Consider the following 56070-nt stretch of genomic DNA (forward strand, 5'->3'; position numbering starts at 1 on the left):
CCACGGGCTGTAGCGATCAATGCGAATCGGCAGGGTTTCGGCCAAGGCGTCCAGGGTTCGATCGGGGGCGTCGAGCGGGAACACGCCTTGCACGCGCAAGCCACGCACCTCGGGGGCGACGCGCAGGAATCCGCGATGATAAGGGCGCAGTGCGTCGATCACTTGTTCGAGGGATTCATCGAGCACGTTCAAGCGGCCGTTCAACCATTCGGCGCGACCGCGTTCATCGTCGCTGGCCAAGGTGATGTTGCGCGTGGAGAGCAGCGCTGCCTGACCTTCCTTGACCACTCGCGTGGTGCCATCGAACAACCGCGCTTCGACCGAATGCTGCAACACCACCAGGCGGCTGGCGTCCGCTTCCTGAGCGACGAGGAAGCGAGTCCCCAACGCGCGCATTTCGCCCTCGGCGGTGCGTACGATCAGCGGGCGATTCGCATCCGGCGCGACATCGATCACCAGCTCGCCCCGGCGCAGGATGACCAGGCGCTGGCGGTCATTGAAACGCAGGTCCACCGCGCTCTCGGCATTCAGGCTCAAGCGGCTGCCATCGGCCAGATTGAAGATCTGCCGATGACCGCGAGCGGTGTGCAAATCGGCCAGCAGCGACTCGCCGAGCTGAGTTTTGCTGCCCAGCAACAGACCGCCGCCGAGCAGGCCGAGACCGGCGATTACGCGCAAGGCGTCGCGCCGCGAAGCCTGTGGCTTCAACAAGACCTGACGAGCTTCGCCGGCCTGACCGGGTAAACGTTGATCCAGTGTGCGAAACGGTTTGAACGTATCGCCGAGGCGTTCCTGCAATGTGTCCCAGGCCTGACGGTGCGCGCGATCCATCAACAACCAGGCGTTGAAACGCTCCTGCAGTCTGGCGTCGGGCGTGCCGGCGCGCAGCTTGACCATCCAGTCGATGGCCTGCTCAGTGACCGGGTCGATGCGCCGCTTGCTCATGGCGCCACCTCGCACAGATAGCACTGCAGCAAAGCCTGTTTCATGTAGCGACTGACCGTGCGCTCCGACAACCCGAGTTTCTGCGCAATCGCCACATAGCTGAGGCCATCGAGTTGGCTATAGAGGAACGTGGTTTTGACGATCAGCGGCAAGCCATCAATGGCGCGGTCAATCGCGACCAGCGCTTCGATCAGTTGCAATTGTTCTTCAGGGGAGGGCGCCAGTGCTTCGGGCAGCGTCGACAAACGCTCAAGGTAGGCCAACTCCAGCTTGCGCCGGCGATGACGATCAAACACCAGACGACGGGCAATGGTCGACAGGTAAGCGCGCGGCTGTTCAATGCTGTCCGGATCGACGCGCGCCACCAGCAATTGGCAAAACGTATCGGCAACGGTGTCCTCGGCGTCCGCGTGGTTGCGCACCTGGCGATTGATATGTTGCAGCAGCCAACGGTGATGATCGCTGAAGAAAAATCCCAGCTTGCTGGACGGAGGAGAGTGCACTGGTGGGCTTTTCCAGATGTTAGTGAGAATCTCTCTCAATATTACCTGTGTGGCCAGAGACTGCGCAATGTTCCTGAAGGGCCACACACCCAACTGTGGCGAGGGAGCTTGCTCACTATATGGTCGGCTTGACCATCTGATTGTCTTGATTGGTGTACTTAGCGCTTTCGAACCTGTCGGCACTGGCGGAAAGATTTGATGTGTTTGTTGCGACGGATGCATCTGGCGTTCAGAACCATCTTGCAGCAGTTCGCTTGGAACTATATGACTCAAGGCGGCGCGGATGATGAACTGGTTCTCGGTGACGCTTCAAACGCGAGATGTTCAGATTCTTTGACTTCGAGAGGGTCTTTCAACTTAAGCGAGTTTTGCAGATAGCCTTCAGTGTCGAAATCGCCGAAGGGGTCGAAAGTCATGCGCTGAGCTGCTTATTGCTGCGCCTTTTTTCCTGAAGGTACCGGCCCTGAAGGGCCATGATTTCAGACTTGCTCAGCACGCCTTTCCTTTTCAGATTGACGAGCAATTGTTCAACGCCATCGAGTTCGACGGCATCACCTGCCAGACGCGTAATCGTCACTGCCATGCGGCTCAGGCTATCGCGATCGCCGGTAACCTTATGCGCTTTGGCGAGCTTACGAACTTCAGTGGCGACACTGTCGGTCATTTTCAACGTCCTCAATTTTTCTCCCTCAAATCATAGCATGGCGTCTGATCTGCAAATTTGCCAGACAGCGCCTGACCCGTCAGCAAGCAGATTGATACGGCGAATGTACAAATGCTTATTGTCCCATTTGAGTTGACGGTGAAACGCTTTTCAGCCGATTTATCCTTTTTCAATGCGTCAGTAATCTGTACCCAACTTGAACGCAACAACAAATCCAACATTGAAAAAGGACTCACACCATGACCACTCCAACCTACAACCGCTTGAACAAAGACGACGCTATCGTGCTGCTGGTTGATCACCAGACCGGTTTGATTTCGCTGGTGCAGGACTTCTCGCCGAACGAGTTCAAGAACAACGTGCTGGCACTCGCTGACCTGGCGAAGTTCTTCAACCTGCCGACCATCCTCACCACCAGTTTCGAACAAGGCCCGAACGGCCCGCTGGTGCCGGAGCTGAAAGAGATGTTCCCGGATGCGCCGTACATTGCTCGCCCAGGTCAGATCAACGCATGGGACAACGAAGACTTTGTTAAGGCGATCAAGGCGACGGGTCGCAAGCAGATCATCATTGCCGGTGTAGTGACGGATGTGTGTGTGGCGTTCCCGACGCTGTCGGCGCTGGCGGAAGGGTTTGAGGTGTTTGTGGTGACGGATGCGTCCGGTACTTTTAATACCACCGTGCAGCAAGCGGCGTGGAGCCGCATGACGCAGGCCGGTGCGCAGTTGATGAACTGGTTCTCGGTGGCGTGTGAGCTGCATCGCGACTGGCGCAACGATATCGAAGGGTTGGGTAACTTGCTGTCGCAGCGGATTCCTAACTATCGCAACCTGATGAATGGCTACTCGGCGCTGACGGCTCAGAAAAAATAAACTGACCTGCTAAACCAAAGCCTGCCCTGAAAAGCAGGCTTTGTCGCACCGACGATTAACTTGTGGCGAGGGGATTTATCCCCGTTGGACTGCGCAGCAGGCCCCTGCTTTTTCAGTTAAGAAGCGGGGGCCGCTGCGCAGCCCAACGGGGATAAATCCCCTCGCCACAGTTACGGCATCATCCTATTCACCGGTGGTGGCCATCAGGCCACTGACGCGAGAAACCAGTGTTTCGATAGCAAACGGCTTGGTCAGCACCTGCATCCCCGGGCCGAGTTGGCCGTTGCCGATCACCGAATGTTCTGCATAACCGGTAATGAACAAGGTCTTCAACTGCGGGCGGATTTCCCGGCCGGCGTCGGCCATTTGCCGGCCGTTCATGCCGCCCGGCAAGCCGACGTCGGTAACCAGCAGGTCGATGCGTGCATTGGAGCGCAGTGCCGCGAGCCCTTCAACGCTGTCGGCGGCGACGAGCACGTCATAGCCGAGGTCGCACAGCACATCCGCCAGCAGCAGGCGCACCGTGGGTTCGTCATCGACAATCAAAATGGTCTCGCCCACAGCGGTCACCGCAATCGATGTGCTTTGCGTGTCGTCGTGATTTTGCGGCGCCTGCCCGTGATAGCGGGGCAGGTAGATCGACATCGTGGTGCCTTGGCCCACTTGCGAATGGGCGCGCACCTGGCCACCCGATTGCTTGGTGAAACCGTAAATCATCGACAACCCCAGGCCCGTGCCCTGGCCCAAAGGCTTGGTGGTGAAAAACGGGTCAAAGGCTTTGGCGATGATTTCGGCGGACATCCCGGTGCCGGTGTCGGCCACACTCAGGCAAAGGTACTGCCCGGCGGGCATCTCCAACGCCTGAGCAGATTCGTCATCCAATGTTCGATTGGCTGTTTGCACGGTGATGCGTCCGCCATCGGGCATCGCATCACGGGCGTTGATGCATAAATTCAACAGTGCATTTTCCAGCTGACTCCCATCGACCAACGCTGGCCAGAGGTCGCTTGCGCCTTCGGTTTTCAGCAGGATGCTCGGGCCGACGGTGCGCTGGATCAATTCAGTCATGCCGACAATCAAGGTATTAACGTCGGTTGGCCGTGGATCGAGTGTTTGCCTTCTGGAGAACGCCAGCAAGCGATGGGTCAGAGCAGCCGCACGTTTGGTGGCGCCCTGCGCCGTGACCATGTACTTGTCGACGTCCTCCAGGCGACCTTGGGCGATGCGCCTTTCCATCAGCTCAAGCGCTGCCGAAATGCCGGCCAGCAGATTATTGAAATCATGCGCCAGCCCACCAGTAAGTTGCCCGACGGCTTCCATTTTTTGCGATTGGCGCAACTTCTCTTCGGCCTGCATGAGGTCAGCCGTGCGCGCCGTCACCCGTTGTTCCAAGGTGTCGTTGAGCGCACGCAGTGCCGAAATCGCGCGGTCTCGGTCAGCCTCGACATTGCGCCGGTCTTCGACATCAATGAGTACGCCGGGAAAGCGCAACGGGGAACCATCATCGTCACATTCGACGCGTCCGTTAGCTTCAATCCAAGTGTATTTGCCATCCGCACCGCACACGCGATATTGGTGGGAATAGGGGCCGCCACGGGCGATGACTTCGTTGATCGCGCGGGTGAGTCCGTCCCTGTCATCGGGGTGCACGGTTTGCACCACTTGTTCCAGGCTCAGGCCGTCGCGCCCCAGCGCCGGATCAAGGTTGAACACCCGGGCAAAGGCTTCATCGACGGTGAAACGGTCGGTCGGCAGATGCCAGTGCCAAGTGCCGATAATCGCACCGGCGGCGAGGGCGAGTTGCACACGCTCGACGTTCTCGCGGGCAACGGCCTCGCTGACCCGCAGACGCTCCTCGGCGTCGCGACGCGCGGTCACGTCGCTGAAAAAAATCGCAATCTGTCGATCGGCAGGATCGCCAACGCGCACGGCGCGCACATCAAACCAGCGCTCAAACGTATTCGCGTAATTCTCGAAATTCGCCGGCTCGCCGGTTTTGGCCACGTGCCCGTAAGTCTCGAACCAGAAACTCTCCAGATTGGGCGCAAACTCGGTGACCCATTTACCCCGCAAGTTGACCCCGGCCTGACGCTCGAACGCCGGGTTGGCCTCAACAAAGCAGTAATCCACCGGGCGGTCGTCAGCGTCGAATTTGACTTTGACGATGGCGAACGCCGCTTCGATGGTTTCCAGAATCGTGCGGAAGCGCTCTTCGCTGAGGCGCAAGGCGTTTTCGGCATGGCGTGAGCGCGTCAGGTCGAGCATGGCGCCGATCATGCGTACGGCGCGACCTTCGGCATCGCGCATCAGATACCCGCGATCCAGCACTTCAGCGTAGGAACCGTCTTCACAGCGGAAGCGATACTCGGCGCTCCAGCCAGTCGCCGTGCCATCAATGACGGCACGGATCGAGGCTTCGACGCGCGGCCGATCCTGCGGATGAATCCGCGCAAAACACCAGTCACTGGTGGTCTCGGTGGCGGTTGCCGTGTAGCCGTAAGCCTGTTGCAGGGCTTCGTTCCAGGTGATCCGGTCAGCGGTCAGATCCCAATCCCAGATCGCATCGCTGGTCGCCTTGACGGCCAATCGATAGCGCTCCTTTGTTTCGGCAACAGCACGGCTCGCCAAATGCAATTGATCAGCCAGTTCCTGCGCGCTGTCCTGCTTGGCGGCTCCGACGTTGCCCAACGCCAGACGCAGCCGCGTGACCTCGGCCTCAAGCTCCTCGCGAGTAAGATGTTCCAGGATGTCACCCTTCGTGCGTTATTGGTTTTGGGGTCTGACTGCCATTGCTCGCGCAGGCGCATCACTCATTGACACGATTGACCTGCCGCACAGAGGTTAAGTTGCACCGGGAAAGAAGGGCAATCCCCGGTGCGTTGTTCGATGCTGGCCGCCGTCAGCCGTGCACGGGGTAATCGGTATACCCTTCGCCATTGCCGCCATACACGGTGGCCGGGTTCAGCGCATTGAGGGGCCAGTCATTGGCGATACGCGCGGGCAGATCCGGATTTGCCATGAACGGGCGTCCGAAGGCGACAAAATCAGCCAGACCGGATTCGAGCAAGCGGGCCCCGGACTGAGCGTTATAGCGTCCGGCATAAATGATCGCGCCGCTGAAAGTCTCGCGTACGGCTTGACGAAATGACAACGGCATTGCCGGGGCATCGTCCCAATCGGCTTCGGCGATGGACAGGTAGGCGATGCCGACGTCCTGCAAAACTTTGATCGCTTCGATGTAAGTGGTGTGTGGATCTTCTTCGACCATGCCCAGGTAAGTTCGCGCTTCATCGGTGGTGGTGAACAACGGCGCGAAACGCACACCGACTTTTTCCTTGCCGATGCACTCGGCGACACCCGCCACCACTTCACGCAAAAAGCGCAGGCGATTGTGCAGCGAACCGCCGTACTGATCGTCGCGAAGATTGCTGTGCGCGGAGATGAACTGGTTGACCAGATAACCGTTGGCGCAGTGCAGTTCGATGCCGTCGAAACCGGCGTCCATCGCATTGCGCGCGGCTTGAATGTACAGCTGAACCAGTTCCTGAACCTCATCGGTGCTCAATGCACGCGGGGCCGACGGGGCGACCAGTTCACCCACGCCCGGCGCGGTTTCGACGAACACGCTGACTCGCTCGGTGGCGACTGCCGAGGCCGATACCGGCGCTGCGCCATTCGGTTGCAGCGCAGTGTGGGAGACGCGGCCGACATGCCACAGTTGCGTGAAAATCACACCGTCCACGGCGTGCACCGCTTCCGTGACTTTACGCCATCCAGCGATTTGCTCCGGGGTATGAATGCCGGGTGTCCAGGCGTAACCCTGACCGCGTGGTTCGATCTGCGTGCCTTCGGTCACCAGCAGACCGGCGCCGGCGCGTTGCTGGTAATACTCGGCCATCAACTCATTGGCAATATTGCCCGGTTGCGTGCTGCGCTGGCGGGTGAGGGGCGGCAGCACGATACGGTTTTTCAGGGTGTGCAGGCCGAGCGTCGCGGGTTGGAAATAAGGGCTGTTGTGCATGGAGGTACCTTGTTCGACTGGTCTTATTAGACCAGTCGACTATTTCTAGGATAAAAATAAAACCGCGTAGCACGGTGATGAGGTTGAGCGTTGAATCAGCCGAGCATTTTCAACAGTTTCTCGGCGACAGCGGCAGAGCTGGCAGGATTCTGGCCGGTGACCAACTGGCCGTCCGCAACCACATGCACCTGCCAGTCAGCGACTTTGGAGTAACGCCCGCCGAGACGCTGAAACTCGTCTTCGATCAGGAACGGCACCACGTCGGTCAGGCCGACGGCAGCTTCTTCCGAATTGGTGAAACCGGTCACCTGGCGATGCTGAATCAGCGGTTTGCCTGCCGCATCGACGACGTGACGCAACACGCCCGGCGCATGGCAGACAAAGCCGTGGGGCTTGTTGCTGCGGGCAAAGGCTTCGATCAACGCGATCGAGTGCGAGTCTTCGGCCAGATCCCACAGCGGGCCATGGCCGCCGGGATAAAACACAGCATCGAAATCCTCTGTGCTGACCTCGGCCAGACGTCCGGTGCTGGCCAGTGCCTGCTGCGCTGCCGGGTCGTTGCGAAAGCGATCGGTCTCGGCAGTCTGCGCGCCGGGCTCATCGCTTTTCGGATCGAGCGGTGGCTGGCCACCGGCCGGCGACACCAAAGTGATCTGCGCACCGGCATCCTTGAAGGCGTAGTAGGGCGCGGCAAACTCTTCGAGCCAGAAGCCGGTTTTACGGCCGGTGTTGCCGAGCTGATCGTGGGAAGTCAAAACCATCAGAATTTTCATAGAGCACCCTGGTTTGATCGGTGACGTCGTGGCGCAAAGGATTCGCGTCACGCTGATACCCGCAAATGCGGTTGACGGGGCGCAGCATAGTTTCCAACTAGACCAGTCGTCTAGTAATTTTTTCTCAACAGGTTTTTACTCGGCAGGTATGGCAAACTCGCCATCCTCTGAAATAAACGACTGGTCTATTGCCTGGTAATTTGCGCCCCATGAAACCGACCTACGACGACACCCGCCAACACTTGCTCGACACCGGCCACCGGATGATGGCCGAGAAGGGCTTCACCAGTGTCGGCCTCAACGAAATCCTGCAAACCGCTGGCGTGCCCAAGGGCTCGTTCTATCACTACTTCAAATCCAAAGAGCTTTACGGCCAGGCCTTGCTCGAGGATTACTTCGTCGGTTATCTGGCCGACATGGAGCGGCGCCTGACCCTGCCGGGGCTGACCGCCTATGAACGGCTGATGGATTACTGGCAGGGCTGGCAAGACCGCTGCACCCTCGAAGGCCATGGCGATGAGTGCCTGGTGGTAAAACTCAGCGCCGAAGTTGCCGACCTGTCCGAATCGATGCGCCTGACCCTGCGCGACGGCGCCGAGCAAGTGGTCTCGCGCATCACGCTGTGCATCGAGCAAGGCCAGGCCGAAAAGACCCTGCCGACCGGTGATGCCCGGCATCTGGCGGAAACCCTGTATCAGCTGTGGCTGGGCGCCAGTTTGCTGAACAAACTGCAGCGTACGGGGCAGTCGCTGAACACCTCGATGGCAATGACCAAAGCACTGTTGGCCAGCTAATTTGGCTTGATGGTGAGCACGTGCACCGTTCGTCCAGTACCCGGCACTTGCGCGGTGCCGTTGTCTCTCACCTTTAAGCGCGGATTTTCCGTGCGGCCAAGTGGAGAGCCAGTCATGGACATCGATGAAAATGCACCGGGCAACAAGTCGCAGCAAGACGTGACGCGAACCACGGACAATGAAACGGGACACGACCCGAAACGCGATCAACCAGAGGTTCCGTTGCCTGCCGATGACGAGTCACCGCTCGACGAGGACATGACGGATGTGGACGCCGCCAACTCGGTATCGAGTGAGCATCCGCCAGCGCAGTGAGGGCATTGCCATGAGCACGTCATTCAAGGTCGGCGACGCGGTGCGCTGGAACAGCGAGGCCGGCGAGATTCGCGGCACGGTGGTCAAGGTGCATACGCGGGATGTCGAATTCATGGGACGGCATCGACCGGCATCAAAGGACGAACCGCAATACGAAGTCAAAAGCGACAAGACCGGGCATCTGGCGATGCATCATGCGGCGGCATTGCACCCCGTTAAAGCTGAGTAAACACTAACCTGTGGCGAGGGGATTTATCCCCGTTGGGGCGCGAAGCGGCCCTCGCTTTTAAGCTTCAATAGGCATGGACTGCTTCGCAGCCCATCGGGGATAAATCCCCTCACCACAGGTTTTGTGATCATCAATGATGAAGTGGGTTAACCCGCCAACGTCGCGTTATCAATCACAAACCGATACTTCACATCACCCTTGAGCATCCGCTCATACGACGCATTGATCTGATCCGCGTGAATCAATTCGATATCCGAAACGATTCCGTGCTCGGCACAGAAATCGAGCATCTCCTGAGTTTCAGCAATACCGCCAATCATCGAACCCGCAATCGTGCGGCGCTTCATGATCAGATTGAACACGTTCGGCGCTGGATGCGACGTTGCCGGCGCACCAACCAGGGTCAAGGCACCGTCACGTTTGAGCAGCACCAGAAACGCATCGAGATCATGCGGCGCCGCGACAGTGTTGAGGATCAAATCGAAACTCTTCGCGTGCGCAGCCATTTCCTCAGGATTGCGCGACACCACCACTTCATCGGCACCCAGCGCCAACGCCGCTTCGCGCTTGGATTCCGAAGTGGTGAAGGCCACAACGTGCGCGCCCAAGGCATGCGCCAGTTTGATGCCCATGTGGCCCAAACCACCGATGCCAACCACGCCGACCTTCTTGCCCGGCCCGGCGTTCCAGTGGCGCAGCGGTGAATAAGTGGTGATGCCCGCACACAGCAGCGGCGCGACGGCGGCCAGTTGCGCTTCGGGATGTCGGATGCGCAACACGTAGCGTTCATGCACAACGATATTTTGCGCGTAACCGCCCATCGTCCAGCCCGGCGCGTCCGGGGTCGGGAAGTTGTAGGTGCCGATCATGCCGTCGCAGTAGTTTTCCAGCCCGGACTCACAGTCATCGCAGTGTTTGCAGCTGTCGACGATGCAACCGACGCCGACCAGATCGCCCACCTTGTAATCGCTGACATGCGCGCCCACCGCCGACACACGGCCGACAATTTCATGCCCCGGCACACAAGGGAATTGCGTGCCGGCCCATTCCGCACGCACCTGGTGCAGGTCTGAATGGCAGATGCCGCAGAAGGCGATATCGATCTGCACGTCATGGGCCGCCGGGGCGCGGCGGTTGATCTGCATTGGCTCAAGGGGTTTGTCGCCAGCGTGGGCGCCGTAGGCTTGTACAAGCATGGGAACATCCTCAATCGGTTTGTCGTGGTGACATTCTTCGCTTTTCGCTGGGCCGGGAAGTAGTGCATTCCTGTGCGATCCTTGCCTGATCCTGTGCGCCGTTGTGACTTTGCGGTGACAGACGCTCGCGGCGTTTGCGGGTAATCTGCCGGTTCGCTGCATAAAACAAAAAACTCAAGCAGGAGTCATTGATGCAACCAATCCGTCTCGGTCTGGTGGGCTACGGCAAGATTGCTCAGGATCAACACGTCCCGGCGATCAACGCCAACCGCGCATTCCAGTTGGTGTCCGTCGCCACCCAAGGCAAACCTTGCGCCGGCGTAGAGAATTTTCAGTCGCTGAGCGAGTTGCTCGAAAACGGCCCGCCGGTCGATGCAATTGCCTTCTGCACACCGCCGCAAGGTCGCTTCGCCCTGGTGCAGCAAGCGCTGGCGGCGGGCAAACATGTGCTGGTGGAAAAACCGCCGTGCGCAACGTTGGGCGAGGCCATGGCCTTGGTCGATCAGGCAAAAGAGCAGGGCGTCAGTGCGTTGTTCGCTTGGCATTCACGCTATGCACCGGGCATCGAAATCGCCCGTGACTGGCTTGCCACCTGCACTTTGCAAGGCGTGCAGATCGACTGGAAAGAAGACGTGCGCAAGTGGCACCCCGGCCAGACGTGGATATGGCAACCCGGCGGCCTCGGCGTATTCGACCCGGGCATCAATGCCTTGTCGATTGTCACTCACCTTTTGGCGCTGCCGCTGTTTGTCGAATCCGCAGAACTGCGCGTGCCGGAAAACTGCCAATCACCGATTGCCGCTTCGATCAAAATGTCGAATGCGCAGCAGCTCGATGTGCGGGCGGAGTTTGATTTTGATCATGGGCACGATGAGTTGTGGAGTATTGAAATTCGTTGCAAGGAAGGTGTGCTGCGACTGGATAACGGTGGGGCGCTGTTGAGTATTGATGGCGTGCGTCAGGCGGTATCGGAAGAGGGTGAGTACGCGGCGGTGTATCGGCATTTTCAGCAGTTGATTGCCGAGAAGGGCAGTGATCTGGATTTGCAGCCGTTGCGGTTGGTGGCGGACAGTTTCTTTGTCGGTAGCCGGGTATCGGTCGCCCCTTTCTACGACGCCTGAAGAAACCAAATTTTATAGCCTGACAAATTCCAAATGTGGGAGCGGGCTTGCTCGCGAATGCGGTGTGTCATTCAGCAATCAGAGTGGCTGAACGGACGCCTTCGCGAGCAAGCCCGCTCCCACAGATTTTTAGAAACGGTCAAGTCTGTAAGGTTCGCTTCTTGGCAACTCACTCAACGCCATCCCGACAACCATCTCCGCCGTCACCGCCGCCTGCGTCAGCCCCAAATGCTGATGACCAAAAGCAAGCAACACCTTGCCCCCGCACACCTGATCAATCACCGGCAGCGAATCCGGCAATGACGGCCGAAAGCCCATCCACGGTGTCGCCGCTTCAGCACTCAGATCCGTGCGAAACAAGCCCTGACTCAACCGATGCAACTGCCACGCGCGCTCCATGCTCGGTGGTTTCTCCAGCCCGGCGAACTCAACCGTACCCGCCAGCCGCAACCCTTCGGTCATCGGCGTCATGATGAACTTGCGTTCCAGCGAGGTGACCGGGAAGGGCAGTCGCCCCTGTTCCTGCGGCAACATCAGGTGATAACCGCGCTCGGTGTCCAGCGGTACTTTTTTGCCGGTCAGCGCAGCGGTCAGTTTCGCCGAGTGCGCGCCGCAGGCGATCAGCACGCGGCTTGCGGTCAAGCCACCATTACCGGTAATCAGCGAAACGCCGTTGTCCTGAACATGGCCGCCCTGCACCTGCTGTTGCAAAAAACTCACGCCGCAGGCTTTTGCCGCTTCAACCAATTCGCACACCACCCGGTACGGGTCAATGAAATGCCCGGTGCGCGGAAAGAACAAACCGCCCTGAATCTGCTCGCTGAGTTGCGGCGCCGTGTCCTGAATCGCCTTGGCCTGCCAATAATCGACAGGTACTTCCTGCTGTCGCAATCGAGCTTGCAACGCGCCGATGGCCTGACGTGATTCCGGGCGTTCGAACACCAGCAACGAGCCGTCGACTTTGAGCAAGTCCGGCCGCTGGATGTCGACGAGCAAGCGCTGCCACGCATCCAGACTGCTTTCATTGAGCGCGCGTAATCCGGTGACGGTTTTCTGAAACGGTTCCGCCCGCAGGTTCAACAGCAGCCGCGTGAACCACGGCAAGGCGCGGGGCAGGTATTTCCAGTCCAGCCGCAACGGCCCCATCGGGTCGAGCAGCATGGCCGGCAGGCGTTTGAGGATCGACGCATCGGCAATCGGGAACACCTGTTCGGTCGCCAGATGCCCGGCGTTGCCGAAAGAAGCGCCGTGGCCCGGTAGCTGTTGATCGATGACGACCACGCGCAAACCCTGACGCGCAAAGCGCAAGGCGCAGGCGACGCCGATGATGCCGGCGCCGACCACGGCGATGTCGTGGGAGACGTTATTCGTCATTGGTCAGTGCTTCCCTGTGCCCATCGAGCAGGCGACTCAGGTGCAACGGATTTGCGTGTTTCAGTGCTGTCGGCAACAAGCTGTCGGGGAAATCCTGATAACAGACCGGACGCAGAAAACGCAGGATCGCCGCCGTGCCCACCGACGTTGTGCGCGAGTCTGACGTCGCCGGAAATGGCCCTCCATGCACCATCGCATCGCAGACTTCGACGCCGGTCGGCCAGCCATTCACCAGCAAGCGTCCGGCCTTGCGCTCCAGTGTCGGCAGCAGCGCGCGGGCTTGCTCCTCGTCTTCATCATCCAGATGCAGCGTGGCGGTCAGTTGACCTTCCAGGTGCTCGGTGACCTGACGCATTTCTTCCACGCTGGCGCATTGCACGATCAGCGACGCAGCGCCGAACGCTTCGCCCTGCAGATTGTGATCAGCGAGGAAATCGGCGGCGTCGCTGACAAACACCTGCGCCTGACCCTGATTCGGGCCGCTGCCGATCTGGCCGATGGCGGCGACATTTGCCCGAGCGTTTTCGGCCAGCGCATTCACCGCCGATTCATAGGCGTTGAAGATGCCCGGCGTGAGCATCGTTTGCGCCGGACTGCTTTTAATCCGTTCGGCCGTAGCGGCGATAAAACTGTCCAGCGCTGCACTTTTCAGGGCAATCACCAATCCTGGATTGGTACAAAACTGCCCGGCGCCCAATGTCAGCGAAGCCACAAACCCTTCGGCCAAAGCCTGAGTGCGCTTCTGTAATGCCCCCGGAAACAGCAGCACCGGGTTGATCGAACTCATTTCCGCATACACCGGAATCGGCTCGGGCCGCGCCTGTGCCGCTTGAGTCAGCGCCAGACCACCGCTGCGCGAACCGGTAAAACCCACAGCTTTGATGCGTGGATCGCTGACCAGCGCAATGCCCACTTCACGCCCGGAACCGTACAACAGCGAAAACACGCCTTGCGGCAAACCACAGGTTTTCACCGCCCGTGCCACCGCGCGGCCAACCAGTTCACTGGTGCCGGGATGCGCACTGTGCGCCTTGACGATCACCGGGCAGCCGGCCGCCAGCGCCGATGCCGTATCGCCGCCCGCCACCGAAAACGCCAAGGGAAAATTACTCGCGCCGAACACCGCCACCGGCCCCAGCGCAATCTGCCGTTGACGCAGATCCGAACGAGGCATCGGTTGACGATCCGGCTGCGCGTTGTCGACGCGCACATCCAGCCATTCGCCCGCGCGCACGGTGCGCGCGAACATTCGCAATTGTTGGCAAGTGCGCCCGCGTTCACCCAGCAGGCGAGGGCGCGGCAGGCCGGTTTCAGCCATGGCGCGGTCGATCAATTCATCGCCAAGGGCTTCGATTGCCACGGCGATGCTTTCCAAAAAATCAGCGCGGACATTCAGGGTTGTCTCGCGATAAGCGTCGAACGCCGCCCAGGCCAGCGCGCAAGCCTGCTCGACATGTTCCGCTGAACCGCCGGCATACGCCGGTTCCAGCGCGGTATCCGTGGCCGGGTTGATGCCCCGAATGGCTTCGCGATTACCCGCGACAATGTGCTGCCCGATCAGCATGTGGCCCGTCAGCGTCATGGTGTTTTCCCGATAAAAAAGTGATGCCCGCCGTGAGCTAAAAAATTCACGGCAGGCGAAAGCAAGGATCAGGCGAAGTTCTGTTCCGCCGACCAGTTCTCGTACCAGTGACGGAACAGCGCGTACTGCTTCTCGGCATAACGCCGCTGCGAGTCGCTCAACGCATCGGTTTCGTTGAAGTGCAGGGTGTATTCCTTGTCGCCGTTGAGCACCATCAGATGCTTGTAATACAGCACCAGATCGCAGCCTTCATCGAACGACGACAGCACTGCCAGCGCCGATTCCAGCTCTCGCGCTTGACGCCGCGCCTGCGCATCTCCTTGGGCAGCCTTTTTGCTCAGCGCAACCAGTTGCAGCACTTCGCGGGGCAGGGCGTTGCCGATCCCGGTGATCGCGCCGGTGGCGTTGCAGTTGACGAAACCGTGCACCACTTGCGTGTCGACGCCGACCATCAGCGTCACGTTTTCATCTTTGGAGGTGATGTTTTCAGCGGCGTAGCGCAGGTCGGCGCCGCCGCCAAATTCCTTGAAGCCGATCAGGTTCGGGTACTCGCGGCGCAGTTCGAAGAACAGATCGGCACGGGTGGCGAAACCGTAGTAAGGGCTGTTGTAGATCACCGCCGGCAGGTTCGGCGCCGCTTGCAAAATGGCCGCGAAGTGGGCTTTTTGTGCAGTCGCTGAAGCGGCACGGGACAGCACGCGCGGAATCACCATCAAACCTTGTGCGCCGACTTTTGCCGCGTGCGCCGCATGGGCGACTGCTTCACGGGAATTCACCGCGCCAGTGCCGACAATCGTTGGAATGCCCGCTGCCACCAGACGCGCCACGCCTTCCTGACGTTCAGCCTCGGTGAGCAGCGGCCAGTCACCCATCGAACCGCAATACACCACCGCGCTCATGCCGATGTCGATCAGCTCGCGACCCTTGGCCACCAGCGCGTCGAAGTCCGGTTTGCGCTGGGCGGTGCACGGGGTCATCAGGGCCGGCATGCAACCGGTGAAGATGTTGTCGCTCATTGTTTTAACTCCTTGGCACATCATTCAAATTGAGGTGAAAAGTCTGCGCGGTGGCTCAGATGCCCCACGCGAACGGGTCGGTTTCGTCGATCAGCAAGGTGCTGTCGGCGGTCATGTAGGCGCGGCCGGTAATGAACGGGCGAATGCGCTCGCCCTCCCATTCGAAGCGGCCTTCGAACTGGCTGCCGGTGATGCTCGCCTGCACCCAGATCGCGCCGGGTTGCAGCTTGTCATCGGCGGCGAGGCAGGCGAGTTTGGCGCTGGTGCCGGTGCCGCACGGGGAGCGGTCGTAGGCTTTGCCGGGGCACATGACGAAGTTGCGGCTGTCGGCGTTGGCGTCATCGGCGAACAGTTCGATGTGGTCGATTACCGCACCGTCTTCGCCGTAAATACCTTGGTCTTCGAGGGCCTTGAGCATCGCCCAGGTGTAGGCGGTGAGGTGTTCGACGTTGTCCATCGTCAGCGTCTGGCCGTGTTCGGAAACGAGGAAGAACCAGTTGCCGCCATAGGCGATATCGCCGAAGACGCGGCCGAATCCCGGCACATCCACCGGCACCTGTTTGCGATGGCGGTAAGCGGGGACGTTGCCCAACGTGACCGAGCCGTCGTCATGCAGCGTGGCGCTGACCGGGCCGACCGGTGTGTCGATCTTGTGCACGCCGGGCTGGATTCTTCCCAGGTACTGCAACGAGTTGATCAGGCCGATGGTGCCGTGGCCGCACATGCCGAGGTAACCGGCGTTATTGAAAAAAATCACCCCGCACGTGGCGTCGGGCGACACCGGTTCGCAATACAACGCGCCGACCAGCACATCGTTGCCGCGCGGTTCCAGCAGGCAGGCACGGCGCCAGACGTCATGCTGATTGCGCAGGGCATCGCGCTTTTCCACCATGCTGTTGCCGGGCAGATCGGGGAAACCGCTCATCACCAGACGCGTGGGTTCACCGCCGGTGTGGGAATCAATGACGTGTACTTCTTTCATGAATAGATCCCGTTGGATGATTTCAGTAGGCGCCGGCAGGGCGCGCGGTCACGGTCGAGGCAGGGGCGGCGACTTCGCTTTCTTCATCGTCTTCTTCCAGACGCAGCAGATGCGCCGGTACGCCCGTCGCGGCGCCCCAGTAATAAATACCGGTGGCGCATACGGCGACGACAATGGTGTCGAACGGATGGGCGAGGATGCCGAGGCCACCAAAGGTGCCGAGTTTCGACAGGACGATGGTTACTGCGTAGAAGGCGATCAACCACGCCGAGGAGCGCACCTGGCTGGCCAGATTGAGGTGCGCGGTCGGCACGAAACGGCCGCACAGCAGGTACACAACGAACATCAGAATTTGCAGGCCAAGCAGCCACGACACGGTGTTCCAGCCCGACCAGTAAACGATCAGCGCGGCGATGATGAACGACACCGGCCCGAGCACGCCCATGCACTTGACCCGGAACGGACGCGGCATGTTTGGCGCATTGCGGCGCAGTGCAGCCACCGACACCGGCGCCACGGCGTAGCTCAGCACCAGCGCGGCGGAGACCACGTTGATCAGCGCTTCCCACGACGGGAACGGCAACGTCCAGAACACCGACAGGGCAAAGGTCAACCACAGCGCCGGACGCGGGATGCCGGATTTCTCGTCGATGTGGGTGAAGACTTTGAAGAAGGTGCCGGTCTGCGCCCAACCGTAGATCACGCGCGGCGTGGCGTTCATGTAGATGTTGCCGCAACCGCTTGGCGAGATCACCGCATCGGCGACCACCAGATACGCCAGCCAACCCACGCCTAGCGCCAGGGCGATGTCGCGGTACGGCAGGGAAAACTCTTTGCTGATCCCGGCCCAGCCACTGGCGAGCATTTCGGTGGGGATGCTGCCGAGAAAGGCCATTTGCAGCAGCACATAAATCAACGTCGACAGCAGCACCGAGAGGATCAGTGCGATGGGAATAGTGCGCTGCGGATTCTTCACTTCACTGGCCACCGAGATGATCGGCGTCAGCCCCAGATAGGCGAAAATCACGCCGCCCGCCGACACTGCCATTTCGATACCGGACAAGCCAAACGGCGCAAAACCTTGCACCTGGAAGTTGGCCGGTTTGAAGAAGGTGAAGAGCACGCCGATCACCAGCAGCGGCACGATGAACTTGAACACGCTGACCAGATTGTTGGCCTTGGCGAAGGTCTTCACGCTGCGGTAGTTGAGCAGGAAAAACACGCAGAGCAGACCGAACTGCACCATCCAGCCGAGGATCGTCGGGTTGCCGCTGCCCGTCTGGGTCAGCTCGGGAAACCACGCCGCTGCGTATTGGCGTGAGGCAACCACTTCGATCGCCACCAGACTGGAAAACGCGATCAGGGTGATGAAGCCCATCAGGTAGCCGAGCAGCGGCCCGTGGGAGTAAACCGGGTAACGCACCACGCCGCCGGCACGCGGTAAAGCCGCGCCCAGTTCGCAGTAAACGATGCCCAGCAACAACACGGCAAAACCGCCCAGCAACCAGGAGAAAATCCCCGCCGGCCCGGCAATCGCCGACACGTGACTGGCCGCGAACAACCAGCCAGAACCGAAGATCGCTCCGAGCCCGATAAATGTGAGGTCGATCAGTGAAAGCTGTTTTTTGAACTTGCCTTGGCCTGACATGGCATCGCCTTCTTGTGAGTTATTGGATAGGCAGTTGTGTCACTGGGACGGCCAGACTTTGAACTCATCGACGGCATGGCGATTGATGTTTTGCGGCGGGTTGGATGACGAAATCAGCATAATGGCGCAGATTAATCGCGGCCCTCGACAGGCCTGCATTGATCCTGCAATCTGCACGCGAACGCCGCAGGGCGGGCACTTGGCCGATCCGCGTTTGAAGAGGAATCCGTAATGCAGCAAGCGTTTTCGATCCTGTCCCAAGGCATCGGCGGCCATCGTCCGCAGACCCTGGAGGAGTTACTGGCCGGTGCGGCGCTGCTGTTGCCGATGCTCGACGTGATCCCCAATGCGGCGATTTTTATCAAGGACACGCAGGCGCGTTACGTGCTCGCCAACCGCACGTTGGTGCAGCGTTGTGGCTTGAAGGATTTGCGTCCGTTGCTCGGTAAAACCAGTGCGCAGGTATTCCCGGCGCAACTCGGCCCGGGCTATACCGAGCAGGATCGCAAAGTGCTGGAGGAGGGCTTTGTGCTGGAGGATCAGCTTGAGCTACACCTGTACGGCAGTCGCGAACCGGGCTGGTGCCTGACGCACAAGCAGCCGCTGTACAACCGTGACGGGGCGATTATCGGGCTGGCGGGGATTTCGGTGGATCTGCAATCGGCCAGTGAAACGCATCCAGCGTTTGAGCGATTGGCGGCTGTCGATGAGCACATTCGGGCGAATTTCAATCGTCGGGTGACCTTGGTGGAATTGACCCGGATTGCTGGTATTTCCGTTGCGCAACTGGAGCGTTACTGTAAGCGCGTGTTCCATTTGACGCCTCGGCAGATGATTCAGAAAGTGCGGCTGGAGCATGCGCATCGCTTGTTGCATAGCGATTTGCCGATCACTGACGTTGCGCTGCAATGCGGGTACACCGATCACAGTGCGTTCACTCGCCAATTCAAGGCCTCTACCGGTTTCACCCCTCGCCAGTATCGACAGGCCACTTCTCAGTGAACGACTGTAATCCCCTGTGGGAGCTAGCCTGCTGGCGATGGCGTCCTGTTAGGCGACTGTGTTTTTGTTGACTGGGTACATATCCATTGCTGCGGTAACGGCGGCTTAGGGTTCCGCCCTTACGGCGGGTCACCTTTTCCAGACGCCGAAAAGGTAACCCAAAAGGCTTTGCCCCAGCGTTCGGCCCGCTCGCTGGGGCTCGGGGTTCCTTCGTTACGGAATTCATCCGGGCGCATCGCCTCCGGTTTGCTGCGCTGCACCTCCTCTCGATGCATTTGGCTGCGCCAAACGGTCGCTGCGCTCCCACCCCCGGATAAATCCCTCCACTCAGCCTTCCGACGGGGCGGGTAGCGCAAGATCAAAAGCTGCAGCCGAGCTTGCGCTCATCCTGTGTAGGAGCTGCCGAAGGCTGCGATCTTTTGATGTTGTTTTTGCTTTTGTAGGAGCAGAGCTTGCTCGCGAAGGCGGTGTGTCTGCCACGATGGTTTTGAATGTGCCGACGCCTTCGCGAGCAAGCCCGCTCCCACAGGTTTCTGCGGTGCATCCAATATTCCGGTCGCACCCAAAACACTGTGGGAACTGGCTTGCCAGCGATGGCGGCCTGAGGGGCGCGCAGTTTTCTTTTGATGTACTCAGTTCCAAGTGTGGGAGCGGGCTTGCTCGCGAAAGCGGTCGTTCGTTTAACAATTCGGTACCTGACACACCGCCTTCGCGAGCAAGCCGGCTCCCACAGTTTGACTGCGTTGGCCAGAGGTAGCGGGCTAATCGGATTATTGTAGGAGCTGCCGAAGGCTGCGATCTCTTGATGTTGATCTTAAAAACAGATCAAAAGATCGCAGCCTTCGGCAGCTCCTACATGACCCTTGGGCATACCGGGTAGACTCAGTTCGTCAGGACTCATTGCAGCAGGTGAAACAGGATGATCGGATTACAGAGATGCCGGAGTCAGGGGTGGGCCTGGCTCGCGCTGATCGTCATCAGCCTGACGTTGATCTCAGGCTGCTCGAGCCGAAAGCACTATCCGCCATCAGGCGTCGGCGACAGTTGTTACGCCAAGGCATTACCAACGGTCGGCGAGGGCGGTCTCGCGTGGGGCTCCAGCCTGAACATGGCCCGACAGAAATCCTTGAACAATTGCATCCGCTACGCCGGACGTTCCGGTGGCACACCGAACACCTGTCAGGTGGTGTTGGCCAAGTGCAAGTAATCCCGGCCCACCTCTGCGCAGTGGGCCAGGCGGCAAATTACAGGCAGCTTTCCACAGTGTCCAAGTGCTTCCTGGATATCCAGCGATAGGTCGATGCGTAATATTTCGCCACCGAACCGGACGCATCAGGCTGAATATCAACGAAGTATGCCGAGCCCGTTGTGGCGACCGTAATCGCGCCTTTCTTGCCCGGTTCCTGAGTGGCCCCGGATCGGCCCTCGAACACCGAAAGGTTCTCCCAGCCATGCTGTACGCAGTCGGCAATCACCTTGACGGCTTTTTTCGAATGCAGCACCTGACGCGGTTCTTCCTGGCGCAGTTCGTTCATCGAGGGTGCCGCACAGCCTGCCAGTGACGCCAACGCCAGCACCCATATGGCTGCTTTCATGTTTTTCTCCCTGAGTTATTGAGGCTCGCCGGTTTCTGGTCTGGAGAATAGTCGACATACCGCTTCAGGAAAGTGACTGACGTTAATGCTCGCCGGGATGAGCTCAATCTGGGAGGTCTCCATCATTGATGACGTCAATAACAACCATCAACTCAATGAAGTTCTCATATTGATCGCGCGGCGTAAGATCGGCGCCATACCCAACCACTGCACCACGGAGCTCACACCATGAAACGCCATATCCTGCTCGGCATTGCTTTCTCGTTCTTCGCCCTGAACGCCTTTGCTGCGACTGAAACCGATCCGCTGTTCAGTGACGCGGTTGCCGCAACGGAAACCGACCGGTTGTTCAGTGACGCGGTCGCCGCGAACGAAACCGATCCTCTGTTCAGTGATGCCGTGGCCGCCGACGGTTCGGATCGACTGAAGGGCAATCTGGTTGCCGAGGGTGGCGCCGACCGTCTGCTCGAACGCCGTAACGCCTGAATGCGCAGTTTTACCGCAGGCCTTAATGAAAAAGCCCGGCTTGATCAGCCGGGTTTTTTTTCATCTGCCGTTTGGTCAGGCGATATTCAATGCCCTGAGCGTCACCAGTGAACCGGCGGCGAATGCGTGTGCCTGCTCCGTCAATTCGGCAATGTTTTCTTCGGCCGTGTTCAGTGGCTGGTTGTTTTTAACCAGGACAACATCTTGCTCGGCCAGCACCGCCCACGCCAGTTGTGCCCAATCCGCCGGGTGTTTTTTGCCCTGCTTGAGCGAGATCAGGAATAACTGATGAAAGCGACTGACCACGATGCCACCGCCCGTCACCGGGCTGGCCAGTACCTGGATTTTGTCGCTCAGCAACGAACGTTTGCACAATTGCAGATTGAGCGTGCTGCAACGCGCTTGCACCAGTCGCTCGGCGGCTTCGCTTTGGCACGGTGCGGCAGCGCTCATCCCGATCAGTACGCTGAGGGCCTGCAGCAGATCGTCAAAAGGCATTTCGGGCAACGCGCTTGAGAGCTGGCGCAGAGTCTTCGCGACATACGCATCGGCCGCCAGTGCTTCAAGCACCGGGCCGTACACTTCGGCTTGCAACGCCGCTTCGCCGGCCGGGCCCTTGACGCTGGCGGCGACGCTTTCCGCCGGCTGCAACAGAATAAAGCGCGTATTCAACAGCCCCTGGCGTTGTTCTGCCGCAGACAATCGGTTGGCGCCGCGCACGTACAGGTCTCGGCGGAAATTCTGATTGACGAAATAGTCCCGCGCTTGCTCGCGCATGATCGGGTGATCGATGCCTTCGAGGAAATCCATCCCTTCGGCGCTCAGGTTGAGCGGATCGACCGTGTCCAGTGGGACAGCGGTCGCGGCGTAGTCGAGTTTGGCCGGAGCGAAGGCGTCGACCACGTCGGTGAAATACATACAGTTCCACTCACGATTGAAGTATTCGTGGGCGACGTATTGGCGATTCTGACCTTTGATGCTCTGCAGTTGGGCATTGAGGCCAGGGGCTGTGCCGGCGTAGTTCGGGTTGGCTGCCAGCAACGCTTCGGAGAATTGCAGCGCGGCGTCTATGCGCTGATCAGGGCGAGCGGAGCTGCTCGTGGCAAAGCGGTCGTGCAGGCGGAACAGATTGCGCAGTGGCGCCGAAGGCGACCAGCCGGGAAGACAGTTGTAGCTGACGTACAACAGGCCACCGGGCTTGAGGTGACGACGGGCAAATTCGACGATCAGTTGCTGATTGTCACGGCTGACCCACGTCCAGATGCCATGCAGGCTGATGCTGTCGAATTGCGGCAAGTCATTACGCGCGAGCAGTTGTTCGAAACTGTCGTCATACAGCCGCGCGTCACTGTTCCAGCTGTTCGCCAGGGCTATGGCGTGGCCAGCCTGACCCGGATGGAAATCGGTGCCCACATAGGAACCGGGGTTGGCGGCAGCGTGGATATTGATCGACACGCCTTGACCAAAACCGAGTTCACAGTGATAGCCGTCAGTGGTCTCCAGGCCGGCAAAACCGCGCAGCAGCAAACAGTAACGCTGGAAGACCGGATTGATTTCGCGGCTATAGCTGTAGGTGTAGCCTTCGTCGGTGAAATATCCTTCGTTCCAGGCGTCGCTCATGCGGGTGTCCTTTAATTTCGACAGGGAAAGTTGCTTTTGCTTATTCGCGTTATCGGCACGCCGTTCAAAAACTGAACACAAAGTGTTCGATTAGCGGATACCCGACCTTTCGTCCAATTGCCGGTTTTTGCACGCAAGCGTACTGTGACCGGTGAGCCTGAAAACCGTGCACCCCATAACGACAAGATCGAGCACCGCCTAATGGACAGTCATCTGCTGAGTGATCGCAGCAGCGTGTTTCGTCACGCTGATCCCTATGCCGTCTCCGACTACGTCAATCAGCACGTTGGCCAGCACTTCATTGGCCTGTCCAAAACCGCCCATCCGCAAGCCAGCCTCAACCATCGCAAACTTGCCGATCTCGATCTGTGCCGCATCAGTTACGGCGGCAGTGTCCGTGTGACGTCGCTGGCGCTGGAAACCGTGTATCACCTGCAGGTGCTGCTGCAAGGCAATTGCCTGTGGCGCGGGCATAGACGTGAACATCATTTGGTGCCGGGCGAGTTGTTGTTGATCAATCCGGATGATCCGGTCGATCTGACTTACTCCGACGACTGCGAAAAATTCATCCTCAAAGTGCCGGTCAGCGTGCTCGAGTCGGTGTGCGACGAGCAGCGCTGGTTGCGACCTTCGAGCGGTATCCGCTTCCTGCGCAATCACTATCAGTTGAGCGAACTGGAGGGCTTCACCAATCTGCTCGCGATGATTTGCCAGGAAGCCGAGGCCAGCGATCCGTTGCTGCGGGTGCAAGAGCACTACGCACAGATCATCGGCAGCAAACTGATTTCGCTGATGAACACCAATGTCAGCCGTGAGAATCTCAGTTCACCGAGCGTCAGTTTCGAGCGCATCCTCGATTACATCGAGCGCAACCTGAAACTCGATCTGCCCGCCGAACACCTGGCCGCGCAGGCAAGCATGAGCCCGCGTTCGCTGTACACCTTGTTCGAACGCCAACTCGGCATCACGCCGATGCAATACATCCGTCAGCGCAAACTTGCGCGTATTCACGCCTGCCTCAACGACCCGAGCTGCCCGGTGCGCAACCTCACGGAGCTGGCGCTGGATTACGGCTTCCTGCACTTGGGCCGTTTCGCCGAAAACTATCGCCAACAGTTCGGCGAACTGCCGTCGCACACCCTCAAACGCCGCCACTGATCGCCCTTCGAAACAGTCCGAATCAACTGCCGCGCCGTCCTGCACAAAACGGATAGCGATCTGCAGGATTCGGCTATTGCCCCGCGCTGCGCCTCCCTAATCTGACCTGGCCTGAACAATAACAATGGAGGCCCTGGCCATGTCCCTGGGAATCGACTACCTCAATGCCATGCTTGAAGAAGACCAAGAGAAGGGCGCCTACCGCTGCAAGCGGGAGATGTTCACCGATCCGCGCCTGTTCGAACTGGAGATGGCGCACATCTTCGAAGGCAACTGGATTTACCTCGCCCACGAAAGCCAACTGCCCAACAACAACGATTTTCTGACCACCACCATGGGGCGCCAGCCGATCTTCATCGCGCGCAACAAGGACGGCGTGCTCAACGCTTTTCTCAACGCCTGCAGCCATCGCGGCGCCATGCTGTGCCGGCACAAGTCCGGCAACCGTTCCAGCTATACCTGCCCGTTCCACGGCTGGACGTTCAACAACAGCGGCAAACTGCTCAAGGTCAAAGACCCGAGTGAGGCCGGTTACCCGCAAAGCTTTAACTGCGAAGGCTCCCATGACCTGACCAAAGTCGCGCGTTTCGAGTCCTACCGCGGCTTTCTGTTTGGCAGCCTGAATGCCGATGTGAAATCTCTCACCGAGCACTTGGGCGAGTCAGCGAAGATCATCGACATGATCGTCGACCAGTCGCCGGAAGGTCTCGAAGTACTGCGCGGTTCCAGTTCCTATATCTACGAAGGCAACTGGAAACTCACCGCCGAAAACGGTGCCGACGGCTATCACGTCAGCTCCGTGCACTGGAATTACGCCGCGACGCAGAACCAGCGCCAGCAACGCGGAGCGGGTGAGGCGATCAAGACCATGAGCGCCGGCAGTTGGGCGAAGAAGGGCGGTGGTTTCTACTCTTTCGATCACGGCCATCTGCTGCTCTGGACGCGTTGGGCCAACCCTGAAGACCGCCCGGCCTACGAGCGTCGTGACGAACTGGCGCGTGATTTTGGTCAGGCTCGCGCCGACTGGATGATCGAAAACTCGCGCAACCTGTGCCTGTACCCGAACGTGTATCTGATGGATCAGTTCAGTTCGCAGATCCGCATCGCCCGGCCAATCTCGGTCGACAAGACTGAAATCACCATCTACTGCATCGCCCCCAAAGGCGAGAGCGCCGAAGCGCGCGCGAAACGTATTCGTCAGTACGAAGATTTTTTCAACGTCAGCGGCATGGCCACACCGGATGATCTGGAAGAGTTCCGTTCGTGCCAGACCGGCTACGGCGCTGGTCGAGGCTGGAACGACATGTCCCGAGGCGCGACCCATTGGGTTGAAGGCGCCGACGCTGCCGCCGAGGAAATCGACCTGAAACCGCTGCTCTCCGGTATGCGCACTGAAGACGAAGGCCTGTTCGTGCTGCAACACAAGTACTGGCAGGAAACCATGCTTAAAGCCGCTGCCGCCGAACCACAGCTGATTCCCGTGGAGGCTGTGTGATGAGCAACCTCTACGACAATGTGCGCGACTTTCTCTACCGCGAAGCGCGTTATCTCGATGACGGCCAGTGGGATCAATGGCTGGAGCTATACGCTGCCGACGCGACTTTCTGGATGCCGGCCTGGGACGATAACGACACGCTCACCGAAGACCCGCAAAGCGAAATCTCGCTGATCTGGTACGGCAACCGTGGCGGCCTCGAAGACCGCATCTTCCGGATCAAGACCGAGCGCTCCAGCGCGACGATTCCCGACACCCGCACCTCGCACAACCTGAGCAACATCGAGATCGTCGAGCACAGCGCCGACCAGTGCCAGGTGCGCTTCAACTGGCACACCCTGAGCTTTCGTTATCAGGTCACCGACAGCTACTTCGGCAGCAGTTTCTACACCCTTGATCTGCGTGGAGAGCAGCCGCTGATCAAGGCCAAGAAAGTCGTGCTGAAAAACGATTACGTCCGTCAGGTCATCGACATCTACCACATCTAGTCGACACGACGAGGTGCACCATGAATTTCCAGATCGCCCTTAATTTTGAAGACGGCGTCACTCGTTTCATCGAGGCCGGCAGCCATGAAACCGTCGCCGACGCGGCGTATCGCCAAGGCATCAACATCCCGCTGGACTGCCGCGACGGCGCCTGCGGCACCTGTAAGTGTTTCGCTGAAGCCGGGCGTTACGAGATGGGCGACAACTTCATCGAAGACGCCTTGAGCGCTGACGAACTCGCACAAGGTTATGTGCTGACCTGCCAGATGCGCGCCGCAAGCGATTGCGTGGTGCGAGTGCCGGTTGGCTCGCAGGTCTGCAAAACCGAACAGGCCAATTTTCAGGCGGCGATCAGCGCTGTCCGGCAGTTGTCCGAGAGCACCATCGCGCTGTCGATCAAGGGCGAAGCGCTGAGCAAACTGGCGTTCCTGCCGGGGCAATACGTCAACCTGCAAGTGCCGGGCAGTGCACACAGTCGTGCGTATTCCTTCAGCTCGTTGCAGAAGAATGGCGAGGTCAGTTTTCTGATTCGCAACGTGCCCGGCGGTTTGATGAGCAGCTTTCTCACCGGTCTGGCCAAGGCCGGTGACAGCATGAATCTGGCCGGACCACTGGGCAGTTTTTACCTGCGCGAAATCAAGCGGCCGCTGTTGTTGCTCGCCGGCGGCACCGGCCTGGCGCCGTTCACCGCGATGCTGGAAAAGATCGCCGAACAGGGCAGCGCGCATCCGGTGCATTTGATCTACGGCGTGACCAATGACTTTGATCTGGTTGAACTCGATCGCCTCGAAGCCTTTGCCGCACGCATCGCCAATTTCAGCTTCGGCGCCTGCGTCGCCAATCCGCAAAGTGCACACCCGCTCAAGGGCTACGTCACCCAGCACATCGAACCGCGCCACCTCAATGACGGCGATGTCGACGTCTACCTCTGCGGGCCACCGCCGATGGTGGAAGCGGTCAGCCAATACATCCGCGAGCAGGGCATCACCCCGACGAATTTCTACTACGAAAAATTCGCCGCAGCCTGATCCCATTTACCGAGCCGGACGCTCATCTGTGGGCCTGCCCTCAACTTGGATCCTGACTTTACCTGTGGCGAGGAGATTTATCCCCGTTGGACTGCGTAGCAGTCCCCGGCGATTGTTGCTGAAAAGAAGGGCCGCGGCAGCCCATCGGGGCGGTGCGACGTTTCGCTAAATCCCTCACCACAGTTTTCGATATTCGTTTGCATCGAGGTTGTCATGAACAACAGATTCTCCAACAAAGTCGCGCTGGTCACCGGCGCGGCGCAAGGCATCGGCCGCCGCGTCTGCGAGCGCCTGCTCAGCGAAGGCGCGCAAGTGGTCGCCGTCGACCGCTCCGAACTGGTTCACGAACTGCAAGGCGAGGGCGTTCTGGCACTGACCGCCGACCTCGAACAATACGCCGATTGCGCCCGGGTCATGGCCGAAGCGATCAACACTTTCGATCGACTCGACATCCTGATCAACAACGTTGGCGGCACCATTTGGGCCAAGCCGTTCGAGCACTACCAGGTCGAACAAATCGAGGCGGAAGTGCGCCGCTCGCTGTTCCCGACCTTGTGGTGCTGCCACGCCGCGCTGCCGTACATGCTCAAACAAGGCAGCGGCGCCATCGTCAACGTTTCCTCAATCGCCACCCGCAGCGTCAATCGCGTGCCGTATGGCGCGGCCAAGGGCGGCATCAACGCACTCACCGCGTGCCTGGCCTTCGAAAACGCCGAGCGTGGCATTCGCGTCAACGCCACCGCACCCGGCGGTACCGAAGCGCCACCTCGGCGCATCCCGCGCAACGACGCCGAACAGTCGGCGCAAGAACAAACCTGGTACCAGCAAATCGTCACGCAAACCCTCGACAGCAGCCTGATGAAACGCTACGGCAGCCTCGATGAACAGGTCGGCGCGATCCTCTTTCTCGCCTCCGACGACGCTTCGTACATCACCGGCGTGACCTTGCCGGTCGGTGGCGGCGACCTCGGCTGAGTACTTCTCAAGGAGCATTGATATGCCGCGAATCCTGATTGAAAACCTGACGACGATCATCGTCGACCTGCCGACCATTCGCCCGCACAAACTGGCGATGCACACCATGCAGAAGCAGACCCTGGTGATCTTGCGTTTGCGCTGCAGCGATGGCGTTGAAGGCATCGGTGAAGCCACCACCATCGGTGGCCTTGCGTACGGCTATGAAAGCCCGGAAAGCATCAAGGCCAACATCGACGCGCATCTCGCGCCAGCATTGATTGGCATGGACGCCAACAACATCAACGCGGCGATGCAGCGGCTCGACAAGATCGCCAAGGGCAACACCTTCGCCAAATCCGGCATCGAAAGCGCGCTGCTCGACGCGCAGGGCAAACGCCTCGGCCTGCCCGTCAGCGAACTGCTCGGCGGCCGTGTGCGCGACAGCCTCGAAGTCGCGTGGACGCTGGCCAGCGGCGACACCGCGCGCGACATTGCCGAGGCCGAGCAGATGCTTGAAGTACGGCGTCATCGCATCTTCAAATTGAAGATCGGCGCCAATCCGTTGGAGCAGGATCTCGAGCACGTCGTGGCGATCAAAAAAGCTTTGGGCGATCGCGCCAGTGTGCGGGTCGACGTCAACCAGTATTGGGATGAGTCCCAAGCCATTCGTGGCTGCCAGGTATTGGGCGACAACGGCATTGATCTGATTGAACAGCCGATCTCGCGGGTCAACCGCTCGGGGCAGATTCGCCTGAATCAGCGCAGCCCGGCACCGATCATGGCCGATGAATCAATTGAAAGTGTCGAGGACGCTTTCAGCCTCGCCGCTGACGGCGCGGCCAGTGTGTTCGCCCTGAAAATCGCCAAGAACGGTGGCCCGCGTGCCGTGCTCAGAACCGCGCAAATCGCCGAGGCCGCGGGCATCGCGCTCTACGGCGGCACCATGCTCGAAGGCTCCATCGGCACGCTGGCCTCGGCGCACGCCTTTCTCACGCTAAAGCAACTGACTTGGGACACCGAGCTGTTCGGGCCGTTGCTGCTGACCGAAGACATCGTCACCGAACGGCCCGAGTACCGCGATTTTCACCTGCACATCCCGCGCAGCCCGGGCCTTGGCCTGACGCTGGACGAGGAGCGACTGGCGCGTTTTCGCCGTTCCTGAACCGATCACAACCAGAGGAAAGCCACCATGCTGTTCCACGTAAAAATGACCGTGAAATTGCCTGTCGACATGGATCCGGCCATCGCCATCCGGCTCAAGGCTGACGAAAAAGAACTGGCGCAACGGCTGCAACGCGAAGGCCAGTGGCGTCATCTGTGGCGCATCGCCGGGCATTACGCCAATTACAGCGTGTTTGATTTGCCAAGCGTCGAAGCGCTGCACGACACGCTGATGCAATTGCCGTTGTTCCCCTACATGGACATCGAGATCGACGGGCTCTGCCGACATCCGTCGTCGATCCACGCCGACGACCGCTGAGCCCTGAATACCGCCCGCCCTTGTGGGAGCGAGCCTGCTCGCGAAGACGGTGGATCAGCCACCACAGATGTTGAATGACATAGCGCCTTCGCGAGCAGGCTCGCTCCCACAGGTGCTGCGCGGCTGGACACAACTGCTGCATGAACCACACAACAACAAGATGAGGTAACCCACCATGACCGTGAAAATTGCCCACACGCCTGAGCTGCAAACCTTCTTCAAAGAAGCCGCCGGCTTCACCAACGACGACGGCAGTTCGCGTTTGAAAACCATCGTTTTGCGCGTACTGCAGGACACCGCGAAAATCATCGAAGACCTCGAAATCAGCGAAGACGAATTCTGGAAAGCCGTCGACTATCTGAATCGTTTGGGCGGTCGTTCGGAAGCGGGGTTGTTGGTCGCCGGTCTTGGCATCGAACACTTTCTCGATCTGCTCCAAGACGCCAAAGACGCGCAAATCGGCTTGACCGGCGGCACGCCGCGCACCATTGAAGGGCCGCTCTACGTCGCGGGTGCGCCGCTGTGTGAAGGCGAGTGCCGCATGGACGATGGCAGCGAGGACGGCGTTGCCACGGTGATGTTTCTCCAAGGCCAGGTGCTTGACCTCCACGGCCAGCCGCTGGCCGGCGCCACAGTCGACGTCTGGCACGCCAATACCAAAGGCACCTACTCGTTTTTTGATCCGAGCCAGTCCGAGTACAACCTGCGCCGCCGGATCATCACCGACGCCGAAGGCTGTTACCGCGCACGCAGCATCGTTCCCTCCGGATATGGCTGCGACCCGCAGGGCCCGACGCAGGAATGTCTGAACTTGCTCGGTCGTCACGGTCAGCGTCCGGCGCATGTGCACTTTTTTATCGGCGCACCGGGGCATCGACACCTGACCACGCAGATCAATCTGTCGGGCGATCAATATTTGTGGGATGACTTTGCTTACGCGACCCGCGAAGGGTTGATCGGCGAGGTGGTGTTCCATGAGCACGAAACGTTGGGACGCCACGCCAAACTCAAGTTCGACTTCCAGCTGCAACCCGCGCCAGACGCCAGCGCCGAACAACGCAGCCAGCGCCCGCGCGCGTTGCAAACGGATTGATACCGCGTCGTTTGTGGCCCTCACCCTAACCCTCTCCCGGAGGGAGAGGGGACTGAATGGGGGATGCTTGCGAGATACGCCGACCTGAACGGTTTCTGCCGAATCCATGATCGCCACGATCTTTCAGGTCGATGTATCACGCCAGGCAACGCGGTCGGCCCCTCTACCTTTGGGCGAGAGAGGGCTGAATGGGGGATGCTCGCGAGATACGCCAACCTGAACGTTTTCTGCCGAATCCATAATCGCCACGATCTTTCAGGTCGATGTATCACGCCAGACACCACGGTCGGCCCCCTCTACCTCTGGGAGAGGGTTGGGGTGAGGGGAAAACAGACCTAAGGTAATGCAAAAAAGATATTGGCCCGACGTTTTTAAGATCGTTTAGTTTTGTCCTCAACGACGAATAAACGCATCAAACCGATAGACCCCCGATTGCCATGACGGCACACGCTGAATCGATCAAAGGTTCTTCAGGTTTGGTTCACCCAGGAGTGAATCATGCCGCATACCTTGGATATCACCACACTGCCAACCCTCGACCTGTCCCTGTTCGAAGGCACCGCACAACAGCGTTACCAATTTCTTGAAAGCCTGCGCCACGCCGCCCGTGACGTCGGTTTCTTCTACCTCACCGGCCACGGCATCGACAGCACGCTGCTCGAGCAAGTGCAGGCCCACGCCCGGCAGTTCTTCGCCTTGCCCGACAGCGAAAAAATTGCTGTCGGCATGATCAATTCGCCGCATTTTCGCGGCTACAACCGTGCGGCTTCCGAGATCACTCGCGGGCAACCCGATCAGCGCGAACAGTTTGATCTCGGCGCCGAGCGTGAGGCTCTGCCGTTAAACGAAGACAGTCCATTGTGGGCGCGGCTGCAAGGCCCCAACCAATGGCCAGCGGCACTCCCCGAACTGAAACCGTTGCTGCTCGAATGGCAACAGGCGATGACGCGCATGTCGTTGCGCTTGCTGCGTGCCTTCGCTCAGGCGCTGTCACTGCGCGCCGATGCCTTCGATCAGCTCTACGGTGACAAACCCAACGAACACATCAAGCTGATGCGCTATCCCGGGCAGTTGAGCGAGGCGAGCCATCAAGGCGTCGGCGCGCACAAGGATTCCGGGTTCCTGAGTTTTCTGCTGCAAGACCAACAGGCCGGGCTGCAAGTCGAGGTCGAAGAAGGCCGCTGGATCGACGCATTACCCCGCGAAAACACTTTGGTGGTGAACATCGGCGAGCTACTCGAACTGGCCACCAACGGTTATCTGCGCGCCACGGTGCACCGCGTGGTATCGCCACCGGCGGGCAGCGAACGCCTGTCGATCGCCTTCTTCCTCGGCGCGCAACTCGATGCGGTGGTGCCGCTGTACCCGTTGCCCACCGTGCTGTTGCGCGAGGCGCGCGGGCCGGCGAGTGATCCGCTCAATCCGCTGTTTCGCGATGTCGGCTGGAACTACCTCAAGGGTCGTTTGCGCTCACATCCGGACGTTGCGCAGCGCTTCTACGGCGACGCGTTGCTGCCGCCAGTACCTGTTCGTAAAACCGCCTGATTCATCATTCGCTCAAGGACTCCGCACATGATTAAAAAAGCAGGTTTGACCCTGGCCGTCCTCGGCGCACTGGTGAGCTCTTTCGGCGCGCAGGCCCTGGAACCGTTACGCGTTGCCGCCGACCCGGTGCCCCACGCGCAGATCCTTGCGTACATCCAGAAAATCGATCCGCAACTCAACCTCAAAGTCATCGAAATCCCCAACGGTGTTAACTCCAATGAGCTGCTGGTACACGGTGATGTCGACGCCAATTACTTCCAGCACCTGCCGTATCTGAAATCTCAGGAGCAGGCGCTCGGCGAGAAACTCGCGGTGGCCGCCACGGTGCATATCGAGCCTTTGGGGATTTATTCGCGTCGGCACAAAAGCTTCGCCGACGTGCCGGAAAAAGGCACCGTCGCCGTACCCAACAACGTCACCAATCTGAGCCGCGCGCTGTACCTGTTGCAGGACAACGGCCTGATCAAACTCAAGCCCGGTTTCAACGATCCCGCCGCCGATCAGGCAACGCCCAAGGACATCGCCGAAAACCCGAAACAGCTGAAGATCCTCGAAATCGAATCACCGCAGATTCCACGTTCGCTCGACGATGTCGATCTGGCAGTGATCAACGGCAACTACGCGCTCGACGCAGGCCTGGTGCCGGCCAAAGATGCGTTGGGCCTCGAGAAGGCCGAGCACAATCCTTACGCCAACATTCTGGTGACCACACCGAAGCTGGAGCACGATCCGCGCATCGCGCAACTGGCCAAGGATCTGACCTCGCCGGAAGTCGCCAAATACATCACCGATAACTTTGCCGGCTCGGTGATTCCGGTGGCGGGCGGCAAGCCATGATCGCCGTCGAGCAGTTGAGCAAAACCTACCCGTCGGCCACGCAACCGGCGCTGGATCAGGTCTCGCTGAGCATTCCTGACGGCGCGGTCTACGGGATTCTCGGGCGGAGCGGGGCGGGCAAGTCGACGCTGCTGCGTTGCCTCAACCTGCTTGAACGACCGGACAGCGGCAAGATTCTGATTGATGGTGTGGATCTGCTGGCGCTGTCCGACAGTGAACTGCGCAAGCAACGTCAGCGCATCGGCATGATCTTTCAGGGCTTCAACCTGCTGCACTCGCGCAACGTGTTCGACAACATCGCCGTGCCGCTGGAAATCGCCAACGTCGGCAAACCGTGGCGCCATGTGCGGGTTCGCGAGCTGCTGGAACTGGTCGGTTTGAGCGACAAGGCGCAAGCCTTTCCTTCGCAACTGTCCGGCGGGCAAAAGCAGCGAGTAGGGATTGCCCGCGCCTTGGCTGCGGAGCCTGCGTATCTGTTGTCGGACGAAGCCACCAGCGCCCTCGACCCGGAAACTACCGCTTCAATTCTTGATCTGCTGCGCGACATCAATCGGCAATTAGGCCTGACCATCGTGCTGATCACCCACGAACTCGACGTGGTCAAGTCGATCTGCGATCACGCTGCGTTCATGGCCAACGGACGGCTGGTCGAGGCCGGGCCGGTGCCACGTCTGCTCGCTGATCCACAGTCGGCGCTCGGCAGTTCACTGCGTCCGACTTGCGGATTACCGCTGGGCCATGACGCGCCGGGCCTGACCTTCCTCAAGCAATACGGTGTTAGGGCGGCGCAGTCATGAACCGTTCGATTAATTGGGATGAAATCCTGCAACTGGTGTTCAACGCCACTGGCGAAACGCTGTACATGGTGTTGCTCGCGGGGCTGTTCACGCTGCTGATCGGTTTGCCGCTGGGTGTGCTGCTGTTTATCAGTCGCCGTGACGGATTGCGGCCGATGCCGCGTTTCAATGCGGCACTCAGCAGTCTGGTCAATCTCGGCCGTTCGCTGCCGTTCGTGGTGATGCTGATCGCCTTGATTCCGCTGACCCGTCTGGTCGTCGGCACCACGCTGGGCAGCACCGCTGCGGTAGTGCCGATCACCATTGGCGCGTTTCCGTTCTTCGCGCGCATCGTCGAAAACGCGCTGGACGAAGTCGACAAGGGCCGCATCGAAGCGATCCTCGCCATGGGTGGCGACATCGGCCATGTGATTTTCAAAGTGCTGCTGCCCGAAGCCCTGCCAGCGTTGCTCGCGGGCATCACCCTGACGCTGGTGATGTTAATCGGTTTTTCCTCGATGGCCGGGGTCATCGGTGGCGGCGGGCTCGGCGATCTGGCGATCCGTTATGGCTATCAGCGTTTCAACAATGAAGTGATGGTCGCCACCGTGGTGGTGTTGGTCATCCTCGTTCAGGGCGTGCAAAGCCTGGGCGATCGGCTCGTGCGTTCGCTGGCTCATCGCCGCTAAGGAAATTTATGAGTGCGCCTGTCGCCGTGGCACCTGAGCCACTGATTCGGGTAAGTGAACTGAGCAAAACGTTTGGCTCGAACCGAGCGCTGGATCGGGTCAGCCTTGAGATTTATCCCGCCGAAGTGGTCGCGTTACTCGGCGCCAATGGCGCGGGTAAATCGACGTTAGTGAAGATTTTGGCGGGCAGTCAAAACGCGGATGCTGGCGAGATTCTCGTCGAGGGCCAGCCGCGCCATTTCAGCTCGCCACTGTCGGCGCGCAGGGTCGGGATTGTTGCGGTGCATCAGCAGATCAACGAGGGCATCGCGCCGGGTTTGAGCGTGGCCGAAAACCTCCTGCTCGATGAGCTGTGCAAGCCTGATGCGAACTTCTGGCTTAACCGCAAACGCCTTCTGGAACGCGCCGCGAGTATCGCTGCCGGTCTCGGCCTGAGCTTGCCGCTGGAGCAACCCATCGAACACCTTGGCCAGGCCGAGCGGCAATTGGTCGTCCTCGCTCGCGCCTTTGCCTTGCAACCGCGTTTGCTGATTCTCGACGAGCCGACGGCGGCGTTATCCGATGCCGAAGCGCAGCGCCTGTTTGGTTTGATCGATACGTTGCGCAGCCGTGGCGTGGCGATTCTTTACATCTCCCATCGGCTGTCCGATCTGCAACGGGTCGCTGATCGCGCGATTGTTTTGCGTGACGGACGATTGGCCGGTGAGTTCAGTGCGCGGCAGTTACCCGAAGCCGTTCACGCGATGCTCGGGCAATCACTGGCCGCGCATGTTTACACGCCGCAAGTGGCAGGACGGGAAGTGCTGAAGCTCAGCGCGATAAAAGTGCTGCCGCGTTCGAAGGCTTTCGATCTGACCTTGCACGAAAACGAAGTGGTGGTGCTGACCGGGTTGCTCGGCGCCGGCAAAACCGAGATCGCCGAAGTGCTGTTCGGTTTACGCTCATTGGCGGAGGGCCGCGTGCAATTGGCTGGCGTTGACTGGCAGCCGGGTTCGCCACGGGAGGCGATTCGCAGCGGGGTTTTCTACGCCGCCGAAGATCGCGCCAGTCATTCGCTGGTGCCGGATTTCTCTCTGCGTCGCACGCTGACCTTGCCGTTTCTGGAACGCTTCACCCGTGGCGGGTTTATTCGCAATCGCGCCGAAGCGGCGGCGGTCGAAGCGCAGGTCGCCGCGCTGGGCATCAAGACTGCCGGCATCGATGTGCCGATGACTGCGCTGTCCGGCGGCAATCAGCAAAAGGTTGTGCTCGGCCGCTGGCTGCTCGGGGAAGGGCGGGTGTTGATCCTCGATGAACCGTTCCAGGGTGTCGACGTCCGCGCCCGCCGCGAAATCGGCCAACTGCTGCGCGAAAGTGCCAAGGGCCGCGCGACGCTGGTGATTTGCGCCGATGTCGATGAAGCGCTGGAAATTGCCGATCGAATTCTTTTGGTGCGCGATCACGCGGTCGTCGCCGAATACCCGCGCGCCGGTCTGAACCGTGCCGAACTGGTCGCGGCATTGGCCGGCAGCGACGTTATCGAACATCCCCCTCAAGCCACGCCAAGGAGCAGAGCGAGTGCCTGATTCGAGTTCACTGTCATCGAGCGCACCGGCACCTGCCGAGCGCCTGCTGCAAGCGTTGATCCGTTATGGGCTGTTGTGGCTGCTGGCGGCCATCGTGGTGTTTTTCAGCTTCGCAGAGCCGGCGTTTCTGCGCGTCGGCAATCTGTTCAGCATTCTGCAATCGGTGTCGATTGTCGCGCTGCTGGCTTTGGGCGTGACCTTGACCATGGCCGTCGGTGGCCTCGATTTGTCGATTGGCGCGGTCGCGGCGATGAGCCTGATGATCGCCAGTTACGTCATGGTCGTGCTCGGTTGGGGCGCGGTGCCGGCGGTGTTGATCAGCCTGGCGGGCGGCGCGCTGGTCGGGCTGCTCAATGGCTGGCTGATCGTCAAACTGCGGGTGCCGGACATTCTCGCCACGTTGGGCAGCATGTTTCTGGTGATCGGCGTGCAGTTGATTCCTACCGGTGGGCGCTCGATTGCGGTGGGCATGACGCTGCCCAATGGCGAGGAAACCGAGGGCACCTTCAGTGCCGCGTTTCTTGCGTTGGGCCGTGGGCGGCTGTGGGAAGTGGTGCCGATACCGGTGTTGATCACTGCGGTGGTTGCGGTGGCGGTGTGGCTGTTTCTCGAACGTACGCGCATCGGTCGGCTGTTCTATGCCATCGGCGGCAACGAGCAGGCCGCGCGACTGGCCGGGGCGCCGGTGCAGCGCTTCAAACTGTTGGCTTACGTGCTGTCGTCGTTACTGGCGTCGCTCGGCGGATTGTTGCTCGCGGCGCGGTTGGGCCGTGGCGATGTCAGCTCCGGCAACGGTCTGGTGCTCGACGCGCTCGGCGCCGCGCTGATCGGTTTTGCCGTGCTCGGCGCAAAGAAACCCAACGCCTTTGGCACGCTGATCGGCGCGCTGTTGGTCGCCTCGCTGCTCAATGGCCTGACCATGCTCAATGCGCCGTATTACGCGCAGGATTTCGTCAAGGGACTGGTGTTGGTGCTGGCCCTGATGTTCACCTTCGGCCTCGCGCATCGGGCGCGCTGAGCTGCTTTTATTCAAGGATGTTGTATGCACGGTTCAATCAAACAGTTCGCGCGCCACTGCCTCTCCGGCGCGGTGCTCTCGGTATTGGCGCTGAACGCGCAGGCCAAGGCATTGCCCGGCGCTCCGGCACCGTTCGATAAGGGCCAGGTGCAGATTGCGCTGGTGGGTTATCTGTTTTCCGGGGATTTTCCCGAAGCGTATTTGCGTGGCGTAGAGAAACAGACCGAAGCGCTCGGCGCCAATCTGCGGGTGTTTGATGCGCGGCAGCAGGCGGCGAGTCAGGGCGAGATGATTGATCAGGCGGCTGACCTCGGTGTCGACGGCATCATCGTGCAACTCGGCCTGGCGGAAACCCTCAAAGGCCCGATCGACCGGGCGCTCGCCAAAGGCATCAAAGTCGTTGCCTTCGATGTTGATCTAAACACGCCACAAGTCACCCAAGTTGAGCAGGATCACCATGCACTGGCGCGTCTGGCACTCGATCAAGCGGTGAAGGACAACGGCACGCGCTTTGATGCGGGCTACGTGTACATCAGCGGTTTCACCCCGATGGAGCGGCGTGACGAGATCTGGAGTCAGGTGAAAAAGGCCAATCCGGGGATCATCGAGAAAGCGCGTTTCGGCACGCTCAACCCGCCAATCGCCAATTCCGTCGCCGATCAGGCCAGCGCCGTACTGCGCGCCAATCCCGACATCAGCGTGATCTTCGCGCCGTTCGACGAGTTCGCCAAAGGCGCGAAAATCGCCGTCGACGAAGCCGGCCTGGCGAGCAAAGTGAAGATCTACAGCGCCGACATCTCCACCGCCGACATCCAGATCATGAAAGAACCCAATAGCGCCTGGGCCGCGACGGCGGCGGTCAATCCACAAGTTGCCGGTGCGATCAGCGTGCGCAGTCTGGCCATGCTGATTGCCGGGGAAAACCCGGGGCAGCAAGTGCTGGTGCCACCGACCTTGATCACGCGGCAGCAGTTGCTGGATCTCGACGTGAAGAACGTGCGCGACCTGGCGCAGAAACTGCCAGCGTTTGGCGATACGGCAGATGTGGCGCGGGCGGCTTGGATTCCGGTGGTGAATTAAGCCGCTTGTTTGCGCAGTAGAAATGCTCGCAGGAACACCGCAAGTCCGTAGGAGCCGAGCTTGCTCGCGAAGGCGTAGTGTCAGGCGACACCTCTAATGCCTGACATGCCGCCTTCGCGAGCAAGCCCGCTCCCACATTGGGTCGTGAGTGGAGGCGGGATTTGTGGTTGGCGGGGATCAAAGGTGGGAGTGGGCTTGCTCACGAAGAGGCCGCGACATTCAACATCGAAGGTGCCTGAACGGGCGCCTTCGCGAGCAAGCCCGCTCCCACATTGTCGTGAGTGGAGGCGGGATTTGTGGATGGCGGGGATCAAAGGTGGGAGTGGGCTTGCTCACGAAGAGGCCGCGACATTCAACATCGAAGGTGCCTGAACTGGCGCCTTCGCGAGCAAGCCCGCTCCCACATTGGGTCGTGAGTGGAGGCGGGATTTGTGGATGGCGGGGATCAGAGGTGGGAGTGGGCTTGCTCACGAAGAGGCCGCGACATTCAACATTGAAGGTGCCTGACCTGGCGCCTTCGCGAGCAAGCCCGCTCCCACAGAGGGCGAGGAGATTTCAGAAGGCGTAGGGGATGCTGACCTTGGCCCAGAGCATTTCGCCTTCCGGGCGGTTTTCCACGTCGAATTCCTTGGCCCAGCGGATCTCCGCGCTGGCGTATTTGAGGAACGTCCAGTGCAGCGCCGGGCCGATGGCGAACACTTTGCCGCGCACGCCGTCGTCGACATCCTGCCCGGCGAACTGCACGGTGTGGCCGAACTGTTTGTCGTCGGTGGTTTGCTGGAGGAAGTAGCCGTTGATCCCGAGCATCAGGTCGTCGGTGAGCTTGTAGCTGGCCGAATAATCGAAGTGGAAGATCTGCCCGGACTTGTAGTCGGTGTCCTTGTTCTTCTCGTTGAAGCTGTAAGTGGTCTTCATTGACACCTCGGTTTTATCCGTCGGCAGCCAGGTGAAGGAGAACAGCGGCTTGTAGGTGTAGAAATTGTTGCTGGTGTTGGCCAGCCGATCAACGCTGTATTCGCCGGTCGGCACGGTGATCTCCAGGGCCGCGCCGAGGGTCAGGTTTTTGCCCATGTCCCACAAAATGATCGGCGCAACGGTGGTGTCGCCCATGCCTTCGCGCGTGTCGCTGAGGCCGAACACCGAGACTTCCTGCTTCAACCACGGCTGTGCGATGTAGCCGGCCAGACGCCCACCGAATACGCGTACCGGGCTCAGGTAGTCGAGGCGCGGAATCACCGCTGTCGATTCGATTTCGACATTCGGCACCTTGCCGCCCAGCGAACTGATGTTGAGTTTGGTCGACTTGTAATGGTTGTAGTAGACGTTGAACGCGACCATGTTCTCCGGAAGGCTGTCGACGTCCAGCGGCAGCATGAAGAAACCGTCGGTGCCGGGGCCGATGTTGTCGACGCCGGCTTCGGTGGCCAGCGCCGGTACAGTCGCGGTGCAGCCCAGCAAGGAAAGGGCCAGGCGCAAGGGGAATGTCGCGCGGTTCGGGTGCATATCCGTCCTCATTATTATTGTGTTGTGACGCAACGCCGGTACGCAGCACGCCCGGCACTATAGAAATAAGCCGTTGGCGCCTGTCAGGGCAGGGTATTGGCGGACACTGAGGGGGACTTCTGCGGACAGTCCGTCAAGCCTGTGCTAACTTCCTTCGACATAACCGGTTACAAAAATAACAATCAAGCGTGATCCGGAATGTCATCCCCATGAATGTAAAAGTCCAAGACCCGACTTTCGAACTGGCGCTGGTCTCGCCGTTCCTCCTGCAAACCCTCGCCGAAGTCGCGCAGAGCAAGGGCGTCGAGCCCGAAAGCCTGTGCCGTGGCCTGGGTTTTACCCTTGAAGACCTGCAGGATCCGGCGCAGCGGATTTCCTATCGCCAGGCCGTGGCGATGATTCAGCGTGCGCTCAAAGTCCTGCCCAATCAGGGCCTCGGCTTGTGGGTGGGCGCACAAAATGTGCTGGGCACGTTGGGCTTGCTCGGGCATGTGTTGTCGCTGTGCAAGACGTTGCGCGATGCGTTTGCCTTGGGCATTCGTCATCAGCACACGTCGGGCGGGATTGTGGTGTCGAGTGTCGATGTGGTTGGCGATCAGGTGCACCTTGATGCTGATTGTCGGTTGCCGTTCGCCGAAGTGCAGGTGTTCGCGGTCGAGGAGTTTTTCGCCAGTTTGCTGGTGTATGGCCGGGCGCTAGCCGGGGCTGATTTTGCGCCGATTGCGGTGGAGTTTGTGCATGCCGCGCCGGACTACCTCAGCGAATATCACCGACTGCTCGGGCCGAATGTGCGCTTCGGTTGCCTGCACAATCGCATGTTGATCGATGTGCGCTGGCTCGATGTGAACCTGCCCAATCACCATTCGCTGGCGCTGCGGCAGGCAGTGAAACTGCTGGAGTTGGAAGCGGCGCAGGTGCATCAGAAGCTTGATCTGATTCAGGCGGTGGAGCGGGCGATTGCGCGGGATTTGAGCAGCGGCAGTCATATCGAAAAGATTTCCGGCGATTTGAACATGAGCAGCCGCACCTTGCGCCGACGGTTGACCGAGCATGCGCTGACGTTTGAGGCGCTGCTGGAGCAAGTGCGGCAGGCGCGGACGATGAGTCTGCTGGCGAACCCGGACATGCCGATAGAGCGGATTACCGAAGAGGTGGGCTACAGCGATGTGCGCAGTTTTCGCCGGGCGTTCAAGCGCTGGACGGGGATGAGCCCGAGTGCGTGGCGCAATGAGAGCACTACGGCTTAGTGCACATGACCCTTTGTGGCGAGGGGATTTATCCCCGATGGGCTGCGAAGCAGTCCTGAAAACCGGTAACCGCGATTTATCAGACGTACCGAATCGAATGAAATTGGGGCTGCTTCGCAGCCCATCGGGGATAAATCCCCTCGCCACAGGTCATTGTCAGCGCCTTCTGAATCCCCACAAACTGTCCGGCCACAGGTAAACTCCCGCGCACTTTCCAAGGAGTTCACATGAGTTACTACCAGCCGGGCATTCTCGCCACCCCAGTTCCTGCGCAAGCACGTCACCTGTTTTTCGCCCTTGAATCGGCTGAAGCCCTGCCACAGGCGATCGACAACCTGATGAATCTGGTGGACGGCAAGTCGGCGGTGGTCGGTTTCGGTGAATCCCTGGTCAAGGCCCTCAATGTACAAATTGAAGGCCTGCGCAGCTTCCCGGCCATGTCCGGCGTCGGCGTGGAAAACCCGTCGACCCAACACGCACTGTGGTTCTGGCTGCACGGCGTCGACCGTGGTGAACTGCTCAACCGCTGCAACGCCCTCGAAGCCGCACTCGCTCCGGCCCTGCGCCTGGTTGAGATGCAGGAAGCCTTCCGCCACAAGGACGGCCACGACCTCACCGGCTACGAAGACGGCACTGAAAACCCGCACGACGAAGCCGCCATCGCCGCCGCCCTGCAAAGCGCCGGCACTGACGGCATGGTCGGCGGCAGCTTCGCCGCAATCCAGCAGTGGCAGCACGATCTCAAGGGTTTCCACAAACTCTCGGCCGATGACAAAGACAACATCATGGGCCGTCGCCTCAGCGACAACGAAGAGATCGACGACGCGCCGATTTCGGCCCACGTCAAACGCACCGCGCAGGAAAGCTTCGCGCCGGAAGCATTCGTCGTGCGCCGTTCGATGCCGTGGATTGAAGGCGATCGTGCGGGCCTGATGTTCCTCGCGTTCGGCTTCTCGCTGGATGCCTTCGAAGCACAACTGCGACGCATGAGCGGTCTGGAAGATGGCATCACCGACGGTCTGTATCGCATCAGCCGGCCGATCACTGGCGGCTACTACTGGTGCCCGCCGTTGAAGGATGGTCACCTCGATCTGCGCGCCTTGCGCATCGGCTAAAGGAGTAAAAAATGAACGTGGTGCGTTGGGGCATGATCGGGTGCGGCAGCGTCGCTGAACGCAAGAGCGGGCCGGCCTTCTACAAGGCGCCCGGTTCTGCGCTGGTGGCGGTGATGGGCCGACGCCTTGAAGCGGTGACTGACTACGCTGCGCGCCACGGCATCGCGCGGGTCTACACCGATGTCGATGCGCTGATCAACGATCCCGAGGTCGACGCGGTGTACATCGCCACGCCACCCGACAGCCACCATGCCTACAGCCTGAAAGTCGCTGCCGCCGGCAAACATTGCTGCGTGGAAAAACCCATGTCGCTGAATGCCGGGCAAAGCCGCGAGATGCAACAGGCGTTTGCCGACGCTGGTTTGCACTTGTTCGTTTCCTATTACCGTCGTTCATTGCCGCGATTTGCGCAGGTTCGGCAGTGGCTGGAGGAGGGGCGTATTGGTGAGGTTCGGCATCTGAGCTGGACGCTGACCAAAGCGCCGTCGCCGGTTGATCTGACGGGGCGCGACAATTGGCGCACCGATCCTGCGGTGGCCGGTGGCGGTTACTTCGCCGATCTGGCCAGCCACGGTTTTGACCTGTTTCAGTATCTGCTCGGCGATATCGTTGAAGTGGCCGGATTCACGGCGCGACAGGCGGGTCTGTACGCGGCGGAAGATGCCGTCAGCGCCAGTTGGCGATTCGCCTCCGAAGCGTTGGGCATGGGCTGCTGGAGCTTTGTCGCGGATCGGCGCGAGGATCGTGTCGAGATCATCGGCAGCCTGGGGCGGATCAGTTTTTCGGTGTTTGATGAACATCCCGTGCAGTTGCATGCCGATGAAAACATCAGCCTGGAAATCCCGCATCACGAACACATTCAGTGGCATCACGTGCTGGGTATGAATGCGCATATTCGGGGTGATTCACAACACCCTGCAGTCGCCGAGCAAGCGCTCAAGACTGACTGGGTCATGGATCAGATCCTCAAACGTTAAGATCAAAAGATCGCAGCCTTCTGCAGCTCCTACAGGGGATCGCGGTCTCATGTAGGAGCTGCCGAAGGCTGCGATCTTTTGATTTTCAACACCGAATCTAAGGTTATGCCCAAACAATATTTCTAACCTTGTCATAACAACTCTAAGATCACGTCATAACTCGTTATAACAAGTGATCCCGCGATGACCGATAACGTTCTCTCCCTCAGTAGCGTTCCTCTGCACACCCAATTACGCGACGTCCTCCGTGCGCGCATTCTCGACGGCGAATACCCGCAAGACAGCCAGATGCCGTCCGAAAGCGAACTCGGTGCACTGTTCAAAGTCAGCCGCATCACCGTGCGCCAGGCCTTGGGCGATCTGCAAAAAGAAGGGCTGATCTTCAAGATCCACGGCAAAGGCACCTTCGTCGCCAAGCCGAAAACCTTTCAAAACGTCAGCAGCCTGCAAGGCCTCGCCGAGTCCATGACCGGGCGCGGTTACGAGGTGATCAACCGCCTGCGCAGCTTCAAATTCATCCCGGCCGACAAGCGCGTGGCCGAGCGTTTGCAGGTCGCCGAAGGCGAGATCGTCGCGCAGATCAAACGCGTGCGCCTGATCAATCGTGAGCCGATTTCGCTTGAAATCACCTACCTGCCCAAAGCCGTCGGCGAGCGGTTGGAGAAGGCTGATCTGGTCACCCGCGACATCTTTCTGATCCTCGAAAACGACTGCGGCATCGCCCTCGGTCACGCTGATCTGGCCATCGACGCTGTGCTCGCTGACAGCGACCTGACCCAGGCGCTCAACGTCGAAGCCGGTTCGCCAATCATGCGCATCGAACGTCTGACCCACGACGCACAGGGCCAGCCGCTGGACTTCGAACACCTTTACTACCGTGGCGATGCATTCCAGTACCGCCTGCGGATCGACCGGCAAAAAGGGGAGCAGGCATGACCCGCAACGTTCTCGAACAGGAATACGACATCGTCGTCATCGGCGGCGGCACTGCCGGGCCGATGGCCGCGATCAAGGCCAAGGAAAAGAACCGCGACTTGCGCGTGTTGCTGGTCGACAAGGCCAACGTCAAACGCAGCGGCGCGATCAGCATGGGCATGGACGGCCTGAACAACGCGATCATCCCCGGGCACTCGACGCCGGAGCAGTACACCAAGGAAATCACCATCGCCAACGACGGCATCGTCAACCAGGCCGCCGTTTACGCCTATGCGACGCACAGCTTCGAAACCATCGAGCAACTCGACCGTTGGGGCGTGAAGTTCGAGAAAGACGAAACCGGCGATTACGCAGTGAAAAAAGTCCACCACATGGGCGCCTACGTGCTGCCGATGCCGGAAGGGCACGACATCAAAAAAGTCCTCTATCGCCAGTTGAAACGTGCACGAGTGAGCATCACCAATCGCCTCGTGTGCACGCGGTTGCTGACCGACGAGGAGGGCACCGTCAACGGGGTGATGGGCTTCGACTGCCGCACCGCCGATTTCCACGTGATCAAAGCCAAAGCGGTGATCCTCGCCTGCGGCGCTGCAGGGCGACTCGGCCTGCCATCGTCGGGCTACCTGATGGGCACCTACGAAAACCCGACCAATGCCGGCGACGGCTACGCGATGGCCTATCACGCCGGCGCCGAACTGGCCAACCTCGAGTGCTTCCAGATCAACCCGCTGATCAAGGATTACAACGGCCCGGCCTGCGCGTACGTCACCGGCCCGCTGGGCGGCTACACCGCCAACAACAAGGGCGAACGCTTCATCGATTGCGACTACTGGAGCGGGCAGATGATGTGGGAATTCCACCAGGAACTGGAGAGCGGCAACGGCCCGGTGTTCCTCAAACTCGATCACCTGGCCGAAGAAACCATCCAGAACATCGAGGAAATCCTCCATAGCAACGAGCGCCCGAGTCGCGGCCAGTTTCACGCCAATCGCGGCACTGACTACCGCACTCAAATGGTTGAAATGCACATTTCCGAAATCGGTTTTTGCAGCGGTCACTCGGCGTCTGGCGTGTGGGTCAACGAACGCGCCGAGACCTCGGTGAAAGGCTTGTACTCGGCGGGTGACATGGCCGCTGTGCCGCATAACTACATGCTCGGCGCGTTCACCTACGGCTGGTTCGCCGGGCACAACGCTGCGGATTTTGTCGCCGGACGCGAGTTTTCTGCGCTGGATGCCGAGCAGATTGAAAAGGAAAAAGCCCGGGTCTACGCACCGCTGGATCGCGAACACGGTCTGCCGCCGGCGCAGGTCGAGTACAAGCTGCGACGCTTCGTTAACGACTACCTGCAACCGCCGAAAGTGACCAAGAAAATGCAGATCGGCCTGCAACGCTTCAGCGACATCGAACGCGATCTTGATCAGATGAAAGCCAACAACGCCCACGAACTGATGCGCGCCATGGAAACCAGCGTGATTCGCGACTGTGCCGAAATGGCTGCGCGCGCCTCGTTGTTCCGTGCGGAAAGTCGTTGGGGTCTTTATCACTATCGCGTCGATCACCCGCAGCGCAACGACAGCGAGTGGTTCTGCCATTGCCATCTGAAGAAGGGCGATGACGGCCAGATGACCAGTTTCAAGAAAGCCGTCGAGCCTTACATCATCCCGCTCGATGCCGAGGAAATGCAGGCCTACGACCGTTTGCGGGTCGGCGCCTTTGCCGCTTGATGCACACCTGAAAGAGAGTCCGAACCATGGCCTATCAAGCTCAAGAAATCTTCTTCCGCTCCAACGCCCCCGTCACCGTCGATGAGGACAAATGCATCGCCGAAAAGGGCTGCACCGTGTGTGTCGACGTTTGCCCGATGGACTTGCTGGCGATTAATCCGGCGACGCAGAAGGCCTACATGGCGTTCGATGAATGCTGGTACTGCATGCCGTGCGAGAAGGATTGCCCGACGGGTGCCGTGAAAGTCGAGATCCCCTATTTATTGCGTTGAAACGCAATCGAAATGTGGGAGGGGGCTTGCTCCCGAAGAGGCCGGCATGGCTGGCATCTCTGTTGACTGGAACACCGCTTTCGGGAGCAAGCCCCCTCCCACAAGGGATCTCCCACATTTGGGATTTGTGGCAAACCATTAGCCATCCGGTAAACCCCGGACGCTGGATTCACCGAAAACCCCTCGTTTCCCACCGCGCCCTGATCGCGGCGGAGACGAATTCAAATAAATGATTCGAGGGGAAACAACCATGTTGCGTGCAGCAATCGCCGGTCTGGTACTGGCTTCGTTCACCTTGTCGGCCTCGGCCGAAACCATCCGCATCGCCATCGGCACCCAGGACACCACCATCAACTGCGCCGCTGGCGGGTTGTTGATTCGTGAACTCGGACTGCTCGACAAATACCTGCCCCACGACGGCGCCTACAAAGACGCCAAGTACGATGTGCAGTGGAAGAACTTCACCAGCGGCGCACCGCTGACCAACGAGATGGTCGCCGGCAAACTCGACTTCGGCGCCATGGCCGATTTCCCTGGTGCGTTCAACGGCGTGGCGTTTGAAACCGCCGGCAAGCACAGCCTGTTTATCAGCGTGCTGTCGGGCAGCATCAAGGGCAGCGGCAACGGCATTGTCGTGCCGAGCGCATCGGGTGTGCAGTCGCTGAGCGAACTCAAAGGCAAGACCATTTCCGTGCCGTTCGCTTCCACCGCGCACGGCATGTTGCTGCGTGCCGTCGCGGCGCAGGGCTGGGATCCACTGAAAGATGTGAACATCATCGCCCAGCCGCCGGAAGTCGCCGGCTCCGCGTTGCAGGCCGGCAAAATCGACGCTCACGCTGATTTTGTGCCGTTCGCCGAACTGTTCCCGAGCCGTGGTTTTGCGCGCAAGATTTATGACGGCGCCCAGGCCAATGCGCCGACGTTCCATGGTGCGCTGGTGGATCAGGCGTATGCGAAGAAATACCCGGAAGTCGTCGTCGCTTATCTGCGTGCGAGCATCGAGGCCAATCAGTTGCTCGCCGCTGAGCCTGAGAAGTACAGCGAGCTGATCGCCAAAGTCACTGGCGTCGATGCCGAGGTGAATTACCTGTTCCATGGCCCGCTCGGTGTGCAGACCCGCGACCTGAGCTGGAAGCCTGAATATCGTCAGGCGGTGGGGACTGCGATCGACACGTTGAAGCTGCTGAAGAAGGCTGATCGTGGGCTCGATCTGAACAACTTCATTGACGATCAATATATTCGTGCGGCGTTCAAGGCGTCGGGTCTGGATTACACGGCGCAACTGGCGGATTACGCGCAGACGCCGTTGAAGAGCACGGATGCGGTAACGGGAAAAGCAATCACTGACGTTAGCCATGTCGCAGAAATCTGGGTGCGCGGTGAGGGCAAGGTGCGCCAATACGCCTCGGCGGAAGAGGCGTTTACTGCGCTGGCGGCGTTGAAGCAAGAAGGTAAAAACGTTCGGGCGGTGTATGCGCAGGCCAGTGATAGCGGGATCAAGTTGTTGGCTGAGCAGGCGTGGTTTGCCAGCGATGCCAAGGGGCGCTTGAGCGCCTTCCTGCTCAAAGGCCAGGCTCAGCAATTTGCCTCGGCGCAGGGCGGCAAAGTCTTTGACTTCACCGACGCCACCACCCAAGCCGTTGCCATCCGCTAACCCGGTAAACACCTCGGTCAACTGTGGGAGCGGGCTTGCTCGCGAAGGCGTCTTGTCAGTCAGCACAGCTACATCTGACACACCGCTTTCGCGAGCAAGCCCGCTCCCACAGGGGATCTCGGTTGTGAGGAATTATTGTGTATCCACCTTACTTTCGCTGGGTTCCGAGGGCCGCATCACTGCTGCTCTGCCTGCTGTTCTGGCAACTCGCCGCCAGCCACCACTGGAACCTCGGCCTCGTCACCTTCGCCAACGTGCCGACACCCATCGCGGTGATCGAAGCCGCGCTGGGCCTCGGCGACTCCGGCAAGCTCCTGCAACACCTCACCGCCAGCCTCAGCCGCGTCTTCGCTGGCTACCTCGCGGCACTGGTGATCGGCATCGCCCTGGGCCTCGCCATCGGCCGTTCAAAATGGGCCGAAGACTTGCTGCTGCCACCGCTGGAAGTCCTGCGCCCAATCCCCGCCGTCGCGTGGATTCCGCTGGCGATTCTGATGTTCCCGTCCTCCGAATTGTCGATGGTCTTCATCACCTTCACCGGCGCGTTGTTCCCGATCCTGCTCAACACCGTGCACGGCGTCGAAGGCGTCGACCCCCGCCTGATCGCCTCAGCGAAAAGCCTCGGGGCAGGGCGCCGGGCGATCCTGCTGGAAGTGATCCTGCCCGGCGCTGCGCCAAGCATCATCACCGGTTTGGCGATCGGCATGGGCACTTCATGGTTCTGCCTGGTCACGGCGGAAATGATCTCCGGCCAGTTCGGCATCGGCTATTACACCTGGGAGTCCTACACCATTCAGAACTACGCCGACATCGTCGTCGGCATGCTCTTGATCGGGGTGTTGGGCATGGGCAGCAGTCTGCTGATCAAACGTCTGGGCGGGTTGTTCACGCCTTGGCATCGACCGCGAGGAAAAGCCTGATGAGCGTCATGCAAACCCCGGAAGGGCGGATCGACATCCGTCAATTGTCCATCGTCCTCGGCGAAGGTCGCGAAGCCTTTGAAGCGGTGCAAGGCCTCGATTGCCAGATCGAGCCCGGCCAGTTCGTGTGCATTCTCGGCCCGTCCGGTTGCGGCAAATCGACGTTGCTCGGTGCATTGGCCGGGCATTTGAGCGCTCACGCCGGCAGCCTGAAAGTTGATGGCGGCGAAGTGTCTGGCCCATCACCGCAGCGCGGCATGGTGTTCCAGCATCACACGCTGTTTCCGTGGCGCACGGTGCGCGACAACGTCGCTTTCGGCCTGAAGATGCGCGGCATCGGCAAGGCTGAACGGCATCGCGCTGCTGACGATATTCTCAAACTGGTCGGCCTCGAAGGCTTTGCCGAACGCTGGCCCGATCAACTCTCTGGCGGCATGCAGCAACGCGTGGAAATCGCCCGGGTGCTGGTCAATCGCCCGCGCCTGTTGCTGATGGACGAGCCATTCGGCGCGCTGGATGCGCTGACCCGCCTGAACATGCAAGAGCTGTTGCTGGACATCTGGACACGCATCCGCACCACCGTGGTGTTCGTCACCCATGACATCGACGAGGCGCTATTTCTTGCCGATCGCTTGCTGGTGATGAGCGCACGGCCGGGGCGCATCATCGAAGATCTGCGCCTCGACTTTGCCCGACCGCGCACCAGCGAGCTGGTCACCAGCCCTGAGTTCTCGCGCCTCAAACGCCACTGCCTCGACCTGCTGCGCCACGACGACGACCGACCGCTGCCGCGCCTCAACCCGCTCGGTCTGCCTCCCGAAAACCCTTTGCCGCGATTTGCCCTATGACCTCTATTTTTGCTGTGACCGATAACGATGACATCCTCGCCCTGCAACCGCGTTTGACCGCTGAAGACGCTGGCGTGCGGCGCATTGCCCTGATTGATCTGGCCGATCTCGAAGAGCCCGATGGCCTGCTCTGGCTGGTTGATCGCTTGGGCCAGGACCCCGCCGAAGAAGTCCGGGCTGAAGCCGCGCGATTGCTGGAGGCATGGGAAGATGAAGACGTCGTGCAAGCCTTGTGCGAGGCGTTGACTGATCCCGCGCCCTCGGTGCAATCCGCTGCCGCGCAGAGTTTGAGCCTGCTCAAAACCGAAGCGGCGGGGCGGGTGATTCTGCCGTGGACTGATCACGCTGATGTCAGCGTTCGTATTGCGGCGTTCCGTGCATTGCGTGAACTGCGATTCGCCGATGCCGCACCCGCTGCGGTCACTGCGCTGAACGATGCCGATGCCAGCGTTCGCCGCGAAGCGGTGGGCGTACTCGGCTGGCTCAAGCAACTCGACGCGTTACCGGCATTAGCAAGATTGGCCAGCGACGATCCCGACACCGAAGTGCGCCGCGCCGCCACCGGTGCATTGGGCCTGGCCTCCAGCGCCGACGTTCTGCCAGCCCTGCGCCAAGCCTTACAGGACAACGCCTGGCAAGTGCGCGAAGAAGCCGCGACCACGTTGGGCAAAGTCGGCCACATTGACGCCGGCGCAGCACTGGTTGACGCCTTGAGCGATGACTATTGGCAGGTACGTTTGCGTGCCACGCGCAGCCTCGGTCGCCTGCGTTTCGCTCCGGCGCTGGACGCATTGATCGACACCCTCGGCCATCGCATCAGCAACCTGCGCAAAGAAGCCGCACTGGCCTTGGGTGAACTGAATGATCGCGGTGCCGTCGCCGCGTTGCAGGCCGCGCAGGATGACGGCGACCCGGAAGTGCGCAAAGCCGTGCGCATCGCCCTGAGTCAGCTGCAATGAACCCGTTGTCCGTCGGTAATTCACAAAGTGAACGAACGCTGCGCCTGAACTGGCCGGACGGCCGCGAACAGCAACTCAACCACGCCGAACTGCGCCGCCAGTGCCCCTGCTCGCAATGCCGCGCGTTTCGCCTGAAAGGCATGGTGCCGCTGGTAGATGAGCGCATTCGCCTGATCGAACTCAATCCCCAAGGCTACGGCGTGCAACTGATCTTCAGCGACGGCCACCAACGCGGCATCTACCCGTGGGCCTACTTGGCACAACTCAATTCCTGATCCGGCAACAATCCAAATGTGGGAGCGGGCTTGCTCGCGAAAGCGGTGTGTCAGCCAAGATTGATGTTGACTGACCCACCGCCTTCGCGAGCAAGCCCGCTCCCACAGGGGGATGATGTTTTGTCAGAAGGATTTGCTGACGCTCGCGACGACGGTCGCGGTGCAGACGTCCTTGAAGCCCCAGTTGCTCAGGCATTGGCTCTGTGAGAGGTCGGTGTCGATGTAACTCAGGCCCAACACCACGCCGGCCAGATTGTGGGTGAGTTTCACCTCCCATTCGCGGTACGAGTCTTCAGCGCTGCCGGACGCCGAATACAAATGCGGATCCTTGAAATCCATATTGCCGTAACGCAGCTTCAATCCCGAGTCGTACGGCAACTCAGTTTCATAACCGATGTAGGTGTACAGCGAGTTCTGCTTGCTATCGATCCCCGGCGCATCGTTGGAGTAATACGCCGCCAGTTTCACTCCGTAGACGCCGAGAATCCCGTAGACCTCACCTTGGTTGAACTGGCTTTCCTTGGGGTAGGCGTACTTGATGTAGCCCAGATCGAGACTGACCGCTTCGGTCGCTTGCCACAGCCAACCAGCGTAGTAATCGACTTCCTGACGGGTTTTCAGACCGCCGCCGAAATCGACGTTTGAACTCCAGGCACCGAGGTACAGACCGCTGCTGTGGGCAAGGGTCAGACCGGCCTGCACGGCAGGGTCATTCTGGGTTTGCGAGATGCCACGGGTGCGGTAGTCGCTGGCTAAAGTGAGATCCACCAACACAGCAAAGTCATCGTTCAAAGGGATCGCTTGGCTGCTCAAGGGCAGCGCGCTCAAGAAACTCAGGGCGAACAGGGGCAAGGCTTTCATGTGAAGTCCCGATGTTGTGATTATTGTTGGGCAGAAAGAGAAACCTGTAGGAGCTGCCGAAGGCTGCGATCTTTTGATCTTGATCCTTAAAAACAAGATCAAAAGATCGCAGCCTTCGGCAGCTCCTACAGGGGGGGGAACAGTGTTGTTATTGGGTGGCGGTGTAGACCTGACGGCCGCCGAACCAGGTCTGCAATACCTGGGTGTCATGCAGGGCTTTGTTGTCGACGCTGAACACGTCGCGATCGAGGACGATAAAGTCCGCTTGCTTGCCCGGCGTCAGCGAGCCGATCTGTTTCTCCAGGCCAATCGTGCGCGCCGCATTGACGGTGTAGGCGTAGAACATGGTGTCGCGATCCAGACGCTCATCAGCATTGAGCACGCCCAACGGGCCGACGCGGGTGATCGCCTGCGCCATGGCGTTGAACGGGTTCGGCGTCGACACCGGCCAGTCGCTCGCGCCGGCAATTGTCGCGCCTTGCTTGAGCAGCGAATGCGCCGGGTACTGATAACGGAAGGCGAGGGCGCTGACGTAGGGCTTGATCATGTCAGTGGTGTAGTCGTCGGCGCTGGCCCACAGCAACTGCATCGAGGCGATGACGTTGAGCGGTTTGAAACGGGCGAACTCTTTCGGGTTGACCATTTGCAGGTGAGTGATCGAGTGAGTCACGCCGCTCTGGCGATCCTTGCGCGCCTGAGCGATGCCGTTCAGCGATTCACGCACCGCGCGGTCGCCGATCGCGTGGATGTGTACCAGCCAGCCGCGTTTGTCGATGGCGCTGACCAGTTCGCCGAAATGCTGCGGGTCGATCAGTAATTCGCCCTGTTTGTGCGAGTTGCTGTAGGGGTCGATCATCGCTGCGCTTTGCGCCGGGAATTCGATCACGCCATCGGCGAAGATCTTGATACCGGGCAGGGTCAGGTTAGGAATGCCCTGAAATTGCTGGCGCACCTTGTCCAGCGTATCGAGATCGGCGGGCACGCTTTTCGGATTGGCCACCAGCAACGCCGCGACGTGCACGCTCATGTCGCCGCTTTCCGACAACGCTTTATAAGCCGGCAGCACGCCGACGGTTTTTTCGGTGGGTTTGAGCGCGAACACCGCTTCGCCCGGTGCGGCGTTGGCGGCCGGATCCATCCACGCGGTGATGCCGAGGCTGTTGTTGTAGCGCACCGCTGATTTCGCGGCCTTCAACATGTCGGCGGGGCTTGGCACCGGCATTTTCGAGGCGACCCGATCCCAACCGGCATCGACCACAAAACCGTTCGGCTCGCCGCTGGCCAATTTGCCGATGGTGTCTTTTTCCGCGTCGGGCAGTGTTTTCAGCAGGGCCGCGTCAATCCCGGCACGCTTGAGCATCACATTGTTGGACCACGCCGTGTGGTGGTCGCTGCCGATAAACACCACCGGCACATCGGCCCATTCGCCGCTGTTGAAGGTTTTGCCCAACGCCTCGGCCTGTGCCCAATAGGCCGAACTCATGCCGGCAATGCTCAACACATCGCCGTGTTTGGCCTTGCCGTCCTCACGCCAGTCGCGCAGACGTTTTTGCAGTTCGTCGAGGTCGACGATTTCGTCTTCCATGTTCGCCGAAGTCATTTCCAGACCGCCGAAAATCGCGTGGGAATGGCTGTCGATCAGGCCGGGCATCAGCGCTTTGCCCTTGAGGTCGATGACTTGAGTGCCGGGTTCGATCAGCGCTTTGATCTGCGCATCGGTGCCGACTTTCAGCACTTTACCGTTCTCTACGGCGAGGGCCTGAACCTTGGGTTGCGCGCGGTCGGCGGTGAAAATCTTGCCGTTGAGCAGGATCAGATCAGGGGCGGCCATGGCTTCCATCGAGGCAAAACTTACAGCGACTACCAACAGACTCGGGATGAATCTTTTCATTGAAGATTTCCTTGTTATTGCGTCTGATGGCGAGATTAGTGGCTGTCAGCGGCTGACAGAACGCCTCCCTCACGAAAAACGTTTTTGCCTGAATGGAAAAAGCATGGACAAGTTGGGCGCATTAAAGATGTTCGTGGTCACCGCGCAGCTCGGCAGTTTCAGCCGCGCCGCCGAGCAGTTGGGCAAGACCCCGTCGGCGCTGACCAAAGCGGTCAATCATCTGGAGTCGGAGCTGGGCGCGCGGCTGTTCGAGCGCAGCACGCGGCGGATTCTGCTCACGGAAATCGGCCGTGTGTACCTGGAAACCGCGCGACTGGTGTTGCAGCGACTCGACGAGGCCAGTGAAGAAATCGAGCAGTTGCAGCACGGCTTGCGCGGCAGCCTGAAAATCACTGCGCCGCTGGCCTATGGGCGGGCGTTTCTCGATCAAGTGTGTGACGGCTTTTTGCAGCAATACCCGCAAATCAGCCTGCAGGTGGATCTGTGCGATGCATTCGTCAATTTGCTGGAAAGTGGTTATGACCTGGCGTTGCGCGAGGGGCACGATGATTTGCCGGGGCTGATTGCGCGGGTGGTGGGCAGCAATCGTCTGGCGCTGTGCGGCAGCCCGAAATACTTGGCGCGCAAGGGTTTGCCGGTGAATCCGCAAACCCTTGAACAGCATGAGTGGCTGCTTTATCAGCATCCGTTGCTGAGCCGCGAATTCTGGTGGGCCGAACGCGATGGCCAGCGTTTGAGTCTGGCGCAACCCACGGCGCCGTTGTTGCGCAGCGATAATTACGATTTGTTGCTGGCCAGTGCGTTGGCCGGACGAGGATTGCTGCACACGCCGCTGTGGAGCGCCGCGCCGTACATTGCCGACGGGCGACTGGTGCGGGTAATGGCTGATTACGAAATCGACCCGGACACCTTTGGCCCGCACATTCTGGCGGTGTACCCGAGCCATCGGCGGGCCACGGCCAAGGTTGTCGCCTTCATTGATTACATCGCCGAATTCCTAGCCGAACGTGGCTTAAGCTGACTGATCGTTCCCACGCTCTGCGTGGGAATGCCTCTGGGGACGCTCTGCGTCCAGTGACGCGGAGCGTCACGGGCTGCATTTCCACGCGGAGCGTGGGAACGATCAACGTGGTGTGGGCCGACCTGCGGCGCTTGTCAGGAAAAAACCAAAAGAGTACAAATGTACTCCATGACGAACCTCACTCCCCGCCGTACCGCCATCCTGACCTTTATCCGCGATCGAATCGCCGAACACGGTCAGCCCCCAAGCCTCGCTGAAATCAGCGAGGCTTTTGGTTTTGCCTCGCGCAGCGTGGCGCGCAAGCATGTGCTCGCGCTGACTGAAGCCGGTTTTATCGAGGTCAATCCCAATCAGGCCCGGGGCATTCGTTTGCTCGGTCAGCCGCCGCGCCCCGAACTGCTCGACATTCCTGTGCTCGGCCGCGTCGCTGCCGGTGCGCCAATCGGCGCCGATGCCGAGATCCATAGCCGTTTGATGCTCGACCCGGCGCTGTTCTCGCGCACACCCGATTACATGCTGCGGGTGCAGGGCGATTCGATGATCGAGGATGGCATTCTCGACGGTGATCTGGTTGGCGTGCGGCGTAATTCCGAAGCGCTCAACGGCCAGATCGTCGTGGCGCGGCTCGACGGTGAAGTCACCATCAAACGCTTCGAACGGGTTGGCGACGAAGTGCGCTTGTTGCCGCGCAACCCGGCGTATCGGCCGATTGTCGTGCGTGACGATCAGGATCTGGCCATCGAAGGGGTGTTCTGCGGTCTGGTGAGGCAAGGCTGATGGGCGCCGTCGTTGCGTTGGATACGCTGTTCAATGGCGGCCAGGTCTGGAAGGGCCGGCCTGCGCCTCCGGCAGCCAGCCCGCAACCGACCGGGCACGCCGCGCTGGACGCGGCACTGCCCAGCGGTGGCTGGCCGGAAGCGGCGCTGAGCGAAATCCTCCTGGCCGGCCCCGGTGTCGGTGAACTGCAACTGGTCTGGCCGACGCTGGCGCGATTGTCGGCCGCGGGTGAGCGCATTGTGCTGGTGGCGCCACCGTTCGTGCCGTATCCGCAGGCATGGGAAAGCGCTGGGGTCGATTTGCGCCAGTTATCAGTGATTCAGGCCAGTGAGCGCGATGCCTTGTGGGCGGCGGAACAGTGTTTGCGTTCAGGCAGTTGCGGCGCGGTGCTGTGTTGGCCGCACAAGGCCGATGATCGTGCGTTGCGGCGTTTGCAAGTGGCGGCGGAAACCGGTCAGACCCTGGCCTTTGCCTGGCGACCGTTGAGCGAAGCGGTCAATCCGTCACCAGCGGCGTTGCGCATCGCCATCGACGCCAAACCCGCACAATTGCGCGTGCTCAAGTGCCGTGGCGGCTTGGCGCGTACGACGCCGATTGCCTTTGCCGTGGGTCATTGAGGTCAGCATGCGCTGGGTCTGTATTCTTTTTCCGCAATTGGCCTTGGACGCGGTGCTGCGTCAGCGCGCTGATCCGGATGAACCGTTAGTGCTGCTCAGCGGCCCGGCTCAGCGGCGAGTCCTGCAAGCAGTCAACCCGGCCGCGCGCAAACTTGGCTTGCGTGCCGGACAGTCGATGACCGCCGCTCAGGCGATGAGCAAAGGTTTTGCCACCGCTGATTACGAGGCCGCCGAAGTCGAACACTGGCAGCAGTTTCTCGCGGCGTGGGCTTACGGTTTCAGCGCGCAAGTCAGCGTGCATTACCCGCGCACCGTGGTGTTCGAGATCGAGTCCAGCCTTGGTCTGTTTGGTTCCTGGGCGCAGTTAGAAGCGCGTTTGCGCAAGGAACTGACCGAGTTGGGTTTCCGCCATCGCATCGTTGCCGCCCCCAATCCAGTGGCGGCGCGGGTGCTGGCCAATGCTTACGATGGTTTAGTGGTGCCCGACGGCGAAGCTTTGCAGCATCACCTCGGCCAGTTGCCC

At 60.1% G+C, this 56070-nt stretch carries 55 protein-coding genes and 2 pseudogenes (2 of these 57 running past the window's edge); 39 read left to right on the forward strand and 18 right to left on the reverse strand.

The window, feature by feature from the left end; all coding sequences use genetic code 11:
* Positions 1 to 945 carry the 5' portion of a FecR domain-containing protein gene (locus ACIP1X_RS04000; protein ID WP_400749532.1) on the reverse strand. It extends 24 nt beyond the left edge of the window, so 945 of the gene's 969 nt are visible here — the first part of the coding sequence; the start codon lies at positions 943 to 945; its stop codon lies off the left edge, out of view.
* Positions 942 to 1448: a sigma-70 family RNA polymerase sigma factor gene (locus tag ACIP1X_RS04005; protein ID WP_053119498.1), complete on the reverse strand. Its 507-nt coding sequence runs from the start codon at positions 1446 to 1448 to the stop codon at positions 942 to 944. The genes ACIP1X_RS04000 and ACIP1X_RS04005 overlap by 4 nt, the downstream gene beginning before the upstream one ends.
* A 167-nt stretch (positions 1449 to 1615) precedes the next feature.
* Here ACIP1X_RS04005 and ACIP1X_RS04010 point away from each other — a divergent pair.
* Positions 1616 to 1761: pseudogene (locus ACIP1X_RS04010) on the forward strand (hydrolase); the annotation flags it as partial.
* Here ACIP1X_RS04010 and ACIP1X_RS04015 read toward each other — a convergent pair.
* Positions 1757 to 1864: pseudogene (locus ACIP1X_RS04015) on the reverse strand (cell filamentation protein Fic); the annotation flags it as partial. The pseudogenes ACIP1X_RS04010 and ACIP1X_RS04015 overlap by 5 nt on opposite strands.
* Positions 1861 to 2112, reverse strand: coding sequence for a hypothetical protein (locus ACIP1X_RS04020; RefSeq protein WP_212549296.1), 252 nt, complete (start codon positions 2110 to 2112; stop codon positions 1861 to 1863). The pseudogene ACIP1X_RS04015 and the gene ACIP1X_RS04020, both read right to left, overlap by 4 nt.
* A 239-nt stretch (positions 2113 to 2351) precedes the next feature.
* Between ACIP1X_RS04020 and ycaC the strand changes: the two genes are divergently transcribed.
* Entirely contained in the window at positions 2352 to 2984 is a 633-nt protein-coding gene (gene ycaC / locus ACIP1X_RS04025; RefSeq protein WP_053119500.1) for an isochorismate family cysteine hydrolase YcaC, read from the forward strand.
* Positions 2985 to 3167: 183 nt separating this feature from the next.
* Here ycaC and ACIP1X_RS04030 read toward each other — a convergent pair whose 3' ends face one another.
* From ACIP1X_RS04030 to ACIP1X_RS04040, 3 genes are all read right to left on the reverse strand, one after another.
* Positions 3168 to 5630, reverse strand: a complete 2463-nt coding sequence (locus ACIP1X_RS04030; RefSeq protein ID WP_400749694.1) for a PAS domain-containing protein — start codon at positions 5628 to 5630, stop codon at positions 3168 to 3170.
* Between the two features lie 253 nt (positions 5631 to 5883).
* On the reverse strand, positions 5884 to 7005 hold the full coding sequence (locus ACIP1X_RS04035; protein WP_400749535.1) for an alkene reductase: 1122 nt from the start codon (positions 7003 to 7005) through the stop codon (positions 5884 to 5886).
* A 95-nt stretch (positions 7006 to 7100) separates the two neighbouring features.
* Positions 7101 to 7778: a type 1 glutamine amidotransferase domain-containing protein gene (locus ACIP1X_RS04040; protein WP_400749538.1), complete on the reverse strand. Its 678-nt coding sequence runs from the start codon at positions 7776 to 7778 to the stop codon at positions 7101 to 7103.
* A gap of 209 nt (positions 7779 to 7987) precedes the next feature.
* Between ACIP1X_RS04040 and ACIP1X_RS04045 the strand changes: the two genes are divergently transcribed.
* The 3 genes from ACIP1X_RS04045 to ACIP1X_RS04055 all read left to right on the forward strand — a co-directional run bounded on the left by ACIP1X_RS04045 (position 7988) and on the right by ACIP1X_RS04055 (position 9116).
* Positions 7988 to 8572, forward strand: a complete 585-nt coding sequence (locus ACIP1X_RS04045) for a TetR/AcrR family transcriptional regulator (RefSeq protein WP_053119504.1) — start codon at positions 7988 to 7990, stop codon at positions 8570 to 8572.
* A 114-nt stretch (positions 8573 to 8686) separates the two neighbouring features.
* A complete protein-coding gene (locus ACIP1X_RS04050) occupies positions 8687 to 8887 on the forward strand; it encodes a hypothetical protein (protein ID WP_053119506.1) in 201 nt (66 codons plus the stop codon).
* A gap of 10 nt (positions 8888 to 8897) precedes the next feature.
* A complete protein-coding gene (locus ACIP1X_RS04055; RefSeq protein ID WP_400749540.1) occupies positions 8898 to 9116 on the forward strand; it encodes a DUF2945 domain-containing protein in 219 nt (72 codons plus the stop codon).
* A 146-nt stretch (positions 9117 to 9262) separates the two neighbouring features.
* Here the strand turns inward: ACIP1X_RS04055 and ACIP1X_RS04060 are convergent, their stop codons facing one another.
* Complete coding sequence (locus ACIP1X_RS04060) at positions 9263 to 10312, reverse strand: NAD(P)-dependent alcohol dehydrogenase (protein ID WP_212545845.1); 1050 nt, start codon at positions 10310 to 10312, stop codon at positions 9263 to 9265.
* Positions 10313 to 10503: 191 nt separating this feature from the next.
* Between ACIP1X_RS04060 and ACIP1X_RS04065 the strand changes: the two genes are divergently transcribed.
* On the forward strand, positions 10504 to 11433 hold the full coding sequence (locus ACIP1X_RS04065) for a Gfo/Idh/MocA family protein (RefSeq protein ID WP_400749542.1): 930 nt from the start codon (positions 10504 to 10506) through the stop codon (positions 11431 to 11433).
* A 129-nt stretch (positions 11434 to 11562) separates the two neighbouring features.
* On the opposite strand, the gene ACIP1X_RS04070 is transcribed toward ACIP1X_RS04065, so the two are convergent.
* The 5 genes from ACIP1X_RS04070 to ACIP1X_RS04090 all read right to left on the reverse strand — a co-directional run bounded on the left by ACIP1X_RS04070 (position 11563) and on the right by ACIP1X_RS04090 (position 18035).
* Positions 11563 to 12807, reverse strand: a complete 1245-nt coding sequence (locus ACIP1X_RS04070) for an NAD(P)/FAD-dependent oxidoreductase (RefSeq protein WP_400749545.1) — start codon at positions 12805 to 12807, stop codon at positions 11563 to 11565.
* Positions 12797 to 14389, reverse strand: coding sequence for an aldehyde dehydrogenase (NADP(+)) (locus ACIP1X_RS04075; protein WP_400749548.1), 1593 nt, complete (start codon positions 14387 to 14389; stop codon positions 12797 to 12799). Before ACIP1X_RS04075 ends, ACIP1X_RS04070 begins: the two co-directional genes overlap by 11 nt.
* A gap of 68 nt (positions 14390 to 14457) precedes the next feature.
* The gene (locus tag ACIP1X_RS04080) at positions 14458 to 15405 is read right to left on the reverse strand and encodes a dihydrodipicolinate synthase family protein (RefSeq protein WP_400749550.1); all 948 of its coding nucleotides are present in this window, start codon (positions 15403 to 15405) and stop codon (positions 14458 to 14460) included.
* Between the two features lie 55 nt (positions 15406 to 15460).
* A complete protein-coding gene (locus ACIP1X_RS04085; protein WP_400749553.1) occupies positions 15461 to 16387 on the reverse strand; it encodes a 4-hydroxyproline epimerase in 927 nt (308 codons plus the stop codon).
* 22 nt (positions 16388 to 16409) lie between these two features.
* On the reverse strand, positions 16410 to 18035 hold the full coding sequence (locus ACIP1X_RS04090) for an APC family permease (RefSeq protein WP_400749556.1): 1626 nt from the start codon (positions 18033 to 18035) through the stop codon (positions 16410 to 16412).
* Between the two features lie 231 nt (positions 18036 to 18266).
* On the opposite strand from ACIP1X_RS04090, the gene ACIP1X_RS04095 reads away from it, so the two are divergent.
* Together ACIP1X_RS04095 and ACIP1X_RS04100 are read left to right on the forward strand one after the other, a co-directional pair.
* A complete protein-coding gene (locus ACIP1X_RS04095; protein ID WP_400749559.1) occupies positions 18267 to 19037 on the forward strand; it encodes a helix-turn-helix domain-containing protein in 771 nt (256 codons plus the stop codon).
* A gap of 919 nt (positions 19038 to 19956) precedes the next feature.
* Entirely contained in the window at positions 19957 to 20244 is a 288-nt protein-coding gene (locus ACIP1X_RS04100) for a hypothetical protein (protein ID WP_400749561.1), read from the forward strand.
* Between the two features lie 37 nt (positions 20245 to 20281).
* Here ACIP1X_RS04100 and ACIP1X_RS04105 read toward each other — a convergent pair whose 3' ends face one another.
* The gene (locus tag ACIP1X_RS04105; RefSeq protein WP_400749564.1) at positions 20282 to 20632 is read right to left on the reverse strand and encodes a hypothetical protein; all 351 of its coding nucleotides are present in this window, start codon (positions 20630 to 20632) and stop codon (positions 20282 to 20284) included.
* Between the two features lie 228 nt (positions 20633 to 20860).
* On the opposite strand from ACIP1X_RS04105, the gene ACIP1X_RS04110 reads away from it, so the two are divergent.
* Positions 20861 to 21118 (forward strand): hypothetical protein, encoded by a 258-nt coding sequence (locus ACIP1X_RS04110; protein ID WP_400749566.1) that lies wholly within the window; start codon positions 20861 to 20863, stop codon positions 21116 to 21118.
* Positions 21119 to 21193: 75 nt separating this feature from the next.
* Here the strand turns inward: ACIP1X_RS04110 and ACIP1X_RS04115 are convergent, their stop codons facing one another.
* The gene (locus tag ACIP1X_RS04115; RefSeq protein WP_400749569.1) at positions 21194 to 22738 is read right to left on the reverse strand and encodes a class I SAM-dependent methyltransferase; all 1545 of its coding nucleotides are present in this window, start codon (positions 22736 to 22738) and stop codon (positions 21194 to 21196) included.
* A gap of 201 nt (positions 22739 to 22939) precedes the next feature.
* Here ACIP1X_RS04115 and ACIP1X_RS04120 point away from each other — a divergent pair, with 201 nt between their 5' ends.
* The 15 genes from ACIP1X_RS04120 to ACIP1X_RS04190 all read left to right on the forward strand — a co-directional run bounded on the left by ACIP1X_RS04120 (position 22940) and on the right by ACIP1X_RS04190 (position 37947).
* Positions 22940 to 23896 carry an AraC family transcriptional regulator gene (locus ACIP1X_RS04120; RefSeq protein ID WP_400749572.1) on the forward strand — a complete coding sequence of 319 codons (957 nt, stop codon included), beginning with the start codon at positions 22940 to 22942 and terminating at the stop codon, positions 23894 to 23896.
* Between the two features lie 139 nt (positions 23897 to 24035).
* Positions 24036 to 25391: a benzoate 1,2-dioxygenase large subunit gene (gene benA / locus ACIP1X_RS04125; RefSeq protein ID WP_400749575.1), complete on the forward strand. Its 1356-nt coding sequence runs from the start codon at positions 24036 to 24038 to the stop codon at positions 25389 to 25391.
* Complete coding sequence (benB, locus tag ACIP1X_RS04130; protein WP_053119548.1) at positions 25391 to 25879, forward strand: benzoate 1,2-dioxygenase small subunit; 489 nt, start codon at positions 25391 to 25393, stop codon at positions 25877 to 25879. The genes benA and benB overlap by 1 nt, the downstream gene beginning before the upstream one ends.
* A gap of 20 nt (positions 25880 to 25899) precedes the next feature.
* Entirely contained in the window at positions 25900 to 26907 is a 1008-nt protein-coding gene (gene benC, locus ACIP1X_RS04135) for a benzoate 1,2-dioxygenase electron transfer component BenC (RefSeq protein WP_400749578.1), read from the forward strand.
* A gap of 213 nt (positions 26908 to 27120) precedes the next feature.
* The gene (locus ACIP1X_RS04140) at positions 27121 to 27882 is read left to right on the forward strand and encodes a 1,6-dihydroxycyclohexa-2,4-diene-1-carboxylate dehydrogenase (protein WP_400749581.1); all 762 of its coding nucleotides are present in this window, start codon (positions 27121 to 27123) and stop codon (positions 27880 to 27882) included.
* 22 nt (positions 27883 to 27904) lie between these two features.
* On the forward strand, positions 27905 to 29026 hold the full coding sequence (locus ACIP1X_RS04145) for a muconate cycloisomerase family protein (protein WP_400749584.1): 1122 nt from the start codon (positions 27905 to 27907) through the stop codon (positions 29024 to 29026).
* A gap of 27 nt (positions 29027 to 29053) precedes the next feature.
* Positions 29054 to 29344: a muconolactone Delta-isomerase gene (catC, locus tag ACIP1X_RS04150; RefSeq protein ID WP_400749586.1), complete on the forward strand. Its 291-nt coding sequence runs from the start codon at positions 29054 to 29056 to the stop codon at positions 29342 to 29344.
* 175 nt (positions 29345 to 29519) lie between these two features.
* Positions 29520 to 30437, forward strand: coding sequence for a catechol 1,2-dioxygenase (catA, locus tag ACIP1X_RS04155; RefSeq protein WP_400749589.1), 918 nt, complete (start codon positions 29520 to 29522; stop codon positions 30435 to 30437).
* Positions 30438 to 30935: 498 nt separating this feature from the next.
* Positions 30936 to 31982 carry an isopenicillin N synthase family dioxygenase gene (locus ACIP1X_RS04160; RefSeq protein WP_400749592.1) on the forward strand — a complete coding sequence of 349 codons (1047 nt, stop codon included), beginning with the start codon at positions 30936 to 30938 and terminating at the stop codon, positions 31980 to 31982.
* Between the two features lie 27 nt (positions 31983 to 32009).
* Complete coding sequence (locus ACIP1X_RS04165; RefSeq protein WP_053119562.1) at positions 32010 to 32819, forward strand: MetQ/NlpA family ABC transporter substrate-binding protein; 810 nt, start codon at positions 32010 to 32012, stop codon at positions 32817 to 32819.
* Complete coding sequence (locus tag ACIP1X_RS04170) at positions 32816 to 33616, forward strand: methionine ABC transporter ATP-binding protein (RefSeq protein WP_082341423.1); 801 nt, start codon at positions 32816 to 32818, stop codon at positions 33614 to 33616. The genes ACIP1X_RS04165 and ACIP1X_RS04170 overlap by 4 nt, the downstream gene beginning before the upstream one ends.
* Positions 33613 to 34284, forward strand: a complete 672-nt coding sequence (locus tag ACIP1X_RS04175) for a methionine ABC transporter permease (RefSeq protein ID WP_159814813.1) — start codon at positions 33613 to 33615, stop codon at positions 34282 to 34284. The genes ACIP1X_RS04170 and ACIP1X_RS04175 overlap by 4 nt, the downstream gene beginning before the upstream one ends.
* A gap of 8 nt (positions 34285 to 34292) precedes the next feature.
* A complete protein-coding gene (locus tag ACIP1X_RS04180) occupies positions 34293 to 35849 on the forward strand; it encodes a sugar ABC transporter ATP-binding protein (protein WP_400749595.1) in 1557 nt (518 codons plus the stop codon).
* Complete coding sequence (locus ACIP1X_RS04185) at positions 35842 to 36867, forward strand: ABC transporter permease (protein WP_400645803.1); 1026 nt, start codon at positions 35842 to 35844, stop codon at positions 36865 to 36867. The genes ACIP1X_RS04180 and ACIP1X_RS04185 overlap by 8 nt, the downstream gene beginning before the upstream one ends.
* 24 nt (positions 36868 to 36891) lie before the next feature.
* Positions 36892 to 37947 carry a substrate-binding domain-containing protein gene (locus tag ACIP1X_RS04190; RefSeq protein WP_400749598.1) on the forward strand — a complete coding sequence of 352 codons (1056 nt, stop codon included), beginning with the start codon at positions 36892 to 36894 and terminating at the stop codon, positions 37945 to 37947.
* 555 nt (positions 37948 to 38502) lie between these two features.
* On the opposite strand, the gene ACIP1X_RS04195 is transcribed toward ACIP1X_RS04190, so the two are convergent.
* Positions 38503 to 39450, reverse strand: a complete 948-nt coding sequence (locus ACIP1X_RS04195) for a transporter (protein ID WP_400749601.1) — start codon at positions 39448 to 39450, stop codon at positions 38503 to 38505.
* A 209-nt stretch (positions 39451 to 39659) separates the two neighbouring features.
* On the opposite strand from ACIP1X_RS04195, the gene ACIP1X_RS04200 reads away from it, so the two are divergent.
* From ACIP1X_RS04200 to ACIP1X_RS04250, 11 genes are all read left to right on the forward strand, one after another.
* A complete protein-coding gene (locus tag ACIP1X_RS04200) occupies positions 39660 to 40697 on the forward strand; it encodes an AraC family transcriptional regulator (protein ID WP_400749603.1) in 1038 nt (345 codons plus the stop codon).
* 227 nt (positions 40698 to 40924) lie between these two features.
* The gene (locus ACIP1X_RS04205; protein WP_400749605.1) at positions 40925 to 41812 is read left to right on the forward strand and encodes a Dyp-type peroxidase; all 888 of its coding nucleotides are present in this window, start codon (positions 40925 to 40927) and stop codon (positions 41810 to 41812) included.
* An 11-nt stretch (positions 41813 to 41823) separates the two neighbouring features.
* Complete coding sequence (locus ACIP1X_RS04210; protein ID WP_400749607.1) at positions 41824 to 42789, forward strand: Gfo/Idh/MocA family protein; 966 nt, start codon at positions 41824 to 41826, stop codon at positions 42787 to 42789.
* Positions 42790 to 42972: 183 nt separating this feature from the next.
* Entirely contained in the window at positions 42973 to 43725 is a 753-nt protein-coding gene (locus tag ACIP1X_RS04215; protein ID WP_016774450.1) for a GntR family transcriptional regulator, read from the forward strand.
* Entirely contained in the window at positions 43722 to 45452 is a 1731-nt protein-coding gene (locus ACIP1X_RS04220) for a fumarate reductase/succinate dehydrogenase flavoprotein subunit (RefSeq protein WP_400749610.1), read from the forward strand. Before ACIP1X_RS04215 ends, ACIP1X_RS04220 begins: the two co-directional genes overlap by 4 nt.
* Positions 45453 to 45478: 26 nt before the next feature.
* Positions 45479 to 45724 carry a ferredoxin family protein gene (locus tag ACIP1X_RS04225; protein ID WP_007959413.1) on the forward strand — a complete coding sequence of 82 codons (246 nt, stop codon included), beginning with the start codon at positions 45479 to 45481 and terminating at the stop codon, positions 45722 to 45724.
* A gap of 250 nt (positions 45725 to 45974) precedes the next feature.
* Positions 45975 to 47378, forward strand: coding sequence for an ABC transporter substrate-binding protein (locus tag ACIP1X_RS04230; protein WP_400749613.1), 1404 nt, complete (start codon positions 45975 to 45977; stop codon positions 47376 to 47378).
* Between the two features lie 137 nt (positions 47379 to 47515).
* Entirely contained in the window at positions 47516 to 48298 is a 783-nt protein-coding gene (locus tag ACIP1X_RS04235) for an ABC transporter permease (protein ID WP_400749616.1), read from the forward strand.
* Entirely contained in the window at positions 48298 to 49146 is an 849-nt protein-coding gene (locus ACIP1X_RS04240; protein WP_159814803.1) for an ABC transporter ATP-binding protein, read from the forward strand. The genes ACIP1X_RS04235 and ACIP1X_RS04240 overlap by 1 nt, the downstream gene beginning before the upstream one ends.
* Entirely contained in the window at positions 49143 to 50105 is a 963-nt protein-coding gene (locus ACIP1X_RS04245) for a HEAT repeat domain-containing protein (protein ID WP_400749619.1), read from the forward strand. The genes ACIP1X_RS04240 and ACIP1X_RS04245 overlap by 4 nt, the downstream gene beginning before the upstream one ends.
* On the forward strand, positions 50102 to 50380 hold the full coding sequence (locus tag ACIP1X_RS04250; protein WP_159814801.1) for a DUF971 domain-containing protein: 279 nt from the start codon (positions 50102 to 50104) through the stop codon (positions 50378 to 50380). The genes ACIP1X_RS04245 and ACIP1X_RS04250 overlap by 4 nt, the downstream gene beginning before the upstream one ends.
* Before the next feature lie 123 nt (positions 50381 to 50503).
* On the opposite strand, the gene ACIP1X_RS04255 is transcribed toward ACIP1X_RS04250, so the two are convergent.
* Positions 50504 to 51241 carry a TorF family putative porin gene (locus tag ACIP1X_RS04255; RefSeq protein WP_212551263.1) on the reverse strand — a complete coding sequence of 246 codons (738 nt, stop codon included), beginning with the start codon at positions 51239 to 51241 and terminating at the stop codon, positions 50504 to 50506.
* 148 nt (positions 51242 to 51389) lie between these two features.
* Positions 51390 to 53132, reverse strand: coding sequence for an amidohydrolase (locus ACIP1X_RS04260; protein WP_400749622.1), 1743 nt, complete (start codon positions 53130 to 53132; stop codon positions 51390 to 51392).
* Between the two features lie 103 nt (positions 53133 to 53235).
* Here ACIP1X_RS04260 and ACIP1X_RS04265 point away from each other — a divergent pair, with 103 nt between their 5' ends.
* From ACIP1X_RS04265 to ACIP1X_RS04280, 4 genes are all read left to right on the forward strand, one after another.
* Positions 53236 to 54153: a LysR substrate-binding domain-containing protein gene (locus ACIP1X_RS04265; protein WP_400749624.1), complete on the forward strand. Its 918-nt coding sequence runs from the start codon at positions 53236 to 53238 to the stop codon at positions 54151 to 54153.
* Positions 54154 to 54312: 159 nt separating this feature from the next.
* Complete coding sequence (lexA, locus tag ACIP1X_RS04270; protein WP_212544536.1) at positions 54313 to 54930, forward strand: transcriptional repressor LexA; 618 nt, start codon at positions 54313 to 54315, stop codon at positions 54928 to 54930.
* On the forward strand, positions 54930 to 55547 hold the full coding sequence (imuA, locus tag ACIP1X_RS04275) for a translesion DNA synthesis-associated protein ImuA (RefSeq protein ID WP_400749627.1): 618 nt from the start codon (positions 54930 to 54932) through the stop codon (positions 55545 to 55547). Before lexA ends, imuA begins: the two co-directional genes overlap by 1 nt.
* Positions 55548 to 55554: 7 nt before the next feature.
* Positions 55555 to 56070, forward strand: the 5' portion of a protein-coding gene (locus tag ACIP1X_RS04280; RefSeq protein WP_400749630.1) for a Y-family DNA polymerase. It continues 900 nt past the right edge of the window; 516 of the gene's 1416 nt are visible here — the first part of the coding sequence; it begins with the start codon at positions 55555 to 55557; the stop codon falls past the right edge of the window.

The sequence above is a fragment of the Pseudomonas sp. NPDC088885 genome (assembly GCF_044750025.1).
Classification (GTDB): Bacteria; Pseudomonadota; Gammaproteobacteria; order Pseudomonadales; family Pseudomonadaceae; genus Aquipseudomonas; species Aquipseudomonas rustica.

Excerpts from the sequence above, each read along its gene's own strand:
- ACIP1X_RS04020 (WP_212549296.1), bottom strand. The coding sequence starts at position 2,112 with ATGACCGACAGTGTCGCCACTGAAGTTCGTAAGCTCGCCAAAGCGCAT.
- ycaC (WP_053119500.1), top strand. The coding sequence starts at position 2,352 with ATGACCACTCCAACCTACAACCGCTTGAACAAAGACGACGCTATCGTG.
- ACIP1X_RS04035 (WP_400749535.1), bottom strand. The coding sequence starts at position 7,005 with ATGCACAACAGCCCTTATTTCCAACCCGCGACGCTCGGCCTGCACACC.
- ACIP1X_RS04040 (WP_400749538.1), bottom strand. The coding sequence starts at position 7,778 with ATGAAAATTCTGATGGTTTTGACTTCCCACGATCAGCTCGGCAACACC.
- ACIP1X_RS04045 (WP_053119504.1), top strand. The coding sequence starts at position 7,988 with ATGAAACCGACCTACGACGACACCCGCCAACACTTGCTCGACACCGGC.
- ACIP1X_RS04050 (WP_053119506.1), top strand. The coding sequence starts at position 8,687 with ATGGACATCGATGAAAATGCACCGGGCAACAAGTCGCAGCAAGACGTG.
- ACIP1X_RS04055 (WP_400749540.1), top strand. The coding sequence starts at position 8,898 with ATGAGCACGTCATTCAAGGTCGGCGACGCGGTGCGCTGGAACAGCGAG.
- ACIP1X_RS04060 (WP_212545845.1), bottom strand. The coding sequence starts at position 10,312 with ATGCTTGTACAAGCCTACGGCGCCCACGCTGGCGACAAACCCCTTGAG.
- ACIP1X_RS04065 (WP_400749542.1), top strand. The coding sequence starts at position 10,504 with ATGCAACCAATCCGTCTCGGTCTGGTGGGCTACGGCAAGATTGCTCAG.
- ACIP1X_RS04070 (WP_400749545.1), bottom strand. The coding sequence starts at position 12,807 with ATGACGAATAACGTCTCCCACGACATCGCCGTGGTCGGCGCCGGCATC.
- ACIP1X_RS04075 (WP_400749548.1), bottom strand. The coding sequence starts at position 14,389 with ATGACGCTGACGGGCCACATGCTGATCGGGCAGCACATTGTCGCGGGT.
- ACIP1X_RS04080 (WP_400749550.1), bottom strand. The coding sequence starts at position 15,405 with ATGAGCGACAACATCTTCACCGGTTGCATGCCGGCCCTGATGACCCCG.
- ACIP1X_RS04085 (WP_400749553.1), bottom strand. The coding sequence starts at position 16,387 with ATGAAAGAAGTACACGTCATTGATTCCCACACCGGCGGTGAACCCACG.
- ACIP1X_RS04090 (WP_400749556.1), bottom strand. The coding sequence starts at position 18,035 with ATGTCAGGCCAAGGCAAGTTCAAAAAACAGCTTTCACTGATCGACCTC.
- ACIP1X_RS04095 (WP_400749559.1), top strand. The coding sequence starts at position 18,267 with ATGCAGCAAGCGTTTTCGATCCTGTCCCAAGGCATCGGCGGCCATCGT.
- ACIP1X_RS04100 (WP_400749561.1), top strand. The coding sequence starts at position 19,957 with ATGATCGGATTACAGAGATGCCGGAGTCAGGGGTGGGCCTGGCTCGCG.
- ACIP1X_RS04105 (WP_400749564.1), bottom strand. The coding sequence starts at position 20,632 with ATGAAAGCAGCCATATGGGTGCTGGCGTTGGCGTCACTGGCAGGCTGT.
- ACIP1X_RS04110 (WP_400749566.1), top strand. The coding sequence starts at position 20,861 with ATGAAACGCCATATCCTGCTCGGCATTGCTTTCTCGTTCTTCGCCCTG.
- ACIP1X_RS04115 (WP_400749569.1), bottom strand. The coding sequence starts at position 22,738 with ATGAGCGACGCCTGGAACGAAGGATATTTCACCGACGAAGGCTACACC.
- ACIP1X_RS04120 (WP_400749572.1), top strand. The coding sequence starts at position 22,940 with ATGGACAGTCATCTGCTGAGTGATCGCAGCAGCGTGTTTCGTCACGCT.
- benA (WP_400749575.1), top strand. The coding sequence starts at position 24,036 with ATGTCCCTGGGAATCGACTACCTCAATGCCATGCTTGAAGAAGACCAA.
- benB (WP_053119548.1), top strand. The coding sequence starts at position 25,391 with ATGAGCAACCTCTACGACAATGTGCGCGACTTTCTCTACCGCGAAGCG.
- benC (WP_400749578.1), top strand. The coding sequence starts at position 25,900 with ATGAATTTCCAGATCGCCCTTAATTTTGAAGACGGCGTCACTCGTTTC.
- ACIP1X_RS04140 (WP_400749581.1), top strand. The coding sequence starts at position 27,121 with ATGAACAACAGATTCTCCAACAAAGTCGCGCTGGTCACCGGCGCGGCG.
- ACIP1X_RS04145 (WP_400749584.1), top strand. The coding sequence starts at position 27,905 with ATGCCGCGAATCCTGATTGAAAACCTGACGACGATCATCGTCGACCTG.
- catC (WP_400749586.1), top strand. The coding sequence starts at position 29,054 with ATGCTGTTCCACGTAAAAATGACCGTGAAATTGCCTGTCGACATGGAT.
- catA (WP_400749589.1), top strand. The coding sequence starts at position 29,520 with ATGACCGTGAAAATTGCCCACACGCCTGAGCTGCAAACCTTCTTCAAA.
- ACIP1X_RS04160 (WP_400749592.1), top strand. The coding sequence starts at position 30,936 with ATGCCGCATACCTTGGATATCACCACACTGCCAACCCTCGACCTGTCC.
- ACIP1X_RS04165 (WP_053119562.1), top strand. The coding sequence starts at position 32,010 with ATGATTAAAAAAGCAGGTTTGACCCTGGCCGTCCTCGGCGCACTGGTG.
- ACIP1X_RS04170 (WP_082341423.1), top strand. The coding sequence starts at position 32,816 with ATGATCGCCGTCGAGCAGTTGAGCAAAACCTACCCGTCGGCCACGCAA.
- ACIP1X_RS04175 (WP_159814813.1), top strand. The coding sequence starts at position 33,613 with ATGAACCGTTCGATTAATTGGGATGAAATCCTGCAACTGGTGTTCAAC.
- ACIP1X_RS04180 (WP_400749595.1), top strand. The coding sequence starts at position 34,293 with ATGAGTGCGCCTGTCGCCGTGGCACCTGAGCCACTGATTCGGGTAAGT.
- ACIP1X_RS04190 (WP_400749598.1), top strand. The coding sequence starts at position 36,892 with ATGCACGGTTCAATCAAACAGTTCGCGCGCCACTGCCTCTCCGGCGCG.
- ACIP1X_RS04195 (WP_400749601.1), bottom strand. The coding sequence starts at position 39,450 with ATGCACCCGAACCGCGCGACATTCCCCTTGCGCCTGGCCCTTTCCTTG.
- ACIP1X_RS04200 (WP_400749603.1), top strand. The coding sequence starts at position 39,660 with ATGAATGTAAAAGTCCAAGACCCGACTTTCGAACTGGCGCTGGTCTCG.
- ACIP1X_RS04205 (WP_400749605.1), top strand. The coding sequence starts at position 40,925 with ATGAGTTACTACCAGCCGGGCATTCTCGCCACCCCAGTTCCTGCGCAA.
- ACIP1X_RS04210 (WP_400749607.1), top strand. The coding sequence starts at position 41,824 with ATGAACGTGGTGCGTTGGGGCATGATCGGGTGCGGCAGCGTCGCTGAA.
- ACIP1X_RS04215 (WP_016774450.1), top strand. The coding sequence starts at position 42,973 with ATGACCGATAACGTTCTCTCCCTCAGTAGCGTTCCTCTGCACACCCAA.
- ACIP1X_RS04220 (WP_400749610.1), top strand. The coding sequence starts at position 43,722 with ATGACCCGCAACGTTCTCGAACAGGAATACGACATCGTCGTCATCGGC.
- ACIP1X_RS04225 (WP_007959413.1), top strand. The coding sequence starts at position 45,479 with ATGGCCTATCAAGCTCAAGAAATCTTCTTCCGCTCCAACGCCCCCGTC.
- ACIP1X_RS04230 (WP_400749613.1), top strand. The coding sequence starts at position 45,975 with ATGTTGCGTGCAGCAATCGCCGGTCTGGTACTGGCTTCGTTCACCTTG.
- ACIP1X_RS04240 (WP_159814803.1), top strand. The coding sequence starts at position 48,298 with ATGAGCGTCATGCAAACCCCGGAAGGGCGGATCGACATCCGTCAATTG.
- ACIP1X_RS04245 (WP_400749619.1), top strand. The coding sequence starts at position 49,143 with ATGACCTCTATTTTTGCTGTGACCGATAACGATGACATCCTCGCCCTG.
- ACIP1X_RS04250 (WP_159814801.1), top strand. The coding sequence starts at position 50,102 with ATGAACCCGTTGTCCGTCGGTAATTCACAAAGTGAACGAACGCTGCGC.
- ACIP1X_RS04255 (WP_212551263.1), bottom strand. The coding sequence starts at position 51,241 with ATGAAAGCCTTGCCCCTGTTCGCCCTGAGTTTCTTGAGCGCGCTGCCC.
- ACIP1X_RS04260 (WP_400749622.1), bottom strand. The coding sequence starts at position 53,132 with ATGAAAAGATTCATCCCGAGTCTGTTGGTAGTCGCTGTAAGTTTTGCC.
- ACIP1X_RS04265 (WP_400749624.1), top strand. The coding sequence starts at position 53,236 with ATGGACAAGTTGGGCGCATTAAAGATGTTCGTGGTCACCGCGCAGCTC.
- lexA (WP_212544536.1), top strand. The coding sequence starts at position 54,313 with ATGTACTCCATGACGAACCTCACTCCCCGCCGTACCGCCATCCTGACC.
- imuA (WP_400749627.1), top strand. The coding sequence starts at position 54,930 with ATGGGCGCCGTCGTTGCGTTGGATACGCTGTTCAATGGCGGCCAGGTC.